Raw genomic sequence first — 57,671 nt, 5'->3', positions numbered from 1 at the left:
GGAGCGCCAATCGGTTGCTGAAGCGTGGATTTGGTCCGGCATCGTCACCAGCAGTTGGGCCGGTGCCCAGGGAGGGCTGGGGGCGCTGGGCAAGGTCAAGGAAGCCAGGGCCGATCTGGAAAAGGCACTGGCGATTGACCCCAAAGCGCTGCAGGGCTCAGCCTACACCAGCCTCGGCGCGCTGTATGATCGTGTACCGGGATGGCCCATCGGTTTTGGCGACTCGGACAAGGCCGGGGAGTTACTCGAACTGGCCCTGCGCATGAACCCAAATGGTATCGATAGCCTGTACTTCTGGGGTGATCACCTCTACCGTCAAAAGCGTTACGTTGAAGCCAAGGCTGCGCTACAAAAAGCACTGCTGGCGGCGCCTAGACCCGGACGCGAAACCGCCGATGCCGGGCGTCGCAAGGAGATCGAAGCACTGTTAGTGGACATAAACAAGAAACTTGGCTGACAGGAGTCCATGTGCGTTTATTACTGATAGAGGATGACGTGGCCCTCGGCGAGGGGATATCTCAATCCCTGGGTCGCGAGGGTTACACCGTCGACTGGTTGCAGGACGGCAGCAGCGCACTGCATTCGCTGCTCAGCGAAACCTTCGATCTGGTGGTGCTCGACCTCGGCCTGCCGCGCATGGACGGTCTGCAGGTATTGCGGCGTTTGCGTGACAGTGGCTCCAACCTGCCGGTGCTGATCCTTACCGCGCGCGATGCCACCGAAGACCGTATCGCCGGGCTGGATGCCGGGGCCGATGATTACCTGATCAAGCCTTTTGACCTGGCGGAATTGAAAGCCCGCCTGCGTGCGCTTTTGCGCAGAAGCGCCGGGCGCGCGCAATCGACGATCGAGCACGCGGGCATCAGCCTTAATCCCGGCACTCAGCAAGTCAGCTATAAGGGCGAGCCCGTGGCCCTGACGCCCAAGGAATACCAACTGCTGCACGAACTGCTTTCGCCGCCCGGGCGGGTGATGACTCGCGACCATTTGATGCAACTGCTGTACGGCTGGAGCGAGGAAGCCGAAAGCAACACGCTGGAAGTTCACATCCATCATTTGCGCAAGAAATTCTCCACCGACCTGATCCGCACCATCCGTGGTGTCGGTTATCTGGTGGAGGAGCGTGGATGACTTCGATCAGGCGGCGCACCCTGACGCTGATCATCGGCCTGATGCTGGCCGGCCTGGCCGTGATCAGCCTGCTCAACCTGCACGACAGCAACCACGAAATCGCCGAAGTCTATGACGCACAACTGGCCCAGAACGCCCGGCTGCTGCAAGGCGTGATGCGCATGCCCATGACCGGCAAAGAACATGCTGATTTGTACCAGGCTTTCAATCAGGCCCTGAGCGAAGCGGTGCCAAGGGTCGACGGCCATCCCTACGAGACGAAGATTGCCTTTCAAGTCTGGAACGCCAGTAACGAAGTACTGGTACACACCGCTAGCGCGCCGTCTTTCAACCCACCGCCAAGGACGCCAGGCTTCAGCGATGTCGTCGACTTGAGCAATCGCCGCTGGCGTGCCTTTCTGCTCGAAGACAAGCAAAACGGTTTGCGCATCTGGGTAGGCGAGAGAGACGACGTCCGCTCGGACCTGGTCGACCGAATTGTGCGCCATACGTTGTGGCCCAATATTCTGGGAAGCCTGATGCTGGCTGCCATGATCTGGTTGGCCATTGGCTGGGGCTTGCAGCCGCTGGTCAACATGGCCGCGACATTACGGGCCAGGCACCCTGGCTCGCTCGAGCCCTTGCAATTTACGCCGTTGCCCACGGAGCTTGAACCCATGCAGGCAGCGCTCAACCGAATGCTCGCGCAGATTCAGGAAGTGCTGGGGCGTGAGCGACGATTTGTCGCTGACGCCGCCCACGAAATGCGCACACCACTGGCCGTGCTCAGGGTCCATGCGCAGAACCTACTGGAGGCAGGGAGCGAAGCTGATCGTCGCACCTCACTTGAACACCTCATCGCTGGCGTGGACCGTACCAGTCGGCTGGTCAATCAATTGCTCACGATGGCCCGCATCGAACCCCAGGCAGGCACGCAAACACCCGCGCCGATCGATCTGGTTGCCACCGTTCGTGAGAGCCTTGTTCAGTTGACGCCCTGGTTGTTGAGCAAGGAGCTCGAACTGGTTTTCGATGTCACCGCCGACATACAGCCTGTGAGAGTAGACCCCGCTGTCATTGATATTGCCTTGAACAACCTGGTCACCAATGCGGCGAATTTCTCCCCGCTGCATGGCGTGATCACGGTGAGGCTGAGCAAAAAGGACAATCGCTACGAACTCAGCGTCGAAGACGAGGGGCCGGGAATCAATGAAGAAGATCGCGAGCGACTTTTCGAGCGTTTTTACAGTCGCGGAAACGACCAGGGTGCAGGTTTGGGGCTGGCTATCGTTCAGACGATTGCGGAACGCTTGGGAGGGCAAATCAGATTAGAGAATCGTATCCCTGCAGGACTGCGCGCTACATTGGAGATTTGTCGTTTCTGACCCGGCCTTTCATGTTTCGATGGCCGATTTCTCTCCGGTGCGGTGCGAACCCTTGGGCTTGAGCGAACAATGCGGGCGTCGTCTTCCGACACCCAAGCTTCCAGCGTGTCGGCAGAGACGGCGGTGCTGGAGCCAAAGCTGATCGACCCGCAGCACCTGCAACCAGGCTGGGATTACTTCATTTTCGCCAGCATGGCCACGGCGACTGCCTTGGCCGACTGTGGGTTCTGGCCGGAAATGACTTCGCGATCCTCGACCACGTTCTCGCTCCATGGCTTGGCTTCGGAGAAGTTCGCACCGGCTGCCGTCAGGCCATCCTGCGGGAACAGTTTCATATGGCCGCCACCGAGGAAACCTTTGGCCTGCTCTTCTTCCGCGTCGGTGAAGGCGGTGACTTTGTAGCCCTTGTAAATCCAGTTGGCTGGCGCTGCCGGCTGCTTGCCCGATTCCAGCGCAGAGACAAAACCGCGGGCGTCCGGGATCGCCGACAACATGGCTATGGTGCCATGGCAGGTGAAGCCGGTGACTTTGCCTTTTTCATGGAAGTTGGTCAGCAGTTGGCCCAGTTGCTTGTCCTTGAGCAGATCCTGCATCGGGACATGGCCGCCAGGCACGAATACGGCATCGAACTTGTCGTAGCCGATTTTCTGAACCTGCGCGAAGCTGATTGCCGGCGAGTCGCTCTTCGAGGTCAGCTTCAGCGTGGCCAGCAGTGCGAGACTTTCCTGACGGGCCTTTTCATCGCCGCCCCAGAAGTTCACATCATTGGATTTCTCGTCTGCCGTTGGCGCCTTGCCGCTAGGGGTGGCAAATACAACGGTTTGACCCGCGGCAATGAAAGTCTGCACCGGTTGCATTAATTCGTTCAGGAAGAAACCTGTCTGCATGACCTTACCGTCTTTCAGGTCCAGTTGAGCCTGATCCGACAGGACAACCAATACCGTGCCGGCATTGGCATAGTTGGTGGCAGCGGCGAGCAGGGCGGCAATAATGGTTTTTTTCACGGGATGCTCCAGCAGGGATGGTTTGATGGAGCCATCTTATTGCTAGATCTGGCGATGGTAGAGACCAATAATTGAATTTCACTTATTACATTGAGTAATCAATTGTAGGAAACGTTGGCGCCGAAAATCAGTGCTGGGTTGTGTTGGCCGTCGCAGTAATGGCAGCTTCAACCTATTCGCAAATGAAATGAACAGCAGGAGGGGGCGAAAAACATTGATATGCACGCGTAGACAATACATTTTTCAATTGTTTCGATCTCGAGCAGGCTAGCTCCTGCGGGCGCGCTGTTTGGCGTTTTAAACGTCGTTGTGGGTTTGTGTTTAAGCGTCCTCAGGCTTTCTTCCAGAAAGCCACAAAACCTTGCGCCGTTGCCTACGGTTACGCCAGAATCCGCCGGCTTGTGCGTCTTGGGGCTGCTCGGTAACTTGATTCGCGTCACTGCACATCAGTGATCGGGTTTCGCAGCCCGGTAATCTCTAGGCGCACATCGTCTACCGTCCCTGAGCAGATCGTCAGGTCTGCCTCTCATGTCATGGCGGCTGTGCGTGGGAGACCTTCGGGTCTGCCAAGTTCCTAGAGTCCTGGTCTGCGAACCCGCGTACAGTTGCCACCTAATTTTCGTTTCGCAGCGAATGGTGTCAGCTCCATTTCTCTAGGAGTTTCATCATGATCAAACCGACGCCCAATCCCCCGGAAAACGATCCAGTTTCCCCCTACGAATCCGACTCGAAAAAGCTCAACGACGCCGCCGAGCGGGACGAATTTATTATTCTAAAAATAGATCTGTCCCCTTTTTCATTTTTTTCATTCTGACCACCGATTGCCTCGGAATTCACCAGCACCATACTCGGCAGAGAACGGGTAAAAGTGGACGGTCGCCTACTCTGGCAACTGAGCAAATCACAGCCTTGATCAGCTCAGTCGCTCATACCGGAGGTAACCATGGGAATCGGTTCCCATGCATGAGAAGCCTGCTCTCTGGTACATGAGTGCGGCTGGATTATCGGGTCGCACGCTTAAACGCAGATAAGCAAATCCATTTTGCTTAGCGGTGGCCGCGTAAGCGTTGAGCAGCGATAGGCCAACGCCGTTCCGCCTGTAGACCTGGCTGACGTTGATGGTGCAGAGCTCCGCGTAATCTTGTTCGGGTGTCCACAACGAGTAACCGGCAAACTGCTCGTCAATGATCGCAACCGTCAATCGATCGAAGTTTTCAACCCATCGAGTGAGGTGACGCTCCAACTGTAGCCGCCAGGTATCTTCGTGAGTGGGCTCCCAAGACCGAATGTAGTCCTGCTCTCCCCGGTATATCGAAGGAAGATCGGTCACGTGGGCTTGCCTCAAAATGAGGGTCATCTGAACGCCTCCTGCGTGTTGAGCATGGGGATTTACCGCGTGATATGACGCGGAAGTCCGGCTTTGTGATGTTCGGGGTTATCGACCGCTTTCAAGTGGTAGTGACGGCAAAAATCACGTTCAACTTACGACCACCGCACAGAAAGGGAGCAGGCTTAACGTGCGTCCCTTTCTGTGCTGTTTGCAGCGCGGCGCATCCCGGCGCCTAGATAACTCAGAAGCTGTACTTGGCGGTCAGCATCAAATTGCGCGGGGCACCGTAGCTGTCGCCACCATAGCTAACGGAGTTGGAGATGGAGGAGTAGTACTTGCGGTCGAAAATATTGTTGGCATTGAGTTGCAGGTCTAGGTTCTGGTTGACCTGGTAACCGGTCATCAGATCGGTAACGGCGTAGGCACCCTGCTTGAGCCGGTAGCTGCTGCCATCGAGCAACTCGATGTCGTTGTACATACGGCTCTGCCAGGAGACGTTGCCGCCGACGCGCAGTTTCTCCAGCTGGCCTTGGAAGCGGTAGGTGGTGGCCAGCTTGAACAGGTGCTCAGGGGTATCGGTGTCAAAGCGCTGGTTCACGGTCTGCGGGTTGGCGTCATCCTTGATGGTGTGCACGCGGGCGTAGGTATAGCCACCGCCGATCTGCCAATTTTCGGTAAGAGCGCCTTGCAATTCAAAGTCGATGCCCTGGCTGCGAATCTCGCCTGAGGCCTCATAGCAGGAAGACTGTGGGCAGTTTTCCACGAACACCTGCACTGCGCGGTTTTCCTGGTCGACACGGAACAAGGCCAGGCTTGCATTCAACGCACCGTCGAAGTATTCGCCTTTGATGCCGACCTCGTAGTTCTTGCCGACGATCGGCTTGACGGGGGTCGCGGAGGTGTCTTTAGAACTCTGTGGAGTGAATATATCGCTGTAGCTGACGTAGACCGAATGATGGTCGTCCAGGTCGTAAATCAAGCCTGCATAACGGGTGACGTTGCGGGTGACCTTGTAGTCTCCATCGCCGTCACGGTTGTCGTAATCATACCAATCCAGACGTCCGCCAAGGATCAGCTTCAGCGGGTCGGCCAGGCTTAGGCGAGTGGTCATGTACACGCCGTCTTGGGTGGTGACTTCGCGGCTATTGTCAGTGTGGACAAAGTTCGGCTTGCCGGCGTTGATCGGCCAGTTGGTGTCGTACGGGTCGTAGTTGTGGGTGGTCATGTCGTAGATGCGCTTGCTGGCACCCACCACCAGCTCGTGTGTCCGCCCGAACGCTTCGAATGGGCCACTGACAAAGGCGTCCACGCCGGCCTGGTTTTCATCGTGGGCCGACTGGTAGACGGTTCGGGCCAGCGTGTTGTTGACCCAGCGCGACTGGTAAGAACCGGTGAACAGCGCGTTCTGTTCAGAGTAGTTGGCGTTGACCTGAAGATTCCAGTCATTGGCCAGGCGCTGACGCACTTCGGCGAAAATGGTGTTGATCTCCTGATCCTTGTTCTCCCAGTCGGTACCCGGGTTGTACGAGCGCGGCAGGTTCAGGTGGTGGCCGTCGAGGCCGATCATCGAGGCGCCCCAGAAGTAGTTGGTCTTGTCTTTCTGGTGGGAGAAACCCAGGGTCAGGGTGGTGTCATCACTCAGGTCTGCTTCAGTGACCGCGTAGAACAGGCCGTGATCTTCCTCGACATCATCAATGAAGCTGTTGGCGTCGCGGTACGAAGTGACTACCCGCCCGCGCAAGGTGCCACTGTCGTTAAGCGGGCTGGAAGCGTCGATCTCGCCACGGTAGTCGTCCCAGCTGCCGGCGGCACCGGTCAAGGTGACCTTCTGCTCGGCGAGGGGCCGCTTGCGTATCAGGTTGATGGCCGCCGAAGGGTTTCCTGCACCGGTGACCAGCCCGGTCGCACCGCGCACAATTTCGACCCGGTCGAACATCGCCAGGTTCGGCTGGGCGCCGACCGTCCAACCTTGGTAGCCACTCGGGATACCGTCATACATGAGGTTATCGATGTCGAAACCACGCGCCGAGTAGGTCTGCCGGCCGGGGCCGCTGGAAAAGTCCAAAAACAGGCCTGGTGTGGCCTTCACCACATCGTTGATGCTGGTCATGGCCTGATCGTCCATGCGTTGCCGGGTGATGACGGTCACCGCCTGAGGGGTCTCACGCATGGTCAGCGGCAGCTTGGTCGCGGTTTGCATGGGGCCAGTGGTGTAGGAGCCGGTACCTTCCGTAGTGCTGCCCAGTTGAGTGGCACCGATTTCGGTGGCGCCGAGCTCTAGAGTGCTGGACGGGGCGGCATTTTCGGACGTTGTCTGAAGCGCTTCTTCCGCTGAGACGGTGGTGATACTGGCCATGCAGATAGCCAGTGCCAACAGGTTAGGAGAAAGGTTCGAACGGCGGTGAATGGTGTGAAACGACATCAATCTGCTTCCCCAAGTGATACAAAACGAATCTGATGCGAGTGCGTGTAAGAACAATTCGCATTAGCATGTCAGATCGAGTGTCTTGAAGAAAGCTTTACGAGTCAGTTAGTTAACAAAATTTTCACATTTGCTGATTTCTATGCGGGCATGAAAAATCCGGGAAGGCCTCCCAAAATGTGTGAGGGGTGCAAGTTAGAGGGTGTAGAGGTTGACTGCTATTGACCGTCCTACAGATTACGTACTGCTGAGTTATACGAAGCATGAAAGCTCCGCCAGACACTTGGGAGTCGAGTTCAATAACGCGAGGTCTGCCTATCCCTGTAAATGGTGATCCCGCAAACGATTCACCAGAGAAAAGCAGAGAAAAGGGGACGAATTTATTATTCTCAAAATAGATCTGTCCCCTTTTTCCTCCCTTTTTCCTACAGCATCAGTTAGCGGATGCCCTCGGCTGGTTCGCCCCCGGGCCATTAGCGGCCCGGAATTTGGCGCGTCACGCTGCCGCACTGGGCAACCCCTTGCGAGACGGTGACCTGGTGGCCAGTGGTAGCTGGACCGGCATCTACTGGGGGTCGGCCGGGGTGCAAGTGGAAGTCGAGTTCGCCGGGGTAGGGCGGGTTGCCTTGTCGACTTGATGCGATTCAACGGCTCTCAACTCTTTACAATCGCTATGCGTCGAATTGCTTCGGGCCAATAGCTTCCTACAGACGTTTAGCAACTCGTCTTGCCTGCGCAATGCCACGGAACCTCATCTTCTAAAAACCAGGTTTCATACGCGAATAGGTCGAAACACCCATCACCAGCATGATGATCAAGACCACGAAGACTTCGCGCTGCAATACTCGCAAGAGTAACTGCCCGACCTTGTGTCTAATCGCTCGTAGCGCTGCAGTCCACATCGAGACCTTCCCGCCGCGCAGTGCCATATTCGTGAAATAAAGCGTGCCCAGGAACACTACCAGCGGACTGACCCAGCGTATCCACGGCGCATGACTGGCCCACGCATATGCCAGGGCTGCGGGCACGGTAGTGGGGAGTACATGGCGCAGCAACAGCAGCCCGGCACCTTGCCTGTACCAACGGCGCGGGAGTAACCGGCGGCTGAGCAGCACATCCAGCGACCCCGCGGACACCGCCACCAGGGACCAGATCTGGTAATCCTTCATCCCCAACCAGATCACGAGCGGTATGAACAGCGGGATGACAAGCAGACCGGCCAGCCCATCCCTTTTTGCAGTTTCGGCAAACACCGAAGGCATAACAATAACCGCCAACGCGAGCCACAGGAAAAGGTACACCCCTCGAAAGCTCTCGGGCGGCAACCAATCCCGCCAGTTGTCCAGTGTTTTTAGCCCGAGACGTTGAGGCAACTCTGGGTACTGGTATTCGATGGATTGCGCAATCTGAGTAAAACGTTGCCAGTCGAGGCTGGTGAGGTAGTCGGCCAATCCACGACGTCGGCTATCGCTCATGGGTTTGAATAGTAAGGCGGCGGCCTGCCCATGAATATTATCGGCGTCGAACCTGGCAAGGTCACGGCGCACGGATTCTTCCATGACCTGCATTTCGCATCGCCGGATCAGGCGATCCCAGCGCCAGTATTCACACGGCAAATTACCCTGGGCTTCGTCCCACCCCATGGCCTGGCAGACGTCGTCGAAAAAGGATGGCGACCATTGCGAGGCAGATTCGAGCCAATCCAATATGCTCTCCTCAAACTGCTGGCGGCGCTCGAAGGGAAGTAGCCAGTCGCTGGCAAGCCAGTGGCGCAAGGCGTCCATTACCTGGCGGTCTTTACCCTCGGCCAACCATTGCTGCATTTGCTCCAGGGACGGTTCTGGAGGACTGACGGTGATCAGGGTGTCGACGGACTCCAAGGGGCTGACCAGTGGGGAGTATTCTGCGGTAGGCGCGATGATGGCTAACGGGGCATCAACGACCTCCTCTTCAATCTGCGCGCGCCAGCGAGCCTCAGCCAGTGAGGTTTCATAGGCTTCACGCAGGCGCTGAAATTCATCGGGATTTTCGTCCGGGCGGTGATTTTTCAACAGCCGCGCATAAGCGCGCTTGATGCTGCGTTCGTCCGCGTCCGGGGTAAGATTGAGCAATTGCCAATGGCTCATGGTGGCTTAACCCTCTCGTTCGAAATGAGCAAGGCGCTGAGTGATATCGCTGCGCGCTGCGCGTATCCGGTGCTCGTCCTGGGTGTCGAGCATTTGCTGGAAATAGTTCGCCAGCCCGGCAATATGCTCCCGGCCATCACCGAGGCTTTCCTGATACAAACGGTCCAGTCGTGCCAGCAACAGGGTATTGATCTGCTGATCGCGTGGGTGCACCTTCAGCGATTCTAGGGCGACCAGCCGCCGGGCGATTTCTTCTGCAGGCAGGACGCCAGGGTTGTTCTCGATCACTAGCCGGCGAGTGTCGCCGTTGATCGGCAAATGCACCTGAGCTTCGAGCAAGCCGTTGTTGTCGTAGGTGAAGCGCACATCCAGGGTGACTTCACCGGCCTTGCGCGGCGGCACCGGAATTTCCAACTCCCCCAGGAAAATGTTGTTATTCACCAGCCGGCTTTCGCCCTGATAGATACCCAGTTTGACCACGCTCTGGTTGTCACTGAGGGTGGACACGGTACGGGACCGGCTTACCGGCACCACCGTGTTGCGCTCGATGATCGGCAAGTAATGGCCGCTTTGGAAACCGCCACCTTGCTGTACCGACGTCTCGATGCCCAAGGTGTAGGGGCAGACATCGGTGAGCACCACTTCTTCAAGGGAGGCATGGCGAGCCTGAAGCGCCGCCTGAATGGCCGCACCTTGCACGACCACTTCGTCCGGGTTGAGCTGCATCGCCGGGATTCGCCCGAACAGGGATGCGACCAGCTTGCGCACCAGCGGCATGCGTGTCGTACCACCCACCAACAATATTTCGTTCAGGTCCGCGACCTTGATACGGGCATCACGCATTGCGCGTTCGATCGGCGCACGCAGGCGGTCCAGCAGGGGACGAACGATGTCAGCAAGCTCGCCTTGAGTCAGTTCTATGCTCCATTCACGCGTTTGCTCGCGAAGGGTAAAGCGTGCCGCCTGCGCCGGCCCCAAGGCATGGCGAACCCGTTGAGCTTCACGCCGCAACCGCTGTGCGATGGCAGGGAGGCTGGTGTCTGGCAGGTCAGCGGTGCCGATTTTTGCGATGAAATGCTCCACGAGCAGGTCATCGAAGTCTTCACCGCCAAGGAAGTTGTCTCCCGCGCTCGCGCGGACTTCCATCACGCCTTCGAATAGTTCCAGAATGGACACATCAAAGGTGCCACCGCCGAGGTCGAACACCAGAAAGGTCGCTTCGTTTCGCTGTTGAAGACCATAGGCCAAGGCTGCGGCGGTGGGCTCGTTGACCAGTTTTTCAATTTTCAACCCGGCCAGTTCGCCAGCAATGCGCGTCGCCTTGCGCTGAGCATCGCTGAAATACGCAGGCACGCTGATCACCGCTTCATTAACAGGCTCGCCCAAGGCACGTTCGGCGTCAGCCTTGAGACTGCGCAGCAGCATCGCCGAGAGCTCTTCCGCGCGGTAAGCGCGTGCGCCCAGTAGCGTTTCGCGGGAGCTACCCATGTAGCGCTTGAACAGAGACGTGGTGAGGTGCGGGTGGGTGTGCAACCGCTCGCGGGCAATATCCCCGACGACCAGTTGGCCGTGGTCGTCGAGGCCAACGACGCTAGGCGTGAGAAGGTTACCCAGAGCATTGGGGAGTATCCGGGCATGTTCGCCGTCCCAGGCAGCCACGAGGCTGTTGGTGGTGCCCAGATCGATACCTATGATCACAATCACTTTTCCTTAAATGACGCGGCCGATCAGCAGAGCACTTTGGTCGCAAGGTCAGTCGTCACAGTCGTACCAGCGGTACGAAAATCCATGGCTGGAGTTATCGGCAGTGCTGGCGGCAGCTTTAACCCGACTCGAGGAAAAGTGGGGACCGTCAGCAATCGGAAATGGCGCCGAAGCGAACCCGCAGAAAAGGGGACGAATTTATTATTCTAAAAATAGATCTGTCCCCTTTTTTTGTTGAAGTTGGCGATGGTCTTGAAATCCGGCATCAAACGCCCGGTCAGCCACATCAGCTCGACGTTGCGTTGGGCTTCCCGCTCCAGGCGTCGACTCGACTGAACCCGGTTCAGATAGCCGTAGATGAAAATCTTCAACAAGATCGCGGGGTGATAAGCTGGCCGGCCCGTCACTGCCGGTATGACACCGTCAAAACCAAGTTTGGCCAGGTCGAGTTCGTTGACGAAGACGTCGACTACGCGCACCGGGTTGGTATCGCTGACGTAGTCGTCAAGACTCTCGGGAAGTAAGGTGCTTTGACCGCGATGTTCGCCTTGGATGAAGCGCTTCATTGACGATTCCTGGAGTTAAACACCTCGGAAAATCATAGCAAAGGTGTATACCGGCATAGGCTCCCTGACAGAGGCGGACTTCAGTTACCCCTCTTACTGGCGAACAATTTTTGAGGTGCTGACGATGACCCGCTTACAGGTTGTAAAGTTTGACTTAAGTGAGGTGACGAATTCTGACGAACTCCATTCCATCTTGAAAGATGCACTCGAATTCCCTGGCTGGTACGGCTGTAATTGGGATGCTTTCTGGGATGCAATTACGGGACTTGTGGAAATGCCCATACACTTGAAAATCTCAGGGTGGAATACTTTATCCAGACGTTTACCGGAGGATGCGAAGCTGATGCAAAAAATCCTTGAAGACATGAAGATCGAGTATCCAGAACTCGCACCAGATGTGGAGTTCGACTAAACGATTTTTAGGTCGACATTTGGCCGGAGCCACGTAAACCGCCAGCCTTCCTCAGGAAAATTTTCAGTAGATCCCGCACCGAGATTCTTGGCTCACTGCCGTTGGCTGCCGGCACCATCTGTTTTTACACACTCTGGGCCGATCGCTGCCTGTCTACAACACCCACTATCGGCCCCATACCTAACGAATACCAACAAAAAGTAGAAGAGTGCACCTCACCGTCAACCGTTGGGCGCCTGCATCGGGGTGTGTCAAACGCGTTGACTAAGCTTTGATTTACCGAAAATTTTTTCGGCAAATACAAGGAAGGTGCGGCATGACTTTCTTAAAGTTCGGAATGATCGCCTCGTTGATTTTTCTCGCCGGATGCGCAAGCAGTAGCGCTTATCAACCGCCATCTGTGCCGGCAAACGCCGTCACGTTAAATGACGAGCAAATCCACGGCACGTTAATGAACAAGAAGCTGTATGGCACCACTCGGGAGGGCAGCCGTCCGTATTCGATTTTGTTTTCGCCCGATGGAACGGACATTTTTCAAATGGCACCTGACCCTCCCGAGAAGGAACGCTGGACACTTAACGAGGGTGTTGTTTGCGTCATACCCAAAGGCTACCCAACGGAATGCAGCCAGGTGAAAGTAGCTAATAATGAGTTCTGGTTTGTTGATCCAAAAAGCGGGCGGGTCAATGCGCATTTGAAACTCAATCCGTGACGCGAGGCAGGTCCACGGGGGCTCCGGCTGGAGCGGCACCGTCCGCTCTGGCTCTTTTCGCGAGCAGGCTCGCTCCTACAGGTGAGTGTTTGGCGTTTTTAAACGTCGATGTGGGGTTTGTGTTTAAGCGTCCTCAGGCTTTTTTCCTGAAAGCTACAAAACCTTGCGCCGTTGCCTACGGTTACGCCAGAATCCGCCGGCTTGTGCGTCTTGGGGCTGGGTTCTATTGTTTGCCGGTCGCTGAAAAAAACAGCGATCGGGTTTGGTAGCCCGGCCACCACAAGGCGCACAGCGTCACCTTTTGCAGGTGCTTTTCGACACCTGTTTTATGGTGGCCATGCGCAGGGCGCCTTCGGGCGCGCCGGGTTTGCCTTGTGTGCCGGTCTACCAACCTTCGTATGGTCACCACCCTTCGTTTGGTAGCAAGGGTGATGACTCCTTTAAATACACAAGGAGTTTCATCATGATCAAACCCACGCCGAATCCGCCAGAAACCGATCCCACGTCACCCTACGAACCCGATCCAAAGACTCTCAACGACGCCGCCGAGCGCGCGCTCAACTCCCACTTCCCCTCGACGGCCGACATCAAGGCCACGCCGCGCACAGTCAGCACGCTGTTTACGGTAGACCCCGAGGTCAAGACTGAAACCCTGATGGTGTATCTGGTGGAGACGCTGGCCTCGGTGGATGTGATGGTGCATCAATTGGTCGATCATCTGGAGGGTGGCGACCGCAATGCGCTGCTGGGCATTTCCAACAGCATCATGCTGGCGGAGATCACGGCGAACCGCGTACTGGATCAGATTGACCCGCCGCAATGATCCGCTAATTGACGAAGGACCAAAAAAAAACCACCCCGACACCTTCAATGCCGGGGTGGCTCATCAGTACTTCGCTATTTCACTTCAAGTCGAACCGATCCAGGTTCATCACCTTGGTCCACGCTGCCACGAAGTCCTTGACCAATTTCTCCTGGCCGCCGGCGCTGGCATAAACTTCGGCAAGCGCCCGCAGTTGAGAGTTGGAGCCAAAGACCAGATCGACCCGCGTCGCGGTCCATTTCTGTTGCCCGGTCTTGCGGTCTGTTCCGGTGAATTCCTCATTGGCCTCCGACACCGGTTTCCATTCCACGCCCATGTCCAGCAGGTTGGTGAAGAAATCATTGGTCAGCGCTTCCGGGCGGCTGGTGAAGACGCCGTGGGCGGTTTTGCCGACGTTGGTGTTGAGCACACGCATGCCGCCAATGAGCGCAGTCATTTCCGGTGCGGTGAGCGTCAACAATTGCGCCTTGTCGATCAGCAACTTTTCCGCCGGGACGGTGTAACGGCCCTTGAGGTAGTTGCGGAAGCCATCGGCGATGGGTTCAAGGAAGCCGAAAGACTCGACATCGGTCTGCTCCTGGCTCGCGTCCATCCGCCCGGGTGTGAAAGGCACCGTGACGGTGTGTCCGGCATTTTTCGCTGCCTGCTCGACCCCGGCACAACCGGCCAGCACGATCAGGTCAGCCAGCGAGACTTTCTTGCCGCCGGCGTTGAACTCCTTCTGGATACCTTCGAGTTTTTCCAGCACACCCGAGAGTTGTTCCGGCTGATTGGCCTGCCAGAATTTCTGTGGCGCCAGACGCAGGCGCCCGCCGTTGGCACCGCCGCGTTTGTCAGAACCGCGGAAGGTCGAAGCCGCCGCCCAGGCTGTGGAAACAAGCTGCGACACCGACAGTCCCGAGGCCAGCAGTTTGCTCTTCAGCGCTGCGACATCACTGTCGTTGACCAGCTCATGATCGACTGCTGGAATCGGGTCTTGCCACAGCAGTTCTTCGTTGGGCATTTCCGGGCCGAGGTAGCGCGAAAGCGGCCCCATGTCACGGTGGATCAGTTTGTACCAGGCGCGGGCAAAGGCGTCGGCCAGTTGGTCGGGGTTCTCCAGGAAGCGCCGTGAAATCGGCTCGTAGATCGGGTCGAAGCGCAGCGCCAGGTCGGTGGTCAGCATGGTGGGATCACGCCGTTTGGACGGATCGTGGGCATCCGGGATGATGCCGGCGCCTGCTCCATTTTTTGGCTTCCACTGATGCGCGCCAGCAGGGCTCTTGGTCAGTTCCCACTCGAAGCCGAACACGTTCTCCAGGAAGTTGTTGCTCCATTGGGTCGGGGTCGTTGTCCAGGTGACTTCCAGGCCGCTGGTAATGGTGTCGGGGCCTTTACCGGTACCGAACTTGTTCCGCCAGCCCAGCCCTTGCTCTTCCAGGCCGGCCGCTTCGGGCTCGGCCCCGACATTGTCCGCGGGACCCGCGCCGTGGGTTTTGCCGAAGGCGTGACCACCGGCGATCAGCGCCACGGTTTCTTCATCGTTCATCGCCATGCGACCGAAGGTTTCGCGAATGTCCAGGCCGGCGGCGACCGGATCCGGATTGGCTTCGGGGCCTTCCGGGTTCACATAGATCAGGCCCATTTGCACAGCGGCCAGCGGGTTTTCCAGATTGCGGCCAGGCTCGACACGGCTGTCTTCGTTTTCCCCAGGCTCGGCAACGAGCGGGCCTTCACCGGGTTTCTGCATCGGTTGATCGTTTTTGCCGTAACGGGTATCACCGGCCAGCCATTTGCTTTCCGAACCCCAATACACATCTTCGTCCGGTTCCCAGACGTCCGGGCGGCCACCGGAAAAACCAAACGTCTTGAAGCCCATCGACTCCAGCGCCACGTTGCCGGTGAGCACGATCAGGTCGGCCCAGGAAATGTTGCGGCCGTATTTTTGCTTGATCGGCCAGAGTAGGCGGCGAGCCTTGTCGAGGCTGACGTTATCCGGCCAGCTGTTGAGCGGTGCAAAGCGTTGCTGGCCGGAGCCTGCGCCGCCACGGCCGTCACCGGTGCGATAGGTGCCGGCGGAGTGCCAGGCCATGCGCACAAAGAGCGGGCCATAGTGGCCGAAGTCGGCGGGCCACCAATCTTGCGAGTCGGTCATCAGCGCCGTCAGGTCTCTTTTGACGGCTGCAAAGTCCAGCTGCTTGAAGGCTTCGGCATAGTTGAAGTCTTCGTCCATGGGATCGGAGAGGGACGAGTGCTGGTGCAGGATCTTCAGATTCAGTTGATTCGGCCACCAGTCGCGGTTGGTTGTGCCACCGCCGGCGGCCTGATGAAACGGGCATTTCGATTCAGTTGCCATGTGTGAGCTACCCTCGGTCGTGTCATTCAGCTGACCGCCCCGGTTGTGGTCGGACAGCGGTGATTGAAATCAATGACTCAGGCTTGCGGCCGTGCAATGCGATCTTCTGATCGATCTGGCCATGCGGGTATTCTGAACACAGGCAACGCAATTGCCGACAGGATGACCCACGGTACGCCCAGTCAGTTGCAGACTCGTTCTTATCTCGTTATCAGGTCTTGGCCGGCCAGATGGCACCGGCGTTAGATAATGCTAGTCGCCCCTTGGGAAGTCAGCTAATAGCCGCAGTATTGGCAGCCGATAGGCGAAATCTTTCAGGGGCGAGGCGTTTTGCAAAAGCCGTCAGGCCTTGACCCAGCGTTGACGGCTCCAGCTGCTCAACGTATCGACAGCGAATACCAGTAATAGCATGGCCAGGATGACCGTGCTGGCTTGAGCCTCTTGAAACAGGCTGAGACTGACGTACAGCATCTGTCCCAGACCACCGGCACCGACGAACCCGAGCACACTGGCCATGCGGATGTTGTTTTCCCAGCGATACAGAATGTAGGCCACCATTTGCGGCCACAGGTTGGGCAGCGTGCCGTAACAGAACGCCCAGACTGCATTGCCACCTTGCAGGCGGATCGCTTCGGCAGGTTGCGCCGGGGTGTTTTCCAGCGCTTCGGCGAACAGCCGGCCGAGTACTCCGGTGGTATGCAGGGCCAGCGCCAGGGTGCCGGCATTGGGACCGAGCCCGGCGGCCAGCACCATCAACGCCGCCCACACCAGTTCCGGTACTGCGCGCAGGGCGTTGAGCACCAGGCGTGACGCGCTCTGCAACGGCCAGCCGAACCGTCCCGCCGCCGGCAATGCCAACATCAGGCCGAATACCGCCGCGAGCAAGGTGCCCAAAGCCGACATGGCGATGGTTTCCACTGCGCCATGACCGATGGCTTGCAGGTGAGTTGGGCTCAAGTCCGGGCTGAGGAAACGCCGGGCATAATCGGCCATGCGCCCGAAATTGCCGGTGGCGCCGAGTTCGCCGAGGTCGATGCCCAGGTAGACGAAAGAGGCGATGGCCGCGGCGACGATGCCCAGCAACAGCGCCAGGTTGATCAAGCGATTCATGCCAGCCTCCAGCGCAGCAAACGGCTGAGTTGATCGGCGAACAGCACCAGCACCAGGAACGTCAGTAACAGACTGGCGACTTCACCGCCAGCGAACATGCGCAACGACAGGTCCATTTGCTGGCCGAGGCCCCCGGCACCGACAAACCCCATCACCACCGAGGCGCGGATCGCGCATTCCCAGCGGTACACCGTGTACGACAACAGTTCCGCCGCGACATTGGGCACAATCCCGTAGACGAAGGCCGCGAGGCGACCACTGCCGGCTTGCAGCAACGCATGGGCGGGGCGCTGGTCCACCGACTCGTAGATCTCCGCGTAGACCTTGCCCAACATGCCGCTGTAGGTAATGGCAATGGCCAGGACCCCGGCCGTCGGCCCGAGGCCCACGGCACGCACGAACAACAGCGCCCAGACGATCTCCGGCACGCTGCGCAGGAAGATCAGCAAGCCGCGCACCGGCCAGCGCAGCCATTGGCCCCAGGAATCGGGACGCCCTGCGCGGGACGCCGCCGACAACGACAACGCCCGGCTGGCCAACAGGCTGGCGGGCACGGCCAGCATTAGCGCCAGTGCCATGCCCGCCGTGGCGATGGCCAGGGTTTGCAGGGTGGCTTGCAGGAGCAACTGGAAGAATTCTTCGCCATGGGCCGGTGGCCAGAACGCCGAGACAAAACGGCCCATCTCGCTTTGGCTGTCGCTGGCCACCAGCACGCTCAAATCCAGTTCACTGAAGTGAATGCCTGGCCACAGCAAGGCAATGACCAATAGCGTCAGCAGCAGACGCGGTCGGGCGGCCGGGTCTCGGGTATCGCGTTTCAGCATCGAGGAATCTGCACAACCAGAGGGACCGGTGGGACCGGAGGGGAAAGCAACTGTTCGTTGGCGTAGAGCCTGTCGAGCAGTTCGCGGTCGACGGCGCTGGCCGGCAGGTCGAACATAATCTGTCCGTCGCGCAAGCCGATGATCCGTGAAAAATGCGCCAGGGCCAGTTCCACTGCATGCAGGCTGGCGACCAGCGTGACGTTGTGTTCCCGTGCATGACGGCACAGCACTGACAGGGTGTGTTCGGCCAGTACCGGGTCCATCGCCGACACCGGCTCATCGGCCAGCAACACCTCGGGCGCCTGATACAGCACGCGCGCAATGCCCACGCGCTGAAGCTGGCCGCCGGACAGTTGCTGGCATTGGGCGAACAACTTGTCGCCCAGGTCCAGCCTGGCCAACGCCGCCCGTGCGCCGGCGACATCCAGCGGATGCAGCAGGTTCATCAGGCTTTTGCCCAGGCCCCACTGGCCAATCTTGCCGGCCAGCACCGCCGTGACCACCCGTTGGCGCGGCGGCAGCGGCGGCGACTGGTGGACCAGGCCGATTCGCGCGCGCAAGCGTTGGCGTTGGCGGGCAGACAGTTGCCACGCACGTTCGCCGAGCAGTTGAAGCTCGCCGCTGCTCGGTTGCAGGGCGGTGCCCAGCAGATTGAGCAGGCTCGATTTACCCGCACCGGACGGGCCGATGATGGCGACCTGTTCGCTCGCCGCGATGTGCAAGTCCACGTTATGCAGCGCGTGGATGCCATTGGTATGGGTCAGGTTGACCCGGGTCAGCTGCAGGGTCATTTGAGCAGGTCGGCAGCGCGCGCGGCTTCCTCGATGCCCTTGTAGTTATCCGGGCTGGTTTCGATGAAACGGCTGGCGGCCTGCAGGTCGAGAATGGCCTTGTCCGCCGGTTTTGCCGGATCGAGGGCCAGGAACGCTGCCTTGATTTTCGCGGCCAGCGCCGGGTCGAGGGTGCCGCGCACGGTCCAGTTGTAATCGAAATAGGTGGGCGTGGTGGCAAACACTTTGACTTTGTTGGTATCGACTTTGCCGGCAGCAACCAGTTTTTCCCAGACGCTGGCGTTGAGCACGCCGGCATCGACTTTGCCGGCCTGGACCCAGGCAACCGTGGCGTCATGGGCGCCGGAATAGCCGACGCGGCTGAACCAGGTTTCCGGCTTGATGCCGTCCTTGAGCATGAAGTAGCGCGGCATCAGACTGCCGGACGTGGACGACACCGATCCGAAGGCGAAGGTCTTGCCCTTGAGGTCGGCGAGGGATTTGACGGCCGGGTCCGCGGTGATGAATTTGCTGGTGAACTGCGCGTCCTGTTCACGCTGGACCAGGGGAATGGCGTTGCCGGTTTTCAAACGGGCCTGGACGAATGTGAACCCGCCAAGCCAGGCCAGGTCGATTCGGTCCGTGGCCAGCGCTTCGACCACCGCCGGGTAGTCACTGACAGGCACGAACTCGACTTTCATACCCAACTGTTGTTCCAGATAAGCGCCCAGTGGCTTGAACTTGCGCAGCAATTCGGTCGGGGCTTCGTCAGGAATGGCGCTGACTTTAAGGGTGTCGGCGGCCTGCGCCAGCAAGCTGCTGATGGACAGGGTCAAGCCGACGGCCAGTGCCAGGGTACGCATGAGCATGAAAGTTCTCCGTTTCATTCACTACAAAAAAAGGCGCTGCGTCCCGCATGGGCGGTGAGTGGCATGGCGCAGTGTGAGGGTAGCCGAAACGGAGGGTGAGCATGAACTCCTGCTTTGCACTCAGTTAGTTTGATCAGGCCGACCGGCGACCTGAAAGGACCGCCAGACGCCAGCGATCAAACGTCAATAAACATCCCGCAGGTAGCGTTTTTGCTCGCTCATCTGCCGCCAGTAATCGGCGGCGCAGTCCGCGCCAAGTCCGCCATGCTGTTGCGCAACCTGGCGCAAGGCCCGGTCGACGTCCTTGGCCATCTGGCTGGCATCGCCGCAGACGTACACCTGCGCGCCTTCCTGCAACCAGCGCCACAGTTCGGCGCCTTGTTCGCGAATGCGGTCCTGCACGTAGATTTTTTGCGCCTGATCGCGGGAAAACGCCAGGCTCAATCGGGTCAACAAGCCATCGCGCTGCATGCCCTGCAATTCGTCGCGGTAGTAGAAGTCGCTGGCGGCATGTTGCTCGCCAAAAAACAGCCAGTTATGGCCCTGATCACCCCGTGCCCGACGCTCCTGCAGAAAGGCGCGAAAGGGCGCCACGCCGGTGCCGGGGCCGATCATGATCATCGGTACATCCCCATCGACCGGCGTGCGGAAGTGCTTGGACGGCTGGACGAAAACCGGCACATGGCCGTTTTGCGCGCGGTCGGCAAGAAACGTCGAGGACACGCCTTTGCGTTTGCCATAGCGCACGGCGGCGACGGTGAGGTGCACTTCCTGCGGGTGCGCCTTGGGGCTGGACGCGATGGAATACAGGCGCGGTTGCAGGCGCTTGAAGGTGCTGAGCAGTTCGCTGGCCGAGCAATCGACCGGAAAGGCTTGCAGCACGTCCGCCAGTTGCCGGCCCCACAGCCAGTCTTTGAGCTCAGCCTTGCGCTCGCTGCCCAGCAGTTGTTTCAGTGCGGGATTGGCACTGCGTTCGGCAATCAATGCCAGCGTTTCCTGGCTGGGGCGAGCGATTTCCAGATGCTCGGTCAGGGCCTGGTGCAACGGCACCTCACCGAGCTTGTCGAGGGTGACGGTGGCGTCGGCGCTCATGCCCGTCAGTTCGAGCAATTCGTCGACCAGTTCAGGGCAGTTGCGCGGGTAGACCCCCAGTGCGTCGCCCGCCTCGTAGCTGAGCCCAGAGTCCGCCAGGTCCAGGGAAAACATGCGGGTTTCCTTGTTGTTGCTCTGGCGGTTGAGGTGAAGATTGGTCAGCAGTCGCGAGGCATGCGGTCGGGTCTTGCAGGGTGCCTCGACCGTGCTGGGCGCTACGATAATGGCCGGCTTGTCGATCACCGAATGCGCAGGCTTGAGGACTTTGTGCAATTGAGCGAGCCAGTTGTCGGCACGCTCTTCGAACTCAGTGTCGCAATCGACCCGTTCGATCAGGCGGGTAGCGCCCAGCTCCTGCAGGCGTTGATCGAGTTGCTTGCCGTGCTGGCAGAACTGGTCGTAGTTCGGGTCACCCAAAGCCAAAACCGCAAAACGCAGGGATTCAAGGCGCAGTTGGGCATTATTGAGGGTGTACCAGAAACCTTCGCCATTGTCCGGTGGGTCGCCATCGCCGAAGGTGCTGCTGATCAGCGCCAGGTTGGCGGTAGTCGCCAGTTTGCTGGCTGGAAAGTCAGCCATCGGGCTCAGCTCCACGGCTATCCCGTCGTCACGCAGGCGCTTGGCAAAGCGCTCGGCCAGTGCCTCGGCATTGCCGGTTTGCGAGGCCCACAACAGGGTCAGCGCGGGTGTACGGTCTGCCCCAACCGGGGTCGCTGGCGCCGGGCTGTCGGCCAGTTCGACGCGGCTGAATAACCCACCCAGCACACCGTCAAGCCATAGCCGGGTAGTCGCAGCCAGTGGCGCGTTGGCCGGCATGACCGGTACGCCAGCGATCTGGCGGCCCGCGGTGGATTGCAGGCCACTGACAAAACCGGCGAGGTAGGTGCGTTCGTTATCGCTGAGTGACGGGGAGGGCAGGCTGCGAATGCCCGCGAGATCGGCGAAGGTCTCGATGCTCGACATGACGAGTTCCTCGGAGAGTGTGCAAGCGGGGAGTGGGGCGGTGGCCGGTGCAGGCGAATCGAGAAATTGATGGTTGATCAGTTCGACTCGTTGCAGGGCAACGGCACAAAACTTGAATTCCGGTTGCAGGGAGATCGGGTCGACGGCATCGCTGGTGACCGCGTTGATGGCCAGGTTGTCGCCAAACACATCGTTCCAGTGGAAAGGCGCGAAGCAATTGCCCTCGCGCACCCGTTCGGTCACCACCGCCGGCAATACTGCGCGGCCGCGCAGCGAGCGCACTTCGACTGGGTCCTTGTCCTTGATGCCCAGGCGAGCGGCATCTTCAGGATGAATCTCGATGAACGGCCCAGGGTTGAGTTTGTTCAGGGTGTCGACTTTGCCGGTCTTTGTGAGGGTGTGCCACTGATGCTGCAAGCGACCGGTATTGAGCACGAAGGGAAAGGTTTCATCGGGCATCTCTGCCGGTGACAGGTGCGGGCGGGCGAAGAACTTGCCCTTGCCGTTCGCGCTCGGGAACACGATGGCGGGTCGGCTGCCGTCGGCTTCCAGCTTGAGTGCCTGGCTTACGCCGTCATTCACATAGCGGATCGGGTTGCGTATATCGGCGCTGGCGTCGGCACACGGCCATTGCAACGACTGTTCGCGCAGACGGGCATGACTGGCGCCACGCATGTCGTAACCGGTCTGCGGATTCCAGGCGCGTTTGATCTCTTCGAACACCTCATTGGCGTCGGTGTAGCTGAAGGCCTCGGCGAAGCCCATTTCGCACGCCACCCTGGCAATGATTTGCCAGTCGGGCAGGGTTTCGCCGGGCGCCTGCACGGCTTGTTGCATCAGCGTCAGGTTGCGTTCGGAGTTGATCATCACGCCCTCCGCCTCGGCCCATAACGCACCCGGCAGAAGGATATCGGCGTAGCGATTGGTCTCGGTGTCGAGAAAGGCGTCCTGGGTGATTACCAGTTCAGCGGCCTGCAAGCCTTCGATCACTTTCTGGCGATTGGGCACGGACGCTACCGGGTTGGTGCAGATGATCCAGCAGGCCTTGATCTGCCCGGCGCTCATCTGTTCGAACATCGCCACGGTGCCGGCACCGGCTGCGCGCGGCAGGCTGTTGTGGGGGATGTTCCACAAATCCTCGATGAATGCGCGATCCGCCTCCACCAGCAGTGAGCGCTGGCCGGGCAGGCCTGGTCCCATGTAGCCCATCTCGCGGCCGCCCATGGCATTTGGTTGACCGGTCAGGGAAAACGGCCCGCTGCCCGGGCGGCAGATCGCGCCGGTGGCCAGGTGCAGGTTGCACAGGGCATTGGTGTTCCAGGTGCCGTGGGTGCTTTGGTTCAGGCCCATGGTCCAGCAGCTCATCCACTCGGCGGCTTCGCCGATCCATTGCGCAGCCTGACGGATGTCCGCTTCGGGCAGGCCGGTGATTTCTGCGACGGCATCCGGCGAATAATCCTCGAGGAAACCGGGCATCGCCTCCCAGCCTTCGGTGAAGGTGGCGATGAAGGCCGGGTCGGTGTGGCCGTTTTTCACCAGCAGGTGCAGCAAGCCATTGAGCAAGGCCAGGTCGGTGCCGGGTTTGATCGGCAGATACAGATCGGCCTTGTCCGCCGTGGCGCTGCGCCGTGGATCGACCACGATCAGTCGGGCGTCGGCCTTGACCCGATCCATCATGCGCAGGAACAGGATCGGATGACAGTCGGCCATGTTGGCGCCGATCACGAAAAACAGATTCGAACGGTCAAAATCCTGATAGGAACCCGGCGGCCCGTCGGCGCCGAGCGACAGCTTGTAGCCGCTGCTGGCGCTGGCCATGCACAAGCGCGAGTTGGACTCGATATTGGCGGTGCGGACAAAACCCTTGGCCAGTTTGGTAATCAGGTACTGGGCTTCAAGCGACATCTGCCCCGACACATAGAACGACAGCGCATCGGGACCGTGGTTATCCAGAATGGTGCGCAGACGGGTCGCTGTCTCAGTGATGGCCGAATCCATTGCCATACGCACCGGATCTCGACTGCGTTCCTGGCGCAGGTAGGCATTTTCCATGCGCCCCGATTCGGCAATGGCCTTGCCGCATGTCGTGCCTTTGGTGCACAGCCGGCCGAAGTTGGCCGGATGGCTTTTGTCACCCGTGACTTTGACCACTCGGTTGTCTTCGACGTGCATGACGATGCCGCAGCCCACGCCACAATAGGGACACACACTGCGCACGGTTTTATTTGCCATCCTCGCCCCTCGAATCTCTACCGGCACCTGAGCGGTGCGCAAACGCAAAAGGCGCCATGCGGCCCTCCGTAAAAAACGGGGGCTACACGGCGCCTTTGTCGTATAGGTGCAATCAGCGTTGACTGCGTTTGAGGTACTTAGCAAACAGCGCGCCAGAATGTCCGGGGCCGCGCCGAATCAGGGGTTCAAGGCAGGAAAGGGTAAATCGGCATGGGTGCTGCGTGCACTTTTATATGGCGATGCACTTAATGGTGCACCAGCCCAAGGCGGGCCTTCGCAGTCCTTACCGGAATGACAGGCGCAAACGGTCAATGATTTGCTCGACGCTCGGGCCCGGGATGTTTGGCGGTTCCGGGCTCTCGCCAAATTCGCGCCAGATGAACAGCGTCAGCTCGGCGCCATCGGTCAGTGTATGAGCGTGGGCACCCGCACCGAAGTTCTTCAGTAATCTGTAGCGATCATCCTGCCAGAACAATTCTTCGACCCAGTGATAGACCGGGATGCAATGGAAATGAATGGGGAATGCCGGGTCATGGCCAAAGCGGCTGATATAGAGCCATTTGGGTTGCAGTTGCGTCTGCAGGATCTTCTGCACTTTGCCGAGCAGGCTGCCGAGTTCAATCAACGCGGCTTCGGGAAGTTCAGCCAGTGAACTGGTGTTGTATCGCGTCCCCAGCACCAGATAGCCAGGGAGCTTTGACGACATGTGATGGTTGAGTATCCAGTGTGCCGTTTCATGGATGATGAATTGTGGAGCTATGTCCATGGATGAGTGTCCGTTGTCGAAGCAGGCAGTAAAGGCATGGTCGTAGAGCGCATTGAACTGCAGCGCAAGGCGTGACTATGCAATCCCTTGGCCGTTGTCGTATACCTCCACTTCAGCAAGACTCTGCGTCACATGAACTCGCATCCGCTACTTCAGATTTTAGTTCCGGCTGTACAAAGTGCGACACGTTTTTCTGGAAAAAAAACGCCTCATTGTCATGCCGGGGATGGTGCAGGTTTCGGGCGGCAGGAATTTATGGATAAAACCGGGTGCTGACCACCAGACAACGGTGTGTTGATTTAACACCAAGGTATAAAGATCGGCCTGACGTGCCGATATACAATGACACCCGCCGAGGTGCCCGCACTTGAGCCTCACTAACAGGGAAGAATCATGAACGTCACTGCGTCCTCGTCCTCGTCCAGCGCCTTGATCGCTGCCTATACCTCTGCCGCCAACACCAGCACGACGAGTGCCCGGGGCAAAGTGGCGGACAGCAGCGCAGCGCCGGATCAAACGCAGAATGATGACGCGGTGAGCTTTTCCAGCGCGGCCACTGATTACAGCGATGCGATTGCCAGCAACGCGCGGTACTTTCCGGTGCGCGCGGGGATGAACGCCGATGCGTTGATTCTTGGTGTGGCCCAGCCCGGTGCGATTTCCAGCTCCAGGGACAAAACCTTCGCCGACGTCGCCCTCGATGCCCGCAAGCGCATGGATGAAAAATATGCGCAGATGTCGGGCAGCGGCAAGCCCTACGACAACAGCATGGCCGACCGTAATGCGCTGATGGGCGACCTTGACCGGCGCTCGTTGTATGCGGTCGCCACCAACGAAGGCGGGAAGTTCACCAAGCAAGAGCAAACCGCAGCGCAGGACGTGATGCGCCAGCAGGCCCAGCTCGCCACTGGCTACTACGTCGGGCCGGAAGATCAGAAGAAGAACTGGCGGGATCCTTTCGCCAATGACCCGGTCGGACGAGCCAAGGCTGCCTTGAGTTTCATGGACAACATGAGCCCCGAAGAGAAGGCCACACCGCAATGGCTGTCCCAGCGCAACACGCTGCAAACCGCGCTGGATCAAGCGACGGCGGCCGATCCCGTAGAGCTGGCGAAGAAAAAACAACTGTATTTCCCGATTCTCGCCGAAATTCTGCAGAACGGCACCAGCTGGTTCGACAAGAAAGACTCGGATGAAAAGAACGCCAGTGACGCGCTGGCCAAGCTCAAAGCGATTGTTCAGTCCACTCGGTGAAAAATCAGTCCGGTATTCGCGAGTTAGCCTTTTCGACCGACTGATTTGTCCTTTAGGCGATATGTACTGGCTTATTAGCGTTAGTCGGTAATTCTCCGCAGGGGTAGAGTCGAGATCACGTTCCTGGCCAACCCGGATGATCCCGATGACCCGCCCGCGCTTTTTACCCGACAACTTCACCCTGACCCTGGTCGGTGTGGTCATTCTCGCCAGTTTGCTACCGGCCAGCGGTCAGGTCGCGGTCGGCTTCGGCTGGTTGACCAACATTGCCATTGCCCTGCTGTTTTTCCTGCACGGCGCCAAGCTGTCGCGGGAATCGATCATCGCCGGCGCCGGTCACTGGCGCCTGCATTTGCTGGTGTTCGGCCTGACGTTTGTGCTGTTCCCGTTGCTCGGCCTGGCACTCAAGCCATTCCTCTCGCCGTTGATCGGCGACAACCTGTACATGGGCATGCTTTACCTCTGTGCGCTGCCTGCCACGGTGCAGTCGGCGATTGCCTTTACCTCGTTGGCCCGCGGCAATATCCCTGCGGCGATTTGCAGCGCGGCGGCGTCGAGTCTGTTCGGGATCTTCCTCACACCGTTGCTGGTGACGTTGCTGATGGACGTGCACGGCGATGGCGGTTCGACAGTCGATGCCATCCTGAAAATCAGCGTGCAACTGTTGCTGCCGTTCGTTGCCGGGCAAATCGCCCGCCGCTGGATCGGCGCCTGGGTGGCACGCAACAAGGGTTGGCTGAAATTTATCGACCAAGGTTCGATCTTGCTGGTGGTCTATGGCGCGTTCAGCGAAGCGGTGATCGAAGGCATCTGGCACCAGATCCCGTTGCGTGATCTGGCCGGACTGGTGGTTGCCTGCTGTGTGTTGCTGGGGCTGGTTCTGGTGGCTTCTACCGTGCTGGGCAAAGTCTGCGGCTTCAGTCAGGAAGACCGCATCACCATCCTCTTCTGCGGCTCGAAGAAAAGCCTGGCCACCGGTGTGCCGATGGCGCAGGTGCTGTTCGCCGGCAGCACCATCGGTGTGCTGATCCTGCCATTGATGTTGTTCCATCAGATTCAATTGATGGTCTGCGCGGTCCTCGCGCAGCGTTTCGCCAATCGCCCGGAATCGGTGCCCGAGTTGATGGGGCAGGTGGATCCTTGATCGCATCCGGCTAACTCACTTGCGGTAAACTGCCTGCGCAAAAGGCGCCGCTGCGTTGAATCGCGGCGGTGCCCCTTTACCTCGCAAGCAAGAGAGTCCCATGGCCAACCAAGACATCACTTTCACCCCCGATCCCGACGCAGACTCCATTTCATCCGACGTTGCCGGTTTCGGCGGCATGCTGGTCTCCACGCAGATTCCCACCCGCGCCGACGGTAGCCTGGAGTTGGGTGACATTACCCTGCAAAGCGAATGCACCCTGCAAGCGCTCAAGGTTGCGCTGGAGCGTGCCGGCAGTTCCATGGACCGCGTGTTGCACCTGACCATTTACCTCACCGACATGGCCGACCGCGCCGCGTTCAACGAGGTGTACAAGCGCTTCTTCGCCAAGCCATGGCCGGTTCGCGCCGCCGTAGGCGTTGCTTCACTGGCAGTCGAAGGCATGCGTGTGGAAGTCACGGCAATGGCGGCCAAGGCCTGATCCCGGCAGGACACACACAAACCTGATCGAACATTTGCATCCTGTGGCGAGGGAGCTTGCTCCCGCTGGACTGCGCAGCAGTCCTTGTTTCAGAGGCGCTTCACGCCCCAGCGGGAGCAAGCTCCCTCGCCACAGCTACAGCGCTTCCACAGGGTTTGAGGCATTCCAGGCCTGGCCGAGGCAGCCACCGGGCAGCCTACGGGTGCCGGTCAGGCGTTTCACCGGTACAATGCGCGCCTCGACCGTGACAGCCTGACTAAAAAAATATTATGTCCCTGCCCAAACATCACCTGGAATTGCTCAGCCCCGCCCGCGACGTAGCCATCGCCCGCGAGGCCATTTTGCATGGCGCCGATGCGATCTACATCGGTGGCCCGAGCTTCGGCGCCCGCCACAATGCCTGCAATGAAGTGAGCGAGATCGCCGAACTGGTGGAATTCGCCCGTCGTTATCACGCCCGGGTGTTCACCACCATCAACACCATCCTGCACGACAACGAACTGGAGCCGGCCCGCAAGCTGATCCACCAGTTATACGATGCCGGTGTCGACGCGCTGATCGTCCAGGACCTGGGTGTGATGGAGCTGGATATCCCGCCGATCGAGCTGCACGCCAGCACCCAGACCGACATCCGTACCCTGGCGCGAGCGAAGTTCCTTGACCAGGCTGGCTTCTCGCAACTGGTGTTGGCCCGTGAGTTGAACCTGCAGGAAATCCGCGCCATCGCCGACGAGACGGAAGCGGCGATCGAGTTTTTCATCCATGGCGCGTTGTGCGTCGCGTTCTCCGGGCAGTGCAACATTTCCCACGCGCAGACTGGCCGCAGTGCCAACCGAGGCGACTGCTCCCAGGCCTGTCGATTGCCGTACACCCTCAAGGATGAAAAGGGTGGCGTGATCGCTTACGAAAAACACTTGTTGTCGATGAAGGACAACAACCAGAGCGCCAACATCCGCGCTCTGGTCGAGGCAGGCGTGCGTTCGTTCAAGATCGAAGGCCGCTACAAGGACATGGGTTATGTGAAGAACATCACCGCCTATTACCGCCAGCGCCTCGACGCCGTGCTCGAAGAGCGTCCGGACCTGGCCCGCGCCTCCAGCGGCCGCACCGCGCACTTCTTCCTGCCCGACCCGGAAAAAACCTTCCACCGTGGCAGCACTGATTACTTCGTCACTGACCGCAAGATCGACATCGGTGCCTTTGACTCGCCGACGTTCACCGGTTTGCCAGTCGGCGTTGTCGAGAAAGTTGCCAAGCGCGACATGCTGGTCGTGACGCACGAGCCACTGTCCAACGGCGATGGCCTCAATGTGCTGGTCAAGCGTGAAGTGGTGGGTTTTCGCGCGAACATCGCCGAGCCCAAAGGCGAGTTCGAAGAGGACGGCGAGAAGCGCTATCGCTATCGCGTCGAGCCCAACGAGATGCCGGAGGGCATGTACAAGCTGCGTCCCAGCCACCCGCTCAATCGCAACCTCGATCACAACTGGCAACAGGCGCTGCAAAAGACTTCTGCCGAGCGTCGTGTGGCCTTGCGCTGGGTCGCTCGTCTGCGTGAAGAACAGCTTGAACTGACGGCCACCAGTGAAGAGGGCGTCAGCGCCAGCGTCACCTTGAATGGTCCGTTCGGTGCCGCCAACAAGCCGGAACAGGCGCTGGAGCAGTTGCAGGATCTGCTCGGCCAGCTGGGGACCACTCAGTATCACGCCATCGACATCAAGCTCGACGCCCCACAGGCATACTTCGTCCCGAATTCGCAGCTCAAGGCCTTGCGCCGCGAGGTGATTGAAGCCTTGACCGATGCACGGATCGCCGCCCACCCGCGTGGCAGCCGTAAAGCCGAAACCACACCGCCACCGGTGTACCCGGAGTCGCACCTGTCGTTCCTGGCCAACGTCTACAACCAGAAGGCCCGCGATTTTTATCACCGCCATGGGGTCAAGCTGATCGACGCGGCGTACGAGGCGCATGAGGAAACCGGCGAGGTGCCGGTGATGATCACCAAGCACTGCCTGCGATTCTCCTTCAACCTGTGCCCCAAGCAGGCGAAGGGCGTGACTGGCGTGCGCACCAAGGTCGCGCCGATGCAACTGATCCACGGCGATGAAGTGCTGACCCTGAAGTTCGACTGCAAGCCGTGTGAAATGCACATCATCGGCAAGATGAAAGGCCACATCCTTGGCTTGCCACAGCCGGGCAGCGTTCAACCGGTTGTCGGCCACATCAGCCCCGAAGACCTGCTCAAGACCATTCCCCGCGCTCCGCACTGAGTAGCAGCTGAAAAGATCGCAGCCTGCGGCAGCGCCTACAGGAATCCACTGTAGGAACTGCCGCAGGTTGCAATCTGTTGATCGGGTCGTCGCGCTTTGCTTGTTCTCGACTGGCGGGCTTCGCGAGCTGTGCTAGCGTCTTGAGGTCAACCCTCATTTGCGAGCCTCTGCCATGGACGAGACCATCGTTAATGTAACCACCGAGAAGTTCAACGCACTGATCGCCGTGGTGCAGGCGTACGGCGTCGCCTTTGCGGTCAAGATGCTGACCGCCATCGCCTTCTGGATTGTCGGGCGTTGGTTGATCGGTTTTGCGGTCGGCATGGTGCAGAAGGCCCTCGGCAAGCAGAAGGTCGACCCCACCGTGCTGCGATATGTCGGGTCGGCCATCACCGTGACGCTGAACATCATCCTGGTGATTGCCATCCTCGGTTACCTCGGCATGCAGACCACCACGTTCGCCGCGCTGCTCGCTGCGGTCGGCCTGGCCATCGGCATGGCCTGGTCGGGGTTGCTGGCCAATCTGGCGGCGGGTGCATTCATTATTGTCTTGCGGCCGTTCAAGGTCGGCGATTTCATTTGCGCTGGCGGGGTCACCGGTACGGTCATCGAGATCGGTCTGTTCGCCACTGCAATCAACACCCCGGACAACGTGCTGACCCTGGTGGGCAACAACAAAATCTTCAGCGACAACATCCAGAACTTCACCCACAACCCGTTCCGCCGCGTCGATCTCCAGGCGCAGCTGTCGGGCGCGAGCGACTGGAAAGCGGCGGCGGCTTTGCTCAAGGAAAAAATCGCGGCGATTCCCAATGTGCTCGCGACGCCTGCGGTCGATGTGGAAATCATCGAGTTCAATCTGGTAGGGCCGGTGTTGGCGGTGCGTCCTTACTGCCATAACGAACACTACTGGCAGGTCTATTTCGACACCAATCGCGTGATCAAGGATGCCCTCGGCGAAGCCGGTTTCCCGGCGCCGATGCCGGCGCAAACCGTGATCTTCCAGCAAGGCGCCGCACTGCCTGGCGCACTGGCGAAGGAGTGATCGCAGCAAGCGCCGGTGATCATTGAGCCGCTTGGCTTGCAGCGGTTTCTGCAAGTCTGGCGATAACCTTGATTTCGAACGCGAATCCATAGAGCCAGGTGACGCCGACGGCGGTCAATGTCGGATGCGGTGCCTGGCCCCAGAACTCTGGCACCACCTTCCAGATCCTCTCGAATGTCGATTGGGGATCGACCATGAAGACGGTGACGTCCACTACATCGTCGAAGCTGCAACCGGCCGCACTCAAAATCCCGTTCAGGTTGTTGAACGCTTGCCGCACTTGCTCCTCCAGGTCTGCCTTGGGCGAGCCATCCTCGTTACTGCCCACTTGCCCCGACACAAACAAAAAGCCATTGGAGCGGATCGCCGGCGAGTAGCGATTGCGCTCGTAAAGTGCCTGGCGTGCGGGTGGGAAAACGACATCACGTTGGGTCATGACAACCTCCTTCGATTAACGATGGGGAGACTCTAAGGCCAGGCACTTGCCCGATAAACGCGCAACTGCAACTATCACTGTTTGCGAATCCCAAACAATCGAACAGCAATTCGGGGCAGGTATGGACCGTTTCGATGCAATGCAGGCGTTCGCCCGGGTAGTGGAGTCGGGCAGCTTCACCAAAGCCGCCGAGACGCTGCACTTGAGCAAGACCAGCGTCACGCAACTGGTGCAACAGTTGGAGGCGCGCTTGCGGGTCAAATTGCTCAACCGTACGACACGCAAGGTCAACGTCACCGCCGATGGTGCCGTCTATTACGAGCGCGTAGTGCGACTGCTGGCCGATCTGGACGATGCCGAAACCAGCCTGTCGAGTGCCTCGACGGTGCCCAGGGGCAGGCTTCGGGTGGATGTGCCCAGCCCATTGGCCAGTCTGATCCTGGTCCCGGCATTGCCGGAATTTCATGCCCGTTATCCGGATATCCAGGTCGACATGGGCGTCAGTGATCGCATCGTCGATCTGATTGATGAGAACGTCGATTGCGTTGTGCGCGGAGGCGAGTTGACCGATCAATCGCTGATGGCCCGAAGGGTGGGAGACCTGCAATTGAGGGTGTTCGCTTCGCCGGGATATCTGGAGCGTGTCGGCAGGCCATCGCATCCAAAGGATCTGGAAGATTCCGAGCATCGCATCGTCGGTTTCCTGTGGGCGCGAACCGGCAAGGCTTTGCCCTATGCCATGCGCAATCAAAGTGAAAGCCTGGAGATCAAGGGGCGCTACGTGTTGGCGGTCGACGATGGCAACGCTTACATGGCAGCGGGCCTGGCCGGCATGGGCATCCTCTGGTTGCCCGATTACATGTCCAGGCCCTGGCTGGCGAGTGGCCAATTGGTTGCGCTGTTCGAGGATTGGCAGCTCGATCCGATGCCGCTCTACGTGGCGTTCCCCCCGAACCGGCATATCAGCCGCAAGGTACGCGTGTTCATCGATTGGGTCGCTGAGCTGATGGCGCAGCACGCGCCGATTGCGGACCGACGTTCTGCGGCGCAATCCGTGACCTGAACGGAAAAGATCCGCACCAGCGATCGCGGGCTCGCCGGATCAAAGCGCAATGTAGCCGAAGTAAATGAAAGCCATGCCCGCCGCGAGGGCGAACGCGCCCAACGCTTTCGTCGTCGATCGGTTGGTGCGCAGCGCGCCGCTGGAGCGTGGCAAGTGCATGCCTGAATCCAGGGGACGCTCAAAGAGGCCTTCCAGGGTGGCCCGGTAGGTGTAGCGCAAGCCCAGCAGGATAAACAGGGCGATCAGGCCAAGGGAAGATGCATTCAGGAAAACCGGGTCAATCCGCGGCTTGGGCAGCTCGTCTTCGCAGGCGGCACTGTCGATTTCGGCGATGCTTATTCTTCCATTGTTGATTGAAGCCAGCGCAGAACCCTTGAGGTACGACGCTTGTTGCTCCAGGTCCAGCGCCTGATACTGCCACAGCGTTGCCGAACCTTCCCGGCAATAGGTAAAACCGCTCGGGTTGGCAGCGACGATGATACAGGCGTCGTGGATACCACTTTTTTTCAGGGTTTCAGTGGCTGAGCGGGTGAAATCCAGTTCGAGGACAGGAATGACGCCATTGGCAAAAGCCCCGGCCGAGACAAACAAGTTCCCCAAAAGGCAGATGGTAGAAATGTTCAAGGTTGAGTGTCCTTGTTTTTATCGGCTTCTGCAGGAGTCGGCGAGGTTTTGACCCTCACAGATGGAGTCTAGATCGCGAATGACGATGTGATGGCAGAACGTGTGAAAGACAATGCTTCCGTTTATCGAGCGACCGGTGACATGGCACCGCCTTCGATCCTGTGCCTTACTCGAAAACCATACCGGGGAGGGCTGGGGATGCGACACAGAGGCGCAAAGTTCTGGTTATGGCTCAACAATCGGTTACCGGTCAAAATTTATGAAGATGCGCTGAACGACGGTCGGCAGATCGAAGTGCATTCACGCATTACGCAAGAAGGAATGACGCAGGTCTTCATCGGCATCTACGACAATCGTGGTGGCGTGATGTTTGAAGACTTTCAGGATCGCGGTTTCCGCGAACCGCTGGCTTCAGCATTGAAGTGGGGGGCGTCCTGGGCTCGGGAAGTTATTCTGGACATGCAACCTTTCACGGCGCCCCATCGGCCGCAGTTGACGTTGAGCACGGTGATCGCCGACGAATCGATCCTGGCATTGCGGCGGATGGAACTGACTGAAAGTCAGCGACGCAAAATCAGATTCGATGATGCTCGGGCTGAGTATCAAGCCGCTCAGGCGGCCATGCTCGAGTTGATGCGCTCGACCAACACGGTTGACCCAAAAGTATGGGCTGAGCATCAGAATCGATTGCGAGAGGCGATTGACCGCAGGATCTGGGTGCAACGCAGCTACCTGTGCTGAATTTGATCACCCACTGCATTTCGTCGAGGTATTGCGTCTGACGCGGGAGCTGCCGAAGGCTGGATCTTTGAATCTTGCTTTCAAAAACAAAATCAAAAGATCGCAGCCTCGATTCGCTCGACAGCTCCGACAGGCCATGCGTTCGCGGCATCAACCACGTTTGGGCAGTGTCCAGTTCGGCCGGATGAAATGGCAGATGTAACCTTCAGGAAGGCGTTCCAGATAATCCTGGTGTTCGGGTTCTGCCTCCCAGAAGGGGCCAGCGGGCTCGATTTCGGTGACCACCTTGCCGGGCCAGAGCCCCGAAGCGTCAACGTCGGCTACGGTGTCCAACGCGACGCGTTTCTGCTCTTCGCTGAGGTAGTAAATCGCCGAGCGATAGCTGGTGCCCAGATCGTTGCCCTGGCGGTTTTTGGTGCTCGGATCGTGGATCTGGAAGAAAAACTCGAGGATCTGACGATAGCTGATCTGCGTCGGGTCGAAGACGATTTCGATCGCTTCGGCGTGGGTGCCATGGTTGCGGTAAGTCGCATTGGGCACATCGCCGCCCGAGTAGCCGACCCGCGTGGTGATCACGCCCGGTTGGCGTCGCAGCAGATCCTGCATGCCCCAGAAGCAGCCGCCGGCAAGAATGGCGGTTTCGGTGTTCGTCGTCATGGTATGCACCTCCCATCAGATAACGGCCTCGTGGGGGAGGCCGTCAGACCCTCATTGCATCTTGCTGTGATCCATCTTGCTGTGATCCATGTTGCCGTGGTCCATCGTGCCAAGCGCACGAGCCGGGGCATCGACCTTGATCGTTTCTTTCTCGCCCTTGGCGTTTTCCACGGTCAGGGTCAGGGGAACGCTGTCGCCCTCCTTGATCTGCGCCGTCAGGTTCATGAGCATGATGTGATAGCCATGGGGGTCAAAGCTCACGGCCTTGCCGGCGGGCAGGGCAACCGAGTCGACCTGCTGCATGCTCATCACATCGTCCTTCATGCTGGACTGGTGAATCTGCACCAGCTTCGCCACCGGCGACTGCACGCTCAACAACTTGCTGTCGGTGTCTGCCTTGAGGGTCATGAAGGCGCCGCTCGAAGGCTGGCCGGCCACGGTTGCCCGGACCCAGGCGTCGTTGACCTCGGTTTGCGCGGACACCTGCCACGCCATGCCGAGCAGGGAAAGGCCCAGGGCCAGTTGTTTGATGCGTGGCGCGCAGAACGAAATCATCAGCAAACCTCCATGACGGTGAGCAGGTCTTCTGCGCACTCTTGAGCGGTAAGGGACGCGGACAGGCCAAGGCGCAGGTTGCCCCGGGAGTCGAACACGAAACTGGTGGCGGTGTGGGACAGGGTATAGGTGTCGCCGCTCGGGACCTTCTCGAAGAATACGCCGAACTCCTTGGCGGTGGCCGCGGTTTCTTCCAGCGTGCCGTACAGCGCCTCGAAACTCGGGTCGAAGGCTTTGACGTATTGGTCGAGCAATTCTGGGGTATCGCGCTCCGGGTCCAGGGTGATGAAGATCACTTGCAGGCGCTCGCCATCGCGGCCCATCAGTTTTTTCGCCTGGGCGGCGCGGGCCAGGGTGGTCGGGCAAACCGCCGGGCACTGGGTGAAACCGAAGAAGATCATCGGCATCAGGCCCTGATAACTGCCGAGCATCCGGGTTTCGCCCTGGGTGTCCTTGAGCTTGAAGGAACGCCCCATGATCTTGTCGCTCAGGTCCTTGCCGTACTTGAACGACAGCTTGCTGCTGTCATCGCAGCCGGCGAGCAGGCCGAGGCTCAGCAGGCTCATGCCTTGCAGGACCGTGCGACGGGAATACAACGTACTCATGGAAAAAAGCATCCTGTGTAGCGACTGGATATCTACAGTGGCTGATCAATCAGACGAGAAAAAGCGCAGGGATGTTAACAAACTGTTGCCCGTTGGCGCTCAATCGATGGCCGGCCGGTCATGCGCCAAAAGGTCGCGGGCCCGTCAAATACAAGAGAATACAAAGCGCTCGGCTGTCGACACATTGCAGATACAAACATCAGGTTTGATAGGGTCGTCCAATACCTCAAAGAGAGCATCGCCATGTTTCGTAAACTGCAGCAAGCCGCACGTTTCCTGAGCCAGAGCGGACGTTTGATGGTGGGCATGCCCGACTACGACAATTACGTCGCGCAAATGGCGATCAACCAGCCGGGCGAGCCGGTGATGAGCTATGAGGCGTTTTTCCGCGAGCGTCAGGAAGCGCGGTTTGGCCGTGGGAAATGTAATACGCGGTGTTGCTGAGACAAAGATCCCGTCCACAAGGTCATCCAGAACCCCTGTAGGAGCTGAGCTTGCTCGCGATTGCGGTATGTCTGTGACATCAAGGCTGACTGATGCACCGCTATCGCGAGCAAGCTCGGCTCCTACAGGGATTTGCGCACTTTTAAAGCGCGATGTCCGGCAACTTGCACCAGTGCGAAGCGGTTTCCTGAACCATTCCCCCCTGTAACATCAACCTCTGACAATCCTGCTCACTTCGCCAGAAGCGTTGCGGACACGGCTCTGCAGGTCTGTTTCCAGTTTCTGTGCGCGCTTGGCACAAACACTGCATCCACCCCATCAGCGCCATCTGGAAAAGATGGACCGCCCACTCGGTCAACGACGATCGATCAACCGCACAGGTCGTGGGCAATATCGGTGGATCAGGCATGGCCGTCTGGTTTCAACACCGCAAAAGAACAGGCAAAGACGCCTGGAACCGCAAGGTTTCAGGCGTTTTTTTTTGCTTTTTTTCACCGTGATGGGCTTTGGGCAGGTGTCGTTTATGAATTCCAATGTGGCCACTTTGAACAAGCAGCAAACGCTGATCGTCATCGGCAATGGCATGGTCGGACATCACTGTGTCGAGCAGTTGATCGAGCGCGGTGCCCTTGAACATTATCGCTTGCACGTATTCAGCGAAGAGCCGATGCGCGCCTACGACCGTGTGCATCTGTCCGAATACTTTTCCGGTCGCGATGCCGAGTCGCTGGCACTGAGTGACGCGGCGTTGTACCAGACGCCAGGCGTGACCCTGCACCTGGGAGTGCCGGTGCTGGAAATCGACCGTGCCCGTCGCCAGGTGATCACCGCCCAAGGCTCTGTTGCCTACGACAAACTGGTCCTGGCCACCGGTTCCTATCCGTTCGTACCGCCGATCGAAGGCGCCGAAGGCGATTCGCGGCTGGTCTACCGCACCCTTGAAGACCTTGATGCCATTCGCGCTGCTGCAGCCAACGCCAGGCGCGGTGTAGTGGTCGGCGGTGGTTTGCTCGGCCTGGAAGCGGCCAATGCCCTGAAAAGCCTGGGGCTGGAAGCACACGTCGTGGAGTTCGCACCGCGCCTGATGCCGGTGCAACTGGACGATTTGGGTGGGCTGGCGCTCAAGGCGCAGATCGAACGATTGGGCGTCGGTGTTCACCTGTCCCGCGCCACGCAATCGATCAGTGCTGGCGAGCAGTTCCGCTATCGGATGAATTTTGCCAATGACGAATTCCTTGAAACCGACCTGATCGTATTTTCCGCTGGTATTCGGGCGCAAGATGCCCTGGCTCGCCAGTGCGCGCTGGAGATCGGCCCGCGCGGCGGCGTAGTGATCGACGACACGTGCCTGAGCTGCGATCCGAACATTTACGCCATCGGCGAATGCGCATCGTGGAACGGCAGCCTGTTCGGTCTGGTCGCTCCCGGCTACCAGATGGCTCGCAGTGTCGCGGCGCGGTTGTGCGACGACGTCGCCGAACCGTTCCAGGGCGCCGACATGTCGACCAAGCTCAAACTGCTGGGCGTCGATGTCGGCTCCATCGGTGACGCCCATGCCAACACCCCGGGCGCCCGTAGTTACCAGTTCATCGACGAAACCACCGCCAGCTATCGGCGCCTGGTGGTCGATGCCAGCGGCAAACGGGTACTCGGCGCAGTGTTGATCGGCGACAACAGCTATTACGACACGCTGTTGCAATACATGCAGAACGCGATTGCCTTGCCGTCGGAGCCGGCCGCGCTGATCCTGCCGTCGTCCGAAGGTGCGCCGACCCTCGGCCCGGGCGCCTTGCCGCAAGCTGCCACCATCTGTTCCTGCCACAACGTGACCAAGGGCGCCATCTGCTCGGCCATCGACGGCGGCTGCACCGACCTCGGCCTGCTCAAGTCGCAGACCAAGGCCTGCACTGGTTGCGGTGGTTGCGCCGGGTTGCTCAAGCAAGTCTTCGAACATGAGCTGATTGCCCGAGGCGTCAGCGTCGACAAGAGCCTGTGCGAACATTTCGCCTACACCCGACAGGAGTTGTATGCACTGGTGCGGGTGGAAGGGGTGATCACCTTCGAAGAACTGTTGGCCAAGCATGGCCGTGGCCACACCGGTTGCGACGTGTGTAAACCGGCGGTGGGCTCGATCCTGGCGTCGTGCTGGAACCAGCCAATCATGGATCCGTCGCTGGTGCCGTTGCAGGACACCAACGATACGTTCATGGCCAACATGCAGAAAAACGGCACCTACTCAGTGGTACCGCGCATTCCCGGGGGCGAGATCACGGCCGACAAACTGATTGCCATCGGCGTGGTGGCGAAGAAATACGACCTCTACACCAAGATCACCGGCGGCCAGCGCATCGACCTGTTCGGCGCGCAGTTGCATGAATTGCCGGACATCTGGGCGGAGCTGATCGAAGCCGGTTTCGAAACCGGCCACGCCTACGGCAAATCGACCCGCACAGTGAAGTCCTGCGTCGGCAGCACCTGGTGTCGCTATGGCGTGCAAGACAGCGTGCAAATGGCGCTGACCATCGAAGACCGCTACAAAGGCCTGCGTTCGCCGCACAAGCTCAAGTTCGCGGTGTCCGGTTGCACCCGTGAATGCGCAGAGGCCCAAAGCAAGGACGTGGGGGTGATCGCTACCGAGAAAGGCTGGAACCTCTACATCGCCGGCAACGGCGGCATGCGTCCACGGCACGCCGAACTGTTCGCCACCGATCTGGATGACGCGACGCTGATCCGTTACATCGATCGCTTCCTGATGTTCTACATCCGCACCGCCGACAAATTGCAGCGTACGTCGGTCTGGCGCGAAAGCCTGGAAGGCGGCCTGGATTACCTCAAGGACGTGATCATCCACGACAGCCTTGGCCTGGGCGCCGAACTCGAGTCGCAGATGCAATTGGTGGTCAATCGCTATGAATGCGAGTGGGCCAACGCCCTCAAGGACCCGGAAAAACTCAAGCGCTTCCGCACCTTCGTCAACGACAAACGCCCGGACCCGGACATTCACTTTGTCCAGGAGCGCGGCCAACGCCGGCCGATCATGGCCGCCGAACTCAACCTGATCCCTGTCACCGAGGAGACTGTCTGATGAGCCTGTCCAATACTCAGCGCGCTGCACGTGTAGAGAATATCGATGCCTGGCAATCGGTGTGCAGCCAGCAGGATCTGGTGAGCGATTCCGGTGTCGTGGTGTGGCTCGACGGTGCGCAAGTGGCGCTGTTTTACCTGCCGGGCGCGGAGGGCAAAAAACTCTACGCCATCGACAACCATGACCCGCAATCCGGGGCCAACGTGATTGGCCGCGGCCTGGTCGGCAGTATCAAGGGGGATCTGGTGGTGGCGTCGCCGATCTACAAACAGCATTTTCGCCTGGAAGACGGCAGCTGCCTGGAGTATCCACAACAGCGTTTGCGGGTCTGGCCGGTGCGGTTGAAGGAAGGGCGGGTGGAAGTCGGGCTGGCCTGACGTTGTACGCGATTCGCATCAGGAGACGCACATGAAGACAGCCGCACAGTTGCTCAAGCTCAAAGTCGTGGAAAACCAGCAGGTGCACAGCATCGCACCGGATGCCATGGTGCTCGAGGCCGTGAAGAAAATGGCCGAGAAGAACGTGGGCGCGTTGCCGGTGATCGAAAAGGGCGAAGTCGTTGGTGTGATCAGCGAGCGTGACTACGCGCGCAAGGTGGTGCTGCTGGGGCGTTCATCAGTCGGCACCCCGGTCAGGGCCATCATGAGTTCTCCGGTGGTTACCGCTGATAGCCAACAAAGCATCGAGCATTGCATGGCGGTCATGACTGACAGCCATTTGCGGCATCTACCGGTTGTTGAGAATGGCGAGCTGATCGGTTTGCTGTCGATCGGCGATCTGGTCAAGCAAGCCATTGTCGAGCAGGCCGACCTGATTCGTCAGTTTGAACATTACATCCGCGGGCACTGAGACACGTTTTTCATTAGCCACACAAAAGGGGAGGGATCGGAGGGTAGCCGCCGATTCGTCCCCTTTTTTTGCGGGATTATCCAAGCATCAGAATTTGAACGCCTGCCGTCCTACCAACAGCCATTTCCCGTGCTGTTTTTGCCAGATCTGGAAGTTCTCGATTTCAGTCGGGACCACCTCGGTGCCCTTGAGGGCCTGGGCCGAGAAGTGGTGGCGAACCAATGCAACATCGCCGGACAAGGTGATGGTCTGATTCTGCATCTCAAGGGTCTTGAAGGCACTTTTGCCGGTTTCGATGTCGGCGATGAAAGCTTTCTTGTCCTGGATCTTGCCGCTGGAATGACCATAAGTCAGGTTCTCGGCGGTCAATGCCTGCAGTTCGGCGATGTCCTTGTGCAACATGGCCTGGGTCAGGTGATCGACGGCTTGTGCTACTTCCTTGTCCGCGGCAGCAGGAGCGGCTGCAACGTAGCCGCTGAACAGGCAGAAAAATCCGATCAGCAATGTGGTTTTTTTCATGAAGGTTTCCTTGTTGTTGTTTAGGGTGACTGAGCTTGAAAATAGATTTGTCAGTCATCGTACAACCTAGCATGCGCTTGCGGAAAAAAGCGAACTTGCGCCGCAGGTTTTTCTCGAAGTTAAACGTTCGTCACGGTTTTTTATTTCAAGTGTCGGATTTCGAGGAATCAATGCCATGCAGCCCAAAGAACATCCGCGATACGAACTGACGTTGCTGGTGACACTGCTGGTCATCGTCGCGGTTTCCGGTTTTGCCCCGCGCAGCCGGATCGATTGGGCGTTGGAAAATCTGTTGGTGTTGTTGTTGGTGGGTACATTGCTGGCGGTTTATCGGCGGTTTCGTTTGTCTGCGACGTCCATCACCCTGGTATTCGTATTCCTGTGTATTCACGAGTTGGGTTCGCACTACACCTATTCCATGGTGCCTTACGACCGATGGTGTTCCGCCCTTACCGGGTTCAGTTTCGATAAAACCTTTGGCTGGCACCGCAACCATTTCGATCGACTGGTGCATCTGAGTTACGGCCTGTTGATGGTCTTTCCCATTCGTGAAGTGCTGGCGCGGCTGACGCCATTGCGTGGGTTCTGGCTGTTTTTTGTCACCGTGAACATCATGCTTTCCACCTCGGCGGTTTATGAACTGGTGGAGTGGGTGGGCGGCGCTTACCTCGGCGACGACACTGCCAAAGCCTTCGTTGGTGCACAAAACGATCCGTGGGATTCGCAAAAGGACATGGCGCTCGCCATTCTTGGGGCCTTCATCAGCCTGTCGCTGGTTTCGCTGCGCAGCAGCCTGTTCCAACCCGCGTTGCCTACCGCGTGTCGCAAAAACTGCAATCAGTGAAGTCAGCCCTTCAATTCCCTTTTGGTGCAGTCGATAACCTCTTCAGCAATGCAAATTGTGCTGGCGCAAGCCACCCGATAAACGTACGAAGAGGAACCACAGAGTGTCCATTAAACTGCGTTTACTGTTGCTGATCGGCACAGGCGTGATCACTGCCTTGATCATGGGGCTGGTCAGTTACCTGGGCAATGGCCAAATGGCGCAAGCGGTGAAGGACAACGACGTCGGCATGACTGCACTGCGTAACCACCTTGAAGCCGACATGATGCACGACGCCTTGCGCGCCGATGTGCTGTCGGCGATGTTGGTGGGATTGGGCAAAAGCACCAGCAGCCAGGCCGAGGTACGGAGTTCCATCGAGGAGCACTCCACGCGTTTTCGCGAAGTATTGGGCGAAAATTTCAAGCTGCCGGTCAACGACACCTTGAAAACCGCGTTGAACCAAATCAAGCCGAGCCTGGACACCTACATCGGCACCGCCGAACGCATCGTCGCGCTGGCGCTGGAGAATCCGCAAGCCGCGCAAGCGCAACTGGGCACGTTCAACCAGGCTTTCGGCCAACTGGAAGACCAGATGGCGGCGCTCAGCGAGTTGATCGAGAGCAACACGCAACAGACCAGCCAAGGCACAGCGCAAGCCATCAGCAACGCTAACTTCGCACTTGCCTGCGTTCTGGTTGCCAGCCTGTTGCTGCTGTTGGCGCAGGGCCGCTGGGTGATTCTCAGCATCATGGCGCCTTTGCAGACGGCCAGCCGCATTGCCGAGCGCATCGCTCACGGCAACCTCAGCGAAACCATCGTCGAGCCGACCCGCAAGGACGAAGCCAGCACGCTGATTCGCAGCCTCGCCACCATGCAGCGCGATTTACGCGGCATGATCGAAGTGGTGCGCAGCAATGCCCATGGTGTCAGCGGCATGAGCGAGCAACTGAGCAGCGGTTGCCACGAAGTCGCCGGCAGCAGCCAGCAGCAAAGCGCCGCCGCCAGTACCATGGCCGCGGCGGCCAGTGAAATGACGGCAAGCATCGAAGAAATCACCCGGCACGCCGAGCGCGCGCTGGATATGGCCAATCAGGCTGAAGCCTTGGCCAAGGATGGTGGGCGGGTGATCCATCAGGTGGTCAACGACATGGACGGCATCGCCCGCTCGGCGCAGCAGTCAGCGCAGGTGATTCGCACGCTGGACAAGGAATCCGAAGGGATTTTCAGCATTATCCAGGTCATCAAGGGCATCGCCGATCAAACCAACCTGCTGGCACTCAACGCCGCCATCGAGGCTGCCCGTGCCGGCGAACAGGGCCGTGGTTTCGCGGTAGTCGCCGACGAAGTGCGCAGCCTGGCCGGGCGTACCAGCGCCTCGACCCAGGAAATCGCCGCCATGGTCTCGCGCATCCAGCAAAGCACCCGCGAAGCGGTGATCAGCATGGAGGAGGGCGTGGCCCAGGTCGACAAAGGCATGGCCGTGACTGCCGACGTCGAACGCGCCATCCGCGAGATCCTCGAAGCCACGCTCAACACCACGCAACTGGTCAACGATATCAGCCGCACCATCGGCGAGCAGAGCCTGGCCAGCAACGAAATCGCCCATCAGGTCGAGATGATCGCCGGCATGTCCGAAGGCAACAGCAAAGTAATCGGGCAAACGGCTACGACGACGGACGAGTTATCGAACCTGGCCGGGCAATTGTCGCAGTCGGTGGATCGGTTTCGGCTTTGACATTCAAATCATCCGTTGCCTGATAAGTCCTCATCGCGAGCAAACTCGCTCCCATACCGGATTTAGGGCGATCACAAGTTTTGTGTTCGCTGAAGATTATCCGTAGACGCGTGCTTGCTCGCGGATACGCTCCCCTGCCTCCCAATCTATTGGTGTGCCAATGCGGGGAGATTCGGTGTGCCCTAAAAATGACATGCAATGTTTTTTGCAAGTTAAAAAAACATTGCAAAGCGATCATCATGCTGTGAATATGTCTCTGCGAATTTAAAAAAACAAAATCGCATGCGGCACTGATCGAGATCAGGCCATTACAAAAACGACATAAACACAGGCTTGAAGCCGGCACTGCCCCTGGCCGGACTTTGCAGCGAAGGAGAACCTCTCCCGTGAATCGCTTATTGAACAGATCTCTTTGCGTCACCCTGCAAGCGCTCGGCGTCATCGCGCTCGGTGCCGCCATTGCGCAGGCTCACGCTGAAAGCACATTGCGTGTTGGCTTGAACGCCGACATCCGTAGCACCGAGCCTGGCGTCAACCGCGACGAGAACACCGATACCGTCATGCTGCATATTGTCGAAGGCCTGGTAGCCCATCGCGAGGACGCCACTGTCGGCCCGCTGTTGGCCAAGGAAGTTCAGGTTTCCGAGGATGGTTTGACCTATACCTTCAAGCTGCGCGAGGGGGTGCGCTTTCACAACGGCGCAATAATGAGCGCCGCCGACGTCAAGTGGACCTGGTCGCATTACCTCAACCCTCAGACGCAGTGGCGGTGCCTGGCGGAATTCGATGGTCGCGGTGGGGCGAAGATCACCGGTATCACCACGCCGGATCCACTTACCGTAGTGTTCCAGCTCGATCAGCCCAGCGGTTTGTTCCTGGCGTCCATGGCCCGTCCGGATTGTGGCGGTGGGGGCATTCTGCATCCGGATTCGGTCGCGGCGGACGGACGCTGGAAGGCACCGATCGGCACCGGCCCGTTCACGCTGGCCGACTGGAAGCCCGGCCAGTCCGTAGAGCTGGCGCGCTTCAAGGATTACAGCGCCCGTGACGATGCCGGACCGGATGGATTTACTGGCAAGAAGCAGGCCTTGGTCGACACCGTGCGTTTCATGATCATTCCCGATGCGGCTTCGGCCAAAGCGGCGTTGCTGTCAAACAACATCGACCTGCTGCCAGACGTTACCGCCAGCGACGCTCAGGAGCTTAAGGCATTGCCGGGAATTGAGGTGTCGGTCAGCCCGATCATGGCGATCTGCGGCCTGTTGTTCCAGACCAACGATCCACTGCTCAAGGATGTGCGCATCCGCCAGGCCATTGCCCATTCGCTGGATTACGGCCAGATGGTCACCGCGCTGTCCAACGGTTTGTCCGAGCCGAACAACTCGGCAATCCCGCAAACCAGCGCGTTCTACGATGCCACCGCCAAGCAGGGCTACAAGTACGACCCGCAAGAGGCGCAACGCTTGCTGAAAGAGGCGGGGTACCGCGGCCAGCCGATCAAGATGATCGTCAACAAGCGCTACCAACAGATGTTCGACATGGGCGTGCTGAGTCAAGCCATGGCCCAGGCCAGCGGACTGAACATCGAGATGGAAACCCTGGAGTGGGGGACGCAACTGGAGCGCTACCAAAGCGGCAACTACCAGATGATGTCGTTCTCCTACTCATCACGGCTGGACCCTGCGCTGGGCTTCGATTCGTTGATGGGCGACAAAACCAAGGAACCGCGCAAAGTCTGGGATAACCCGCAAGCCCAAACGTTGCTGCGAGATGCGGTGCGCCAGAGTGACACCGGCAAACGCCAAGCGTTGTTCGACCAGTTGCACCGGATGATGATCCAGGACACGCCAATGGTGATCATCTACAACGGCACCATTATCGGTGGTCTGCGTGACAGCGTACGTGGTTACCACTCCTGGCCTGTGGCCAAGCCGCGACTGTGGGGCGTCAGCCTCGCGGCCCAGTAACGCGGAGGCTGATCATGTTGCGTTTTATCCTGCAAAAACTCGGGATGGCGATACCGACCCTGTTGCTGATTTCGGTGATGGTGTTCGCGATGATTCGCCTGATCCCCGGTGACCCGGCGCTGCTGATGCTCGGCGATATGGCCGACCCACAGAGTCTGGCCGACATGCGCCGTGACCTGGGGCTCGATCACTCGGTGGTGACGCAGTTCCTGATTTGGTTCAAGGCTGTCCTGAGCGGCGACCTGGGCTTTTCCATCAGCACCAAACAGGCGGTGTTGCCGCTGATACTGGAGCGCTTCAGTGTCAGTGCAATCATCGTGCTGGTGGCTGTGTTCCTGGCCACGCTGATTGCGGTACCGGTCGGTCTGGTCGCTGCGTGGAAACAAAACAGTGCCCTGGACCTGGGGTTGGTGACCACCGCTACCTTGCTGTTGTCGATCCCCAGCTTCTGGCTCGGCCTGCTGTTGCTGCATGCCTTCGGCATCAAGCTCGGCTGGCTGCCGGTGGTGGGCTACGTGAGTTTCGCCCAGGCCCCGTGGCAGGCCATGAGTTTTCTGGTACTGCCGGTGATCACCCTGACCCTGGTGGAACTGGGTGCGATTACCCGAATGGCCCGAGCCAGCACCATTGAAGTATTGCGCCTGGAATACATCGCCCATGCCCGCGCCAAAGGCTTGTCGGAGCGGACTGTGTTGTGGCGGCACGCATTGCCCAACGCCTTTGCGCCGACCTGGACCCTGGTCGGACTGATCCTCGGCAACCTGCTGGGCGGCATCGCGGTACTGGAAACCGTGTTCACGCTGCCGGGCATCGGCCGACTGATGGTGGATGCGATTTTTGCCCGCGACTATCCGGTACTGCAGGGCTGCCTCCTGCTGATCACCTTCATCTATGTGCTGGTCAACCTTTGCGTGGATCTGCTCTACCCACTGTTCGATCCAAGGGTGAAGTTATGAGTTCGAATATTCCTTTGGCGCCATTGGTGGGGGCCGCGAGCCCACCCGTCAAGCGCCCGCGTGGCTGGCCAGCGGCCAATGCACTGATAGGTGGCGGGTTGTTGCTGGTGCTGATCGCTCTGGCATTGCTGGGGCTGGTGTGGACACCGTTCGACCCGTTGCGAATCGATCTGTTGTCGCGCCTGCAAGGCCCGTCCGTGCTGCATTGGCTGGGCACTGATGAGTTCGGTCGCGATGTGTTCAGCCGGCTGTTGATCGGCGCCCGCACCAGCCTGTGGATCAGTTTGCTGACGGTCAGTGTGGCGGTGGTCGCTGGTACGTTGATCGGCATGCTTGCCGGGTACCTGCGCGGCTGGACCGATCGTTTGCTGATGATGTTCAACGATGCGCTGCTGGCGTTCCCCGGGATTCTCATGGCCCTGGGCATCATGGCGATCATCGGTGCAAGCAAGTACGGCATCGTCCTGGCACTGGGGATCGCCTACACGCCCTCGGTGGTGCGGGTGGTGCGTGGCACGGTGTTGTCATTGCGCGAGCTGGAGTACATCGAAGCGTCGCGGGTGATCGGCAATTCGGAGCTGTACACCATGCTGCGGCATATCGCCCCAAACTGCCTGGCGCCACTGTGTGTGCTGGCGACCAGCATGTTCGGTTGGGCGTTGCTCTCGGAAAGTGCCCTGAGCTTCCTTGGCCTGGGTGTGCCACCGCCCGCGGCGACCTGGGGCAACATGCTTGCCAGTAGCCGACCCTACATCGCATCGGCCCCTTGGCTGGGGATCTTTCCGGGGCTGTTCATCTGCCTGGCGTTGTTGGCGATCAATCTGTTCGGCGATGCACTTCGTGATCGTCTCGACCCGCGGATGAGGAAATGAGCATGTCGTCCACCAATGTTTTGTTGAGCGTGGAAAACCTGAAGATCCGCGTGGGTGAGCATGGGCCGCTGGCTGTCGATGACCTGAGCTTCAGCGTCGCACCCGGTGAGATTGTGGCCCTGGTCGGTGAGTCCGGCAGCGGCAAGACCATGGCCGCTCGGGCGGCGATCGGGTTGTTGCCGTTACCGATGCAAGTCTGCGGCGGCCGCCTGGATTTCCAGGGGCGTGATCTGGTGACTGCAGGCACCGCCGGGCTGCGCGCCATTCGCGGCGCGAGTATCGGCATGGTGTTCCAGGAGCCAATGGTGTCGCTTAATCCGGCCTTGAAGATCGGCCAGCAGATGAGCGAAGCACTGGAACTGCACACTGACTTGAATGCCGGGCAGATCCGCGAGCGTTGTCTCACCATGTTGCGACGCATCGGCATCAAGGACGCCGAACGCTGCCTGGAAGCTTTCCCGCACCAGTTTTCCGGTGGCATGCGTCAGCGGATCATGCTGGCCTCGGTGATGTTGCTGCGCCCGGCGCTATTGATTGCCGATGAGCCGACGACCGCGCTCGATTGCCTGGCACAACTGGACGTCATCGAGTTGATGCTTGAACTGACCCGGGAGCAGGGCACGGCGATCCTGTTCATTAGTCATGACCTGTCTTTGGTGGCACGTTATGCGCACAAAGTGGTGGTGATGCGTCACGGCAAATCGGTGGAGCAGGGCACGATCAACGAGATTCTGTTGGCACCCAAGGCCGAGTACACCCGCCAGCTGCTCGAGGCTTTGCCACGACGTGGCGAACTGGCCGCGCTGCCGGCGAGCAACGGCCCGTTGGTGGAAGTTGATCAGGTGTGCATTGAGCATCCCGGGCCGCCATCCTTCTGGGGCAAACGCCAGTACAAACGGGTGGTGCATTGCGCCAGCCTGGCCATTGCACCAGGGGAAACGCTGGCGCTGGTCGGCGGCAGTGGCTCGGGCAAGACGACTCTTGGCCGCTCGCTGGTGGGCTTGATCAAACCCTGTGCCGGGGCGATTCGGTTCAAGGGTGTCGACATTCTCAAGGCCGCCAACCGGACCCATCGCCTGCAATGCCAGATGATTTTTCAGGACCCGTATTCTTCGCTCAATCCGCGGATGAGAATCGGCGAGATTCTCGCTGAGCCGCTGCGGCATGAACCTGGCCTGAATGCTGCCCAGCGTCGCGAGCGAGTCGCGCAGACATTGCGTGATGTGGGCCTTGGCGAGCAGTTTGTCGAACGCTTCCCACATCAACTGTCCGGTGGCCAGCGCCAGCGCGTCGCCATTGGTCGCGCCTTGGTGCGACATCCGCAACTGGTGATTGCCGACGAGCCGATCTCCGCGTTGGACATGACCATCCAGAAGCAGATTCTGGAATTGTTCGAGCGTTTGCAGGCGCAGTACGGCTTTGCCTGCCTGTTCATCTCCCATGACCTGGCAGCCGTGGAGCGAATTGCGCACCGGGTGGCGGTCATGCACCAGGGCGAAGTGGTCGAAATCGGCGCTCGCGAGCAGGTCTTCGACTATCCGCAGCATCCGTACACACGCCAGTTGTTGGCGGCGGCCAGTCCTCTGGAAAAACTCGCCGACGGCGGCTACCGATTACGCCCGGCCAGTTTTTGATTTAACACCCTGATTGCACCTCGCGCGCCAGTCCCGAAACCGGCGCGAAGGGGGAAGTCATGTCCGAAAAACAATAAGACCCACTCACTCACGATGACTGCCAGGAGCCACGCAATGAGCAACAACAGCAACCTCAACCTGATCATGACCGGTGTCAGCCTGATGGGCGGGGGCCTGTTGAGCGCCCCGGCCCAGGCCGATTTCATCAAGGACAGCAAGGCCGATCTGGAGCTGAAGAACTACTACTTCAACCGCGATTATCGTGAGGACGCCGGGCAATCCAAACGCGAAGAATGGGCGCAGGGTTTCATCCTCAATGTGAAGTCAGGGTTCACCGAGGGCACGGTGGGATTTGGCGTGGATGCGATCGGCATGCTCGGTTTGAAACTCGACTCCAGCCCCGACCGTTCCGGCTCGGGCCTGCTGTCGCGGAACAACGAAGCAGAGCCTGGAAAGCCGAGCTATGCCAAGCGTGCCCACGACGAATACTCCAAGTTGGGTGTGACCGGGAAAATGCGTATCGCCAAAAGCGAATTGCGCAGCGGTTATCTGCTGCCCGACCTGCCGACCTTGCAACCGAATACCAGCCGGTTGTTTGCGCAATCCTTCCGAGGCACGCAAGTGACATCCGCGGACATCAAGAACCTGACTCTCACGGGTGGCCAGATCAATCGGACCAAACAACGTGAGTCGACCGACTACGAAGAGATGGGTCTGACCGGTCAAAGCGGCGCCTATAAAAGTTCGGCCAAAAGTGACGAGTTCAATTTTGTCGGCGGCGATTACAAGCTCAGTCCCAACCTGACCCTGACCTACCACTTTGCGCAATTGGAAGACATCTACCAGCAACACTACGTCGGCCTGAAAAACAGCTTCGCGCTGGGTGGCGGCACGCTGAAAACCGACATCCGCTACTTCGACGCGGACAAGGCGGGTGCTGGGCTGGCAGGCAAGGTCGACAACCGCGCATTGAGTACGCGGGTTGCCTACAGCTTTAAAGGCCACAGCCTGGGCGGCGGTTATCAGGAGCAATATGGCGACACGCCCTTTACCTATGTGGATGGCACCAACACTTACCTGTTTTCCGAGTATCAGTTGAGCAATTTCTCCCAGACCAACGAGCGGGTCTGGCATGCGCGCTACGACTTTGATTTCGCGGTGTTGGGAGTTCCGGGGCTGACGTTTTCCACTCGCTGGGCCAAGGGCGATCAAGCTGAAGTCCTTGGGTTTGCTGGTGAGGGCCGCGAGTGGGAGCGGGATATCGATCTGGGCTATGTGTTTCAGTCCGGGGCGCTCAAGGGTGTTTCGCTGCGCTGGCGTAATGGGTTGAGCAAAGCCAATTACCTGCGCGACATGAACGAAAACCGGGTGATCCTCGGTTACACCGTGGCGCTTTGGTGATGCGCTGGCTGTGCACGCTGATCTCCTGCAGGAGCGAGCTTGCTCGCGATGGCGGCTTGCCAGCCCACCGGAATTTGGCCGATGTACTCGATCCCTGTGGGAGCTGGCTTGCCCGCGATGGCGGCGTATCAATCAACGGATATTTTTCAGTGGTGACGCCATCGCGAGCAAGCTCTGCGCCTACAGGGCAAATGAGTTCCGGCTCAGGCCTTATTGCGTGCAACCCCCATCTTGCTGGCCACTTCCAAATGCCGATGCAGCAGGGTCGAGGCCCATTCGTTATCACCTTGCTCCAGTGCATCAAGAATCGCCAGGTGCTCGCGGCAAGAAACTTTCACACGCTCGAGATTGCTCGCCGAATGAAACTCGGTCAGCCGACGCAAGCGGTTCTGCTGCTGGATCGCCTGAAGAATGTAGGTGTTGCCGGATGCCGCAGCGAGCAGTTCATGGAACTCGGCGTTGCATTCGAAAAACCGCTGGCCGTCGACCTGACCTTCGAGCAGTTCGAGCTGGCGTTCCCGGCAGCGCCGGAACTGCTCGGCATTGATCTTGAACGTCGGTTCCAGCAGGCCGGCGGGTTCGACCAGCATGCGGAAGCGATAACTCTCGAAGCGCGTCTGGGGACTGCTCAGGGTAGGCAGGAACATCCAGCCATGGCCGTGTTTGCGCTGCATGACGCCCTCATCGGAGAGCCGCAGCAGACAGCGGCGCAACACACTTTTACCGGCACCGTAGCGCCGCAGCAGATCGCTTTCGGAGATCTGGTCGGGCAAGACCTGATTCAGCCGGTCGTCGATCAGCCGGGTGTAAAGCTCATCTTCCTCGTTGTGCAGTTCATCGAACTGCTCCGCCAGACCGGCAGAAGTTTGCAGAGGAACGCGAAAGCCCTGTTGAGGCAAGGGCTCGATCAATTGCTGCTCGGCCAGGTAGGAAAGGGCGCTGCGGATAGGCGAGCGGGATACGCCCAATCGCTGGCTCAGTTCCACTTCCTTGAGATGGCTACCGGGTTGCAGGTCGCCGGACTGAATGGCGGAAAGGATCTGGCCGGCGACCTTGGTCTGCAGCGAGGTGAGTTGAGCCATGGCGCGTTGTCGTTCCTGTGACAGGGGAGGCAAGGATACCCGAAAAGTACAAAACGCTTCGAAGCAGCGGAAGCTGAATTATAGAGGCTTTAAATACAGGCATGCAGTGGTAGATAAATTAAAAAACGTATTATTTGATATATAAAAACATTGATTCGCAGAGAAACGGCAATTTTGAGGAAGTTAGTCATGACCTATGAACCCCTGCCCAGAGCCTTGCCTCATGAACGAGGTGTCGACCCTCAAGGGGTCGTTGACTTTATCTCGGCGGTGCAGAACGCCGGGCTTGAGCTGCACAGTTTCATGCTTTATCGCCAGGGCGCGGTGGTGGCAGAAGCCTTTTGGCGCCCGTACTCGGCGCGGCGCATGCATGTACAGCACTCGGCGACGAAGAGCTGGACCGCCACGGCCGTGGGCCTGCTGATCGACGATGGACGCTTGAAGCTAGACGACAAAGTGGTCAGCTTTTTCCCCAAGCTGTGCCCGGTCGAGATCAGTGAAAACCTCGCCGCCATGACCGTGGAAGATTTGCTGACCATGCGCACCGGCCACAAGCGGGGCATTTCCGGCGGTGACTGGCGCAACCTGAAAACCAGTTGGGTCGAAGCTTTTCTGCATGAGCCGGTAGCAGTGCCACCGGGTAAGGACTTCATCTACAGCAGTGCTTCAAGTTTCATGCTGTCGGCGATTGTTACGCAGGTCAGCGGCAAAACCATGCATGAGCTGTTGCAGGAGCGGGTTTTGGATTATCTGGGGCTGGACCGTCTGGAGTGGGATCTGGCTCCCGGCGGTTTCAATTCTGGCGGCAATGGCCTGAGCTGCACCACCGAAGATTCGTTGAAATTCGGCGTGTTGCACCTCAATCGGGGCCAGTGGCAGGGACGACAGTTGCTGTCCCCACAGTGGATCGCCGACGCCACTCGCAATCAGGTCGAAGAGGTGTGGATGGGGGAATTCGACGGCAAGCAGTATCTGCCGCGCAGTCATGACCGCAACACTGAGGCGCGACAGGACGGCTATGGCTATCAATGGTGGATGACCGAGCAAGGCGGATATTACGCCTCGGGTGTATTCGGCCAGTACTGCATGGTGCTGCCGGACCAGGACACGGTGATCGTCTTAACCTGCGGTTTGCGCCTGGGCGAACGACGCTTGAAAGCAGCGATCTGGGACCATTTGTTCCCGGCGTTGGGCCGTGCGGCCACCGATCCGCATTCCACCCAAACGCAACTCGACGAGCTGATCGACACCTTGTGCCTGCCAACCCTGCAAGGCTTGAGTGAATCGCCCTGCGCCACCCACCTGCAAGGTCGCTTCGCCGTGGCGCCAAATGAGGACGGAGTGCTGGAGCTGGGCTTCGACTTTCGCGATGACTATTGCGATTTCACCCTCGTTGATCATCGCGGACAGCACCGCTTGCGAGTCGGCCTGCGCCAGCCGGTAGAGTCGCAAACCAGCATCACCGGCAATTATCTGCATCATCAATACCAACCGGAACAGACCCCGGTCATCGCCCACGGACGCTGGAACGAGCAAGGCGAATTGCGGATGGACTGGCGCTTTGTCGAAACCGCTTTCGGCGACCACGTCTGCTGTCGCCTGGAGCACGGCCACTTGCTGTTCGATCGCGGCGTTAACACCAATGCCGGATCGATGCAGCGCTCGACACTGACCGGCACCCGGATCTGACCCCCTGATTAATTGGATGGAGCACAGTAGATGAACCCGATTTCGACTTCCGCGCTGTGGGCGCCCTTTACCCCGATGCGTCAGTTCAATCGCCAGCCGACGCTGTTCGAGAGCGCCGAGGGTATGCATTACACCACCACCGACGGCCACCGCGTACTCGACGCCATGGCCGGACTCTGGTGCGTCAACGCCGGTCACGGACAGGCACGAATCGTCGACGCGATCCGCGAGGTGGCGGGGCGTCTGGATTTCGTATCCTCGTTCAAGATGAGCCACCCGGCAGCCCTCGCCATGGCTGACAAATTGGTGGCGATTGCTCCGGCGGGACTCGACAAGGTGTTCTTCACCAACTCAGGTTCCGAAGCCGTCGACACTGCCTTGAAAATTGCCCGCGCCTATCATCAGGCCCGTGGCGACAGTCGCCGGACCAAACTGATCGGCCGAGCCAAGGGCTATCACGGCATGGGCTTTGGTGGGTTATCGGTGTCCGGTATCGGTCGGCAGAAACGTGATTTCGGACCATTGCTTGGCGACGTTGCACACCTGCCGCTGCCGTATGACGCCGGCCTGCGCTTCAGCGCCGGCCAGCCAGAACAGGGCGCGCATTATGCCGATGCATTGCTGCAACTGCTGGAGGTGCACGACCCTTCGACGGTGGCGGCGGTCATCGTAGAACCGGTGACCGGTTCTGGTGGCGTCTATGCGCCGCCCCTGGGTTACTTGCAGAAGCTGCGCGAGATTTGCGATCGCCACGGCGTGTTGCTGATTTTCGATGAAGTGATTACCGGTTTCGGTCGGTTGGGGCACTCGTTCGCCGCCCAGACATTCGCAGTGACGCCGGACCTGATGACCCTCGCCAAGGGCTTGACCAACGGCGCCGTGCCCATGGGGGCCGTGCTGGTCAGCGGTTCGGTGTATGACGCGTTCATGACCGGCCCCGAGCAAGCCATCGAATTCATGCATGGCTACACCTATTCGGCCCATCCGCTGGCGTGCGCAGCGGGACTGGCGACCCTCGCTGTGCATGAGGAATTGGGCATCAACGCTCACGTCCGACAAGTTGCTCCCGTCTGGCAGAAAACAGCGCTGGCGTTGCGTGAGCAACCGTCGGTGCAGGACATTCGGGCCATCGGTCTGCTGTGCGCCGTCGAGCTGAGATCCCGCGAGGGCGCGCCAGGTGCCCGGGCTGCGGAAGTCGCGCAGCGCTGCTTCGACGCCGGGCTGCTGGTGCGCGCCTCGGGCGAGAACATCGTGCTGTCGCCACCGCTGATCATCAGCGAAGAACAGATTGCGCTGATCTTCGACACCTTGCAGCGGGTACTCGATCAAGTCGCCTGAGGAGGCCCGATGAATTACCTCGATTTCTACATTGATGGCGAGTGGGTCAAGCCCCTGGCGGGCGAATCCATGGTGGTGATCGACCCGACCACCGAGCGTTCCATCGGCGCGATCACGCTCGGCACTCGTTCCGACCTCGACCGGGCTGTGGCGGCGGCAAGACGCGCATTTGCGCAGTACGCACAATGGTCGCGGGAGGAACGCCTGGACCTGCTGGGTGCGATCATCGAAGGTTATCGACAACATAGCGAAGCGCTGGTCGAACTGGTGCACCGGGAGATGGGCGCGCCATTGTCACTGGCGCGCAATGCACACGTGCCTGCGGGGCTTGGTCACTTGCAGCGGGCCTTCGAAGTGCTGCGTAGCTATGAGTTCGACCGCCATCACGGCACGACACTGATCAGCCGTGAGCCGATTGGCGTCTGCGGATTGATCACCCCCTGGAACTGGCCGCTCAATCAACTGACCTGCAAGCTCGCACCGGCTCTTGCCGCCGGTTGCACCATGGTGCTCAAACCAAGCGAAAAAGCTCCGCTGTCTGCCATGTTGCTGGCCGACATTCTTCACCGTGCCGGCGTGCCCAAGGGCGTGTTCAACCTGGTCAATGGCGATGGCCCGACGATCGGCGATGGGATCGCCCGGCATCCGCAAATCGATATGGTTTCGTTCACCGGTTCTACAGCTGCGGGCATTGCCGTGGCCAAGTCCGCTGCCGATACGGTAAAGCGTGTATCCCAGGAGTTGGGCGGCAAGTCGGCCAACCTGATCCTCGCCGATGCCGATATCGAGACGGCGGTGCGCCACGCTGTGAGCAGTTGTTTTCGCAACAGCGGTCAGTCCTGCAATGCGCCGACCCGTCTGTTGATACCTCGGTCAATGCAGGCGCAGGCCATCGAGATCGCCCGGTCCGTTGCCGCGCAGATCTGTTTCGATGACAGTCAGCCGGCCAGCGCCATGGGGCCACTGGCGAATGTCGCGCAATTCGAACGGGTCCAGGCTCTGATCGGTGCCGCCATCGATCAAGGAGCACACTTGGTATGCGGTGGCACAGGGCGTCCCGACGGTGTGTCGTTGGGGTATTACGTCCGGCCGACGGTGTTTGCCGACGTCCACCCGGATATGCCGATTGCCCGGGAGGAAGTGTTCGGACCCGTATTGGTGATCATCGCGTATGACACCGAAGACCAAGCCGTCGCGATCGCCAATGACAGCCCTTATGGACTTTCGGGATACGTCACGTCGGGTTCGCTTGAGCGCGCTCGTGCAGTGGCGCGACGCTTGCGCACGGGCATGGTCCACCTCAATGGCAGCAAGGCGGACAACGGCGCGCCGTTCGGCGGCTATAAACAGTCGGGCAATGGTCGTGAATGGGGCGTGTTCGGGTTGGAGGATTACCTGGAAGTGAAGTCGATGTTTGGGTATGGGTCGGGCGCCTGAATGTTTCGGTGGTTAACAGCGCCGTCATCGCGGGCGAGCCCGCTCCCACAAGGTCTTGTGGTTGCCGCATGATTTAGGCACGCCGCAAAACCCTGTGGGAGCTGGCTTGCCAGCGAAGAGGCCGGCACATTCAGCATTGATGGCACTTGAGCCGCCGCCATCGCGGGCAAGTTGAATGCGCCAGGTCAGGCAGCACACCTTTTCGGCTCACAGATACTTATCCGTCACCGCCCCCTCCGAAGCGCTGGACACGGTCTTCGCATATTTGGCCAACACCCCGCGCTTGTACTTCGATTCCGGCCGCACCCAGCGCGACTTGCGCTCGGCCAGCTCAGCCTCGGACACATCCAGCGTAAGCTGCCGCGTTTCGGCGTCGATGCTGATTTTGTCGCCATTCTCGATCAACGCAATCGGCCCGCCCTCAAAGGCCTCCGGCGTGATATGCCCGACCACGAAACCATGGGAGCCTCCGGAAAAACGACCATCGGTGATCAACGCCACATCCTTGCCCAGACCCTTGCCCATCACCGCCGACGTCGGCGAGAGCATTTCGCGCATACCCGGCCCGCCCTTGGGGCCTTCGTAGCGGATCACGATCACTTCGCCGGGCTGAACTTCGCCGTTGAGAATGCCAGCCAGCGCACCTTCTTCACCGTGGTAGACCCGGGCCGTGCCTTCAAAGCGCAGGCCTTCCTTGCCGGTGATCTTGGCGACCGCGCCGGTCGGCGAGAGGTTGCCGTGCAACACCACCAGGTGCGAATCCTTTTTGATCGGCCGGTCGAAGGGCAGGATCACGTCCTGGCCTTCGGGATAGTCGGGCACGTTCTCCAGGTTTTGCGCGAGGGTCTTGCCGGTGACAGTCATGACATCGCCGTGCAGCATGCCGGCCGCGAGCATGCGTTTCATCAGGGGCTGAATGCCGCCGATGGCCACCAGCTCGCTCATCATGTATTTGCCGCTGGGGCGCAGATCGGCGACCACCGGGGAAATCTTGCCTAGCTCGATGAAGTCGTCCAGGGTCAACTCGACATCCACTGCGTTGGCCATCGCCAGTAAATGCAGCACCGCATTGGTCGAGCCGGCGAGGGCGATCACCACGCGGATGGCGTTTTCAAAAGCCTTGCGCGTCATGATGTCCCGCGGTTTCAAATCGAGCTTGAGCAGTTCCATGACTTGCTGGCCGGCGCGGAAACTGTCTGAGGCCTTATCGCCGCCGACGGCGTCCTGGGAGCTCGAGCCCGGCAGGCTCATGCCCAGCGCTTCGATAGCCGAGGCCATGGTGTTGGCGGTGTACATGCCGCCGCAGGAACCGGGGCCGGGGATCGCCACTTCTTCGATCTGCTTGACCTGGATTTCATTGATGTCGCCGCGGGCATGCTGACCGACGGCCTCGAACACGGAAATGATGTCGGTGTGGCCGGCACCGGGGCGGATGGTGCCACCATAGACAAAGATCGACGGCCGATTGAGCCGCGCCATGCCGATCAGGCAGCCCGGCATGTTTTTGTCGCAGCCGCCTACGGTCACCAGTCCGTCGAAGCCTTCGCAACCGACCACGACCTCGATGGAATCGGCAATGACCTCGCGGGATACCAGCGAGTACTTCATGCCTTCGGTGCCGTTGGCGATGCCGTCGGAGATAGTGATGGTGTTGAAAATCACGCCTTTGGCGCCGGCGGCGTTTGCGCCTTTTTCCACTTCCAGCGCCAGCTTGTCGATGTGCATGTTGCACGGCGTGACCATCGCCCAGGTCGAGGCAATGCCGACCTGCGGCTTGTTGAAGTCGTCATCGGTGAAACCCACCGCGCGCAGCATGGCCCGGGCGGGTGCGGCTTCGACGCCATCGATCACTTGGGAGGAGTACTTGCGCAGATAGTCTGTATCGCTCATGACAATGCATCCTTTGAGGCAAACAGCATCAGTATAGAGGTCCCGCCGCGTCGAACCGGACTCACGAGTCGGGAACAGACGCGCGGGTTAGCCTTGTCGTGATATTCTTGGCGCAACTTGGTTTGACCTATTCAGTTTTCCTGTCCATGAGACGGGCGAACAGAATCACTGTCGCTCAAGTAGCTGAAGCCAAAAAAGATAAGAAGTCAGTTCAGTAGGGACATATAACGGGGGTCGATGCACAGACATCGGCCTTGTGTGCCCACCCGGTAGTCCTGCTGTGCCGCACCCATGATCTGCCGTGAAACATGGGCTGTGAGCGCGAGGATGGAAGGGCGGATGGCGTTTTATCATAGGTGCTACAGATGTTTAAAAAAGTGAACACAGCCCTGCTGGGGTTGGCTCTGTCGTTGGGGATGACGACGGCTCAGGCCGAAGAAGCCAAGAAAGTCGATGTGCTGCTGATTGGCGGCGGCATCATGAGCGCGACCCTGGGTGTGTGGCTCAATGAGCTGGAACC

General features: G+C 59.3%; 50 protein-coding genes and 1 pseudogene (1 of these 51 running past the window's edge). 30 read left to right on the top strand and 21 right to left on the bottom strand.

Features of this window, described 5'->3' with window-relative positions:
* The 3 genes in view from D8U69_RS02620 to D8U69_RS02610 are tightly spaced (at most 11 nt apart) and all read left to right on the top strand, a layout consistent with a single transcriptional unit that may run on beyond the window.
* Window positions 1–457 carry the 3' portion of a tetratricopeptide repeat protein gene (locus tag D8U69_RS02620; protein WP_130906628.1) on the top strand. It extends 188 nt beyond the left edge of the window, so 457 of the gene's 645 nt are visible here — the last part of the coding sequence; the start codon falls outside the window, past its left edge; its stop codon occupies window positions 455–457.
* Window positions 458–468: 11 nt separating this feature from the next.
* Window positions 469–1,131 carry a response regulator gene (locus D8U69_RS02615; protein WP_056853326.1) on the top strand — a complete coding sequence of 221 codons (663 nt, stop codon included), beginning with the start codon at window positions 469–471 and terminating at the stop codon, window positions 1,129–1,131.
* Window positions 1,128–2,495, top strand: a complete 1,368-nt coding sequence (locus D8U69_RS02610) for an ATP-binding protein (protein ID WP_130906627.1) — start codon at window positions 1,128–1,130, stop codon at window positions 2,493–2,495. Before D8U69_RS02615 ends, D8U69_RS02610 begins: the two co-directional genes overlap by 4 nt.
* Window positions 2,496–2,668: 173 nt before the next feature.
* Here the strand turns inward: D8U69_RS02610 and D8U69_RS02605 are convergent, their stop codons facing one another.
* Entirely contained in the window at window positions 2,669–3,499 is an 831-nt protein-coding gene (locus D8U69_RS02605) for a type 1 glutamine amidotransferase domain-containing protein (RefSeq protein ID WP_130904647.1), read from the bottom strand.
* A gap of 667 nt (window positions 3,500–4,166) precedes the next feature.
* Between D8U69_RS02605 and D8U69_RS29410 the strand changes: the two genes are divergently transcribed.
* Window positions 4,167–4,313: a hypothetical protein gene (locus D8U69_RS29410; RefSeq protein WP_177434465.1), complete on the top strand. Its 147-nt coding sequence runs from the start codon at window positions 4,167–4,169 to the stop codon at window positions 4,311–4,313.
* A 99-nt stretch (window positions 4,314–4,412) separates the two neighbouring features.
* On the opposite strand, the gene D8U69_RS02600 is transcribed toward D8U69_RS29410, so the two are convergent.
* Both D8U69_RS02600 and D8U69_RS02595 read right to left on the bottom strand, forming a co-directional pair.
* Window positions 4,413–4,856: a GNAT family N-acetyltransferase gene (locus D8U69_RS02600; protein WP_130906626.1), complete on the bottom strand. Its 444-nt coding sequence runs from the start codon at window positions 4,854–4,856 to the stop codon at window positions 4,413–4,415.
* A gap of 214 nt (window positions 4,857–5,070) precedes the next feature.
* Window positions 5,071–7,251, bottom strand: a complete 2,181-nt coding sequence (locus D8U69_RS02595) for a TonB-dependent siderophore receptor (protein WP_056853330.1) — start codon at window positions 7,249–7,251, stop codon at window positions 5,071–5,073.
* A gap of 488 nt (window positions 7,252–7,739) precedes the next feature.
* Here D8U69_RS02595 and D8U69_RS02590 point away from each other — a divergent pair, with 488 nt between their 5' ends.
* The gene (locus tag D8U69_RS02590; protein ID WP_241668513.1) at window positions 7,740–7,889 is read left to right on the top strand and encodes a hypothetical protein; all 150 of its coding nucleotides are present in this window, start codon (window positions 7,740–7,742) and stop codon (window positions 7,887–7,889) included.
* Between the two features lie 120 nt (window positions 7,890–8,009).
* On the opposite strand, the gene D8U69_RS02585 is transcribed toward D8U69_RS02590, so the two are convergent.
* The 3 genes and pseudogenes from D8U69_RS02585 to D8U69_RS02575 form a co-directional block, all read right to left on the bottom strand.
* Window positions 8,010–9,377 carry a J domain-containing protein gene (locus D8U69_RS02585; protein WP_130906625.1) on the bottom strand — a complete coding sequence of 456 codons (1,368 nt, stop codon included), beginning with the start codon at window positions 9,375–9,377 and terminating at the stop codon, window positions 8,010–8,012.
* 6 nt (window positions 9,378–9,383) lie between these two features.
* Window positions 9,384–11,075: a molecular chaperone HscC gene (locus D8U69_RS02580; RefSeq protein ID WP_130904650.1), complete on the bottom strand. Its 1,692-nt coding sequence runs from the start codon at window positions 11,073–11,075 to the stop codon at window positions 9,384–9,386.
* Window positions 11,076–11,317: 242 nt separating this feature from the next.
* Window positions 11,318–11,647 (bottom strand): annotated as a pseudogene (locus D8U69_RS02575) (transposase); the annotation flags it as partial.
* Between the two features lie 124 nt (window positions 11,648–11,771).
* Between D8U69_RS02575 and D8U69_RS02570 the strand changes: the two are divergent.
* From D8U69_RS02570 to D8U69_RS02560, 3 genes are all read left to right on the top strand, one after another.
* Entirely contained in the window at window positions 11,772–12,059 is a 288-nt protein-coding gene (locus D8U69_RS02570; protein WP_130904651.1) for a barstar family protein, read from the top strand.
* A 316-nt stretch (window positions 12,060–12,375) separates the two neighbouring features.
* Window positions 12,376–12,771, top strand: coding sequence for a hypothetical protein (locus tag D8U69_RS02565; RefSeq protein WP_130904652.1), 396 nt, complete (start codon window positions 12,376–12,378; stop codon window positions 12,769–12,771).
* Window positions 12,772–13,234: 463 nt separating this feature from the next.
* Entirely contained in the window at window positions 13,235–13,594 is a 360-nt protein-coding gene (locus D8U69_RS02560) for a DUF6124 family protein (protein ID WP_130906624.1), read from the top strand.
* Window positions 13,595–13,673: 79 nt separating this feature from the next.
* Here D8U69_RS02560 and katG read toward each other — a convergent pair whose 3' ends face one another.
* From katG to D8U69_RS02525, 7 genes are all read right to left on the bottom strand, one after another.
* Window positions 13,674–15,929, bottom strand: a complete 2,256-nt coding sequence (gene katG, locus D8U69_RS02555; protein WP_130906623.1) for a catalase/peroxidase HPI — start codon at window positions 15,927–15,929, stop codon at window positions 13,674–13,676.
* Window positions 15,930–16,271: 342 nt separating this feature from the next.
* Window positions 16,272–17,039: a phosphonate ABC transporter, permease protein PhnE gene (gene phnE / locus D8U69_RS02550; protein WP_130906622.1), complete on the bottom strand. Its 768-nt coding sequence runs from the start codon at window positions 17,037–17,039 to the stop codon at window positions 16,272–16,274.
* Window positions 17,036–17,863: an ABC transporter permease gene (locus D8U69_RS02545; protein WP_130906621.1), complete on the bottom strand. Its 828-nt coding sequence runs from the start codon at window positions 17,861–17,863 to the stop codon at window positions 17,036–17,038. Before D8U69_RS02545 ends, phnE begins: the two co-directional genes overlap by 4 nt.
* Window positions 17,857–18,654, bottom strand: coding sequence for an ATP-binding cassette domain-containing protein (locus D8U69_RS02540; protein ID WP_130904656.1), 798 nt, complete (start codon window positions 18,652–18,654; stop codon window positions 17,857–17,859). Before D8U69_RS02540 ends, D8U69_RS02545 begins: the two co-directional genes overlap by 7 nt.
* Complete coding sequence (locus D8U69_RS02535) at window positions 18,651–19,502, bottom strand: putative selenate ABC transporter substrate-binding protein (protein WP_130904657.1); 852 nt, start codon at window positions 19,500–19,502, stop codon at window positions 18,651–18,653. The genes D8U69_RS02540 and D8U69_RS02535 overlap by 4 nt, the downstream gene beginning before the upstream one ends.
* A gap of 183 nt (window positions 19,503–19,685) precedes the next feature.
* Window positions 19,686–23,789 carry a bifunctional nitrate reductase/sulfite reductase flavoprotein subunit alpha gene (locus D8U69_RS02530; RefSeq protein WP_130906620.1) on the bottom strand — a complete coding sequence of 1,368 codons (4,104 nt, stop codon included), beginning with the start codon at window positions 23,787–23,789 and terminating at the stop codon, window positions 19,686–19,688.
* Between the two features lie 283 nt (window positions 23,790–24,072).
* The gene (locus tag D8U69_RS02525) at window positions 24,073–24,555 is read right to left on the bottom strand and encodes a hypothetical protein (protein WP_056853348.1); all 483 of its coding nucleotides are present in this window, start codon (window positions 24,553–24,555) and stop codon (window positions 24,073–24,075) included.
* A 393-nt stretch (window positions 24,556–24,948) separates the two neighbouring features.
* On the opposite strand from D8U69_RS02525, the gene D8U69_RS02520 reads away from it, so the two are divergent.
* The 5 genes from D8U69_RS02520 to D8U69_RS02495 all read left to right on the top strand — a co-directional run bounded on the left by D8U69_RS02520 (window position 24,949) and on the right by D8U69_RS02495 (window position 30,746).
* On the top strand, window positions 24,949–25,809 hold the full coding sequence (locus tag D8U69_RS02520; protein ID WP_056853349.1) for a hypothetical protein: 861 nt from the start codon (window positions 24,949–24,951) through the stop codon (window positions 25,807–25,809).
* A 145-nt stretch (window positions 25,810–25,954) separates the two neighbouring features.
* A complete protein-coding gene (locus D8U69_RS02515; protein ID WP_130904660.1) occupies window positions 25,955–26,953 on the top strand; it encodes a bile acid:sodium symporter family protein in 999 nt (332 codons plus the stop codon).
* Window positions 26,954–27,053: 100 nt separating this feature from the next.
* Entirely contained in the window at window positions 27,054–27,434 is a 381-nt protein-coding gene (locus D8U69_RS02510) for a RidA family protein (RefSeq protein ID WP_056853351.1), read from the top strand.
* A gap of 269 nt (window positions 27,435–27,703) precedes the next feature.
* The gene (locus D8U69_RS02500; protein WP_130906618.1) at window positions 27,704–29,701 is read left to right on the top strand and encodes a U32 family peptidase; all 1,998 of its coding nucleotides are present in this window, start codon (window positions 27,704–27,706) and stop codon (window positions 29,699–29,701) included.
* 172 nt (window positions 29,702–29,873) lie between these two features.
* Window positions 29,874–30,746, top strand: coding sequence for a mechanosensitive ion channel family protein (locus D8U69_RS02495; protein WP_130906617.1), 873 nt, complete (start codon window positions 29,874–29,876; stop codon window positions 30,744–30,746).
* Window positions 30,747–30,765: 19 nt separating this feature from the next.
* On the opposite strand, the gene D8U69_RS02490 is transcribed toward D8U69_RS02495, so the two are convergent.
* Window positions 30,766–31,182 carry a RidA family protein gene (locus D8U69_RS02490; protein WP_130906616.1) on the bottom strand — a complete coding sequence of 139 codons (417 nt, stop codon included), beginning with the start codon at window positions 31,180–31,182 and terminating at the stop codon, window positions 30,766–30,768.
* A 121-nt stretch (window positions 31,183–31,303) separates the two neighbouring features.
* On the opposite strand from D8U69_RS02490, the gene D8U69_RS02485 reads away from it, so the two are divergent.
* A complete protein-coding gene (locus D8U69_RS02485) occupies window positions 31,304–32,245 on the top strand; it encodes a LysR family transcriptional regulator (RefSeq protein WP_130906615.1) in 942 nt (313 codons plus the stop codon).
* Between the two features lie 39 nt (window positions 32,246–32,284).
* Here D8U69_RS02485 and D8U69_RS29405 read toward each other — a convergent pair whose 3' ends face one another.
* On the bottom strand, window positions 32,285–32,869 hold the full coding sequence (locus D8U69_RS29405; protein ID WP_177434451.1) for a hypothetical protein: 585 nt from the start codon (window positions 32,867–32,869) through the stop codon (window positions 32,285–32,287).
* 198 nt (window positions 32,870–33,067) lie between these two features.
* Between D8U69_RS29405 and D8U69_RS02475 the strand changes: the two genes are divergently transcribed.
* The gene (locus tag D8U69_RS02475) at window positions 33,068–33,610 is read left to right on the top strand and encodes a hypothetical protein (protein ID WP_130904728.1); all 543 of its coding nucleotides are present in this window, start codon (window positions 33,068–33,070) and stop codon (window positions 33,608–33,610) included.
* A 150-nt stretch (window positions 33,611–33,760) separates the two neighbouring features.
* On the opposite strand, the gene msrA is transcribed toward D8U69_RS02475, so the two are convergent.
* Genes msrA through D8U69_RS02460 form a run of 3 tightly spaced genes read right to left on the bottom strand, consistent with a single transcriptional unit; the run spans window position 33,761 to window position 35,427 of the window.
* Window positions 33,761–34,267, bottom strand: a complete 507-nt coding sequence (msrA, locus tag D8U69_RS02470) for a peptide-methionine (S)-S-oxide reductase MsrA (protein ID WP_130906614.1) — start codon at window positions 34,265–34,267, stop codon at window positions 33,761–33,763.
* Between the two features lie 51 nt (window positions 34,268–34,318).
* A complete protein-coding gene (locus D8U69_RS02465) occupies window positions 34,319–34,822 on the bottom strand; it encodes a copper chaperone PCu(A)C (protein ID WP_130904674.1) in 504 nt (167 codons plus the stop codon).
* Window positions 34,822–35,427, bottom strand: a complete 606-nt coding sequence (locus tag D8U69_RS02460) for an SCO family protein (RefSeq protein ID WP_056853360.1) — start codon at window positions 35,425–35,427, stop codon at window positions 34,822–34,824. The genes D8U69_RS02465 and D8U69_RS02460 overlap by 1 nt, the downstream gene beginning before the upstream one ends.
* Window positions 35,428–35,670: 243 nt before the next feature.
* Here D8U69_RS02460 and D8U69_RS02455 point away from each other — a divergent pair, with 243 nt between their 5' ends.
* From D8U69_RS02455 to D8U69_RS02440, 4 genes are all read left to right on the top strand, one after another.
* Entirely contained in the window at window positions 35,671–35,871 is a 201-nt protein-coding gene (locus D8U69_RS02455; protein WP_056853361.1) for a CstA-like transporter-associated (seleno)protein, read from the top strand.
* Window positions 35,872–36,394: 523 nt separating this feature from the next.
* Complete coding sequence (nirB, locus tag D8U69_RS02450; protein ID WP_130906613.1) at window positions 36,395–38,956, top strand: nitrite reductase large subunit NirB; 2,562 nt, start codon at window positions 36,395–36,397, stop codon at window positions 38,954–38,956.
* Window positions 38,956–39,333, top strand: coding sequence for a nitrite reductase small subunit NirD (gene nirD, locus D8U69_RS02445; protein ID WP_056853363.1), 378 nt, complete (start codon window positions 38,956–38,958; stop codon window positions 39,331–39,333). The genes nirB and nirD overlap by 1 nt, the downstream gene beginning before the upstream one ends.
* 31 nt (window positions 39,334–39,364) lie before the next feature.
* Window positions 39,365–39,805, top strand: coding sequence for a CBS domain-containing protein (locus D8U69_RS02440; protein WP_056853364.1), 441 nt, complete (start codon window positions 39,365–39,367; stop codon window positions 39,803–39,805).
* An 87-nt stretch (window positions 39,806–39,892) separates the two neighbouring features.
* Here D8U69_RS02440 and D8U69_RS02435 read toward each other — a convergent pair whose 3' ends face one another.
* On the bottom strand, window positions 39,893–40,324 hold the full coding sequence (locus D8U69_RS02435; RefSeq protein WP_056853365.1) for a nuclear transport factor 2 family protein: 432 nt from the start codon (window positions 40,322–40,324) through the stop codon (window positions 39,893–39,895).
* Window positions 40,325–40,499: 175 nt separating this feature from the next.
* On the opposite strand from D8U69_RS02435, the gene D8U69_RS02430 reads away from it, so the two are divergent.
* From D8U69_RS02430 to D8U69_RS02400, 7 genes are all read left to right on the top strand, one after another.
* Window positions 40,500–41,168 carry a DUF2238 domain-containing protein gene (locus D8U69_RS02430; protein ID WP_130904678.1) on the top strand — a complete coding sequence of 223 codons (669 nt, stop codon included), beginning with the start codon at window positions 40,500–40,502 and terminating at the stop codon, window positions 41,166–41,168.
* Window positions 41,169–41,271: 103 nt separating this feature from the next.
* Window positions 41,272–42,885 (top strand): methyl-accepting chemotaxis protein, encoded by a 1,614-nt coding sequence (locus tag D8U69_RS02425; RefSeq protein WP_130906612.1) that lies wholly within the window; start codon window positions 41,272–41,274, stop codon window positions 42,883–42,885.
* Between the two features lie 422 nt (window positions 42,886–43,307).
* Window positions 43,308–44,852: an ABC transporter substrate-binding protein gene (locus tag D8U69_RS02420; protein ID WP_241667847.1), complete on the top strand. Its 1,545-nt coding sequence runs from the start codon at window positions 43,308–43,310 to the stop codon at window positions 44,850–44,852.
* Between the two features lie 14 nt (window positions 44,853–44,866).
* Window positions 44,867–45,808 (top strand): ABC transporter permease, encoded by a 942-nt coding sequence (locus D8U69_RS02415; RefSeq protein WP_130904681.1) that lies wholly within the window; start codon window positions 44,867–44,869, stop codon window positions 45,806–45,808.
* Complete coding sequence (locus D8U69_RS02410; RefSeq protein ID WP_130904682.1) at window positions 45,805–46,680, top strand: ABC transporter permease; 876 nt, start codon at window positions 45,805–45,807, stop codon at window positions 46,678–46,680. Before D8U69_RS02415 ends, D8U69_RS02410 begins: the two co-directional genes overlap by 4 nt.
* A gap of 2 nt (window positions 46,681–46,682) precedes the next feature.
* Complete coding sequence (locus D8U69_RS02405) at window positions 46,683–48,314, top strand: ABC transporter ATP-binding protein (protein ID WP_130904683.1); 1,632 nt, start codon at window positions 46,683–46,685, stop codon at window positions 48,312–48,314.
* A gap of 114 nt (window positions 48,315–48,428) precedes the next feature.
* Window positions 48,429–49,715 (top strand): OprD family porin, encoded by a 1,287-nt coding sequence (locus D8U69_RS02400; RefSeq protein ID WP_130904684.1) that lies wholly within the window; start codon window positions 48,429–48,431, stop codon window positions 49,713–49,715.
* 203 nt (window positions 49,716–49,918) lie between these two features.
* On the opposite strand, the gene D8U69_RS02395 is transcribed toward D8U69_RS02400, so the two are convergent.
* Window positions 49,919–50,797, bottom strand: a complete 879-nt coding sequence (locus D8U69_RS02395) for a GntR family transcriptional regulator (RefSeq protein WP_130904685.1) — start codon at window positions 50,795–50,797, stop codon at window positions 49,919–49,921.
* A gap of 189 nt (window positions 50,798–50,986) precedes the next feature.
* On the opposite strand from D8U69_RS02395, the gene D8U69_RS02390 reads away from it, so the two are divergent.
* Genes D8U69_RS02390 through D8U69_RS02380 form a run of 3 tightly spaced genes read left to right on the top strand, consistent with a single transcriptional unit; the run spans window position 50,987 to window position 55,261 of the window.
* Window positions 50,987–52,486 carry a serine hydrolase gene (locus D8U69_RS02390; RefSeq protein ID WP_130904686.1) on the top strand — a complete coding sequence of 500 codons (1,500 nt, stop codon included), beginning with the start codon at window positions 50,987–50,989 and terminating at the stop codon, window positions 52,484–52,486.
* 30 nt (window positions 52,487–52,516) lie between these two features.
* The gene (locus D8U69_RS02385; RefSeq protein ID WP_130904687.1) at window positions 52,517–53,824 is read left to right on the top strand and encodes an aminotransferase class III-fold pyridoxal phosphate-dependent enzyme; all 1,308 of its coding nucleotides are present in this window, start codon (window positions 52,517–52,519) and stop codon (window positions 53,822–53,824) included.
* 9 nt (window positions 53,825–53,833) lie between these two features.
* Window positions 53,834–55,261 (top strand): aldehyde dehydrogenase family protein, encoded by a 1,428-nt coding sequence (locus D8U69_RS02380; RefSeq protein ID WP_130904688.1) that lies wholly within the window; start codon window positions 53,834–53,836, stop codon window positions 55,259–55,261.
* A 207-nt stretch (window positions 55,262–55,468) separates the two neighbouring features.
* On the opposite strand, the gene ilvD is transcribed toward D8U69_RS02380, so the two are convergent.
* The gene (gene ilvD, locus D8U69_RS02375) at window positions 55,469–57,151 is read right to left on the bottom strand and encodes a dihydroxy-acid dehydratase (RefSeq protein WP_130906611.1); all 1,683 of its coding nucleotides are present in this window, start codon (window positions 57,149–57,151) and stop codon (window positions 55,469–55,471) included.
* 365 nt (window positions 57,152–57,516) lie between these two features.
* Between ilvD and D8U69_RS02370 the strand changes: the two genes are divergently transcribed.
* Window positions 57,517–57,671: malate:quinone oxidoreductase (locus D8U69_RS02370; protein WP_130906610.1), on the top strand; the 155-nt coding region annotated here is incomplete at its 3' end.

The sequence above is a fragment of the Pseudomonas sp. Sample_16 genome, assembly GCF_004307665.1.
Taxonomy (GTDB): Bacteria; Pseudomonadota; Gammaproteobacteria; order Pseudomonadales; family Pseudomonadaceae; genus Aquipseudomonas.
The sequence above is the reverse complement of the archived record's forward strand: the minus strand, read 5'-3'. Positions and strand labels throughout refer to the sequence as shown.

Excerpts from the sequence above, each read along its gene's own strand:
- D8U69_RS02610 (WP_130906627.1), top strand. The coding sequence starts at position 1,128 with ATGACTTCGATCAGGCGGCGCACCCTGACGCTGATCATCGGCCTGATG.
- D8U69_RS29410 (WP_177434465.1), top strand. The coding sequence starts at position 4,167 with ATGATCAAACCGACGCCCAATCCCCCGGAAAACGATCCAGTTTCCCCC.
- D8U69_RS02600 (WP_130906626.1), bottom strand. The coding sequence starts at position 4,856 with ATGACCCTCATTTTGAGGCAAGCCCACGTGACCGATCTTCCTTCGATA.
- D8U69_RS02595 (WP_056853330.1), bottom strand. The coding sequence starts at position 7,251 with ATGTCGTTTCACACCATTCACCGCCGTTCGAACCTTTCTCCTAACCTG.
- D8U69_RS02585 (WP_130906625.1), bottom strand. The coding sequence starts at position 9,377 with ATGAGCCATTGGCAATTGCTCAATCTTACCCCGGACGCGGACGAACGC.
- D8U69_RS02570 (WP_130904651.1), top strand. The coding sequence starts at position 11,772 with ATGACCCGCTTACAGGTTGTAAAGTTTGACTTAAGTGAGGTGACGAAT.
- D8U69_RS02565 (WP_130904652.1), top strand. The coding sequence starts at position 12,376 with ATGACTTTCTTAAAGTTCGGAATGATCGCCTCGTTGATTTTTCTCGCC.
- D8U69_RS02560 (WP_130906624.1), top strand. The coding sequence starts at position 13,235 with ATGATCAAACCCACGCCGAATCCGCCAGAAACCGATCCCACGTCACCC.
- katG (WP_130906623.1), bottom strand. The coding sequence starts at position 15,929 with ATGGCAACTGAATCGAAATGCCCGTTTCATCAGGCCGCCGGCGGTGGC.
- phnE (WP_130906622.1), bottom strand. The coding sequence starts at position 17,039 with ATGAATCGCTTGATCAACCTGGCGCTGTTGCTGGGCATCGTCGCCGCG.
- D8U69_RS02545 (WP_130906621.1), bottom strand. The coding sequence starts at position 17,863 with ATGCTGAAACGCGATACCCGAGACCCGGCCGCCCGACCGCGTCTGCTG.
- D8U69_RS02540 (WP_130904656.1), bottom strand. The coding sequence starts at position 18,654 with ATGACCCTGCAGCTGACCCGGGTCAACCTGACCCATACCAATGGCATC.
- D8U69_RS02535 (WP_130904657.1), bottom strand. The coding sequence starts at position 19,502 with ATGCTCATGCGTACCCTGGCACTGGCCGTCGGCTTGACCCTGTCCATC.
- D8U69_RS02530 (WP_130906620.1), bottom strand. The coding sequence starts at position 23,789 with ATGGCAAATAAAACCGTGCGCAGTGTGTGTCCCTATTGTGGCGTGGGC.
- D8U69_RS02525 (WP_056853348.1), bottom strand. The coding sequence starts at position 24,555 with ATGGACATAGCTCCACAATTCATCATCCATGAAACGGCACACTGGATA.
- D8U69_RS02520 (WP_056853349.1), top strand. The coding sequence starts at position 24,949 with ATGAACGTCACTGCGTCCTCGTCCTCGTCCAGCGCCTTGATCGCTGCC.
- D8U69_RS02515 (WP_130904660.1), top strand. The coding sequence starts at position 25,955 with ATGACCCGCCCGCGCTTTTTACCCGACAACTTCACCCTGACCCTGGTC.
- D8U69_RS02510 (WP_056853351.1), top strand. The coding sequence starts at position 27,054 with ATGGCCAACCAAGACATCACTTTCACCCCCGATCCCGACGCAGACTCC.
- D8U69_RS02500 (WP_130906618.1), top strand. The coding sequence starts at position 27,704 with ATGTCCCTGCCCAAACATCACCTGGAATTGCTCAGCCCCGCCCGCGAC.
- D8U69_RS02495 (WP_130906617.1), top strand. The coding sequence starts at position 29,874 with ATGGACGAGACCATCGTTAATGTAACCACCGAGAAGTTCAACGCACTG.
- D8U69_RS02490 (WP_130906616.1), bottom strand. The coding sequence starts at position 31,182 with ATGACCCAACGTGATGTCGTTTTCCCACCCGCACGCCAGGCACTTTAC.
- D8U69_RS02485 (WP_130906615.1), top strand. The coding sequence starts at position 31,304 with ATGGACCGTTTCGATGCAATGCAGGCGTTCGCCCGGGTAGTGGAGTCG.
- D8U69_RS02475 (WP_130904728.1), top strand. The coding sequence starts at position 33,068 with ATGCGACACAGAGGCGCAAAGTTCTGGTTATGGCTCAACAATCGGTTA.
- msrA (WP_130906614.1), bottom strand. The coding sequence starts at position 34,267 with ATGACGACGAACACCGAAACCGCCATTCTTGCCGGCGGCTGCTTCTGG.
- D8U69_RS02465 (WP_130904674.1), bottom strand. The coding sequence starts at position 34,822 with ATGATTTCGTTCTGCGCGCCACGCATCAAACAACTGGCCCTGGGCCTT.
- D8U69_RS02460 (WP_056853360.1), bottom strand. The coding sequence starts at position 35,427 with ATGAGTACGTTGTATTCCCGTCGCACGGTCCTGCAAGGCATGAGCCTG.
- D8U69_RS02455 (WP_056853361.1), top strand. The coding sequence starts at position 35,671 with ATGTTTCGTAAACTGCAGCAAGCCGCACGTTTCCTGAGCCAGAGCGGA.
- nirB (WP_130906613.1), top strand. The coding sequence starts at position 36,395 with ATGAATTCCAATGTGGCCACTTTGAACAAGCAGCAAACGCTGATCGTC.
- nirD (WP_056853363.1), top strand. The coding sequence starts at position 38,956 with ATGAGCCTGTCCAATACTCAGCGCGCTGCACGTGTAGAGAATATCGAT.
- D8U69_RS02440 (WP_056853364.1), top strand. The coding sequence starts at position 39,365 with ATGAAGACAGCCGCACAGTTGCTCAAGCTCAAAGTCGTGGAAAACCAG.
- D8U69_RS02435 (WP_056853365.1), bottom strand. The coding sequence starts at position 40,324 with ATGAAAAAAACCACATTGCTGATCGGATTTTTCTGCCTGTTCAGCGGC.
- D8U69_RS02430 (WP_130904678.1), top strand. The coding sequence starts at position 40,500 with ATGCAGCCCAAAGAACATCCGCGATACGAACTGACGTTGCTGGTGACA.
- D8U69_RS02415 (WP_130904681.1), top strand. The coding sequence starts at position 44,867 with ATGTTGCGTTTTATCCTGCAAAAACTCGGGATGGCGATACCGACCCTG.
- D8U69_RS02410 (WP_130904682.1), top strand. The coding sequence starts at position 45,805 with ATGAGTTCGAATATTCCTTTGGCGCCATTGGTGGGGGCCGCGAGCCCA.
- D8U69_RS02405 (WP_130904683.1), top strand. The coding sequence starts at position 46,683 with ATGTCGTCCACCAATGTTTTGTTGAGCGTGGAAAACCTGAAGATCCGC.
- D8U69_RS02400 (WP_130904684.1), top strand. The coding sequence starts at position 48,429 with ATGAGCAACAACAGCAACCTCAACCTGATCATGACCGGTGTCAGCCTG.
- D8U69_RS02395 (WP_130904685.1), bottom strand. The coding sequence starts at position 50,797 with ATGGCTCAACTCACCTCGCTGCAGACCAAGGTCGCCGGCCAGATCCTT.
- D8U69_RS02390 (WP_130904686.1), top strand. The coding sequence starts at position 50,987 with ATGACCTATGAACCCCTGCCCAGAGCCTTGCCTCATGAACGAGGTGTC.
- D8U69_RS02385 (WP_130904687.1), top strand. The coding sequence starts at position 52,517 with ATGAACCCGATTTCGACTTCCGCGCTGTGGGCGCCCTTTACCCCGATG.
- D8U69_RS02380 (WP_130904688.1), top strand. The coding sequence starts at position 53,834 with ATGAATTACCTCGATTTCTACATTGATGGCGAGTGGGTCAAGCCCCTG.
- ilvD (WP_130906611.1), bottom strand. The coding sequence starts at position 57,151 with ATGAGCGATACAGACTATCTGCGCAAGTACTCCTCCCAAGTGATCGAT.